Genomic DNA, 45,691 nt, shown 5'->3' with positions numbered 1-45,691 from the left:
GGCGGCTGTCGCCGTTGGTGGGCAGGAACCAATGGAAGGTGAGGGACACGTGGGGACTCCGATCAGGGGGGTGGTCGGCGTTCGTCAGAGGAGGCCGTGCCGGGGCGGCCTGGTGCCGTTCAGGACGTAGCGGCCGATGTGCTGGACCTTCCAGCGGGCCGGGTCGTGCAGGGTGTGGGTGCGCGCGTCGCGCCAGTGGCGGTGCAGGCCCAGGGAGTCGAGCGCGGAACGGGTACCGGCGACCTCGAAGAGGGCGCTGCCGACCTCCACCGCGGCCTCCGCCGCCGTCACCTTGGCCGCGGCCACCGCGATCGAGGCCGCGGCGGCCGAGTCGTCGGTCAGGTCGGCGCGGGCGGCGTCCACGGACCTCGCCGCGGCGGCGAGCAGTGCGTCGGCGGCCCGTACCCGGATGGCCAGTTCACCGAACCGCTGGATCAGCAGGGGGTCCTCCGCGGCCGTCTCGTGACCCTCGTCGACACTCTCGAACCAGGGACGGCTCTTCGTACGGACGAACTCCGCCGCCTCGGCCAGCGCCCCGGCGGCGATCCCGGCGTCGATGGCCGCGTGCAGCAACTGGGCTACCGCGCCGTGGAGTTGGGGTCCCCGGAAGGTGAGGTGGTGCGGCACGACCCGGTCGGCGGGGACGGGCACCGACTCCAGGCGGACGGATCCGCTGGCGGTGGTGCGCTGTCCCATGCCGTCCCAGTCGTCGACGACGGTGAGGCCGGACGCGTCGTGCGGCACGTACGCCACGTGCAGGGTCTCGTCCTCGGCGCGGGCGAGGACGGGGATCCAGTCGGCGAACAGCGCGCCGGTGGCGTAGTGCTTGACGCCGTCGAGGACGTACGAGCCGTCCGGGCGCCCCACGAGCCGGGTGCGGATGTCCTGCACGTGTGTGGTCCCCGCCTCGGACTGGGCGTTGCCGAACCGCTTCCCCCGCAGCACCTCGCCGAAGAAGAAGTCCTGCTGTTCGTGCGTGCCCTGCGCGCGCAGGACGTTGACGTACACGAAGTGGCTCTGCGGGATCTGGGCGATGCTGGCGTCGGCGGTGGCGAGCAGCCGCAGGATGTCGGCGAGGGTGTCCGCGCGGACGTCCGCCCCGCCGAACCGGGCGGGCACGGTCACGGCGAGCAGCCCGGAGGCGGACAGCCGCTCCAGTTCCGCGTGCGGGAGTCTGCGCCGCGCGTCCCGCTCGGCGGCGCCCTTGCGGAAGGCCGCGGCCAGTTCGGCGGCCACGGCAAGGGCCTCGGCGTCATCCGCGATGACGTGCGCGGCGCTCATCCGGCCGCCGCCAGCAGACGCGTACGGCCGGCCAGCGCCGCGGAGAACTGGTCCGTGACCTGTGCCAGAGCCTCGGCCGAGTCCGGAGCGACGGTCACCGTGCCGTCCTCGCCCGCCGTGATGTCCTTGTCCAGCGTGAACCAGCCCGGCGTGATGTGCGCGGGGCCCATGGAGGCGAGGACCGGGCGCAGGGCGTAGTCGATGGCCAGGACGTGCGCGGTGGTGCCCCCCGTGGCCAGCGGGAGGATCGTCTTGCCCGCCAGGGCGTACTGCGGGAGCAGGTCGAGCAGCGACTTCAGCAGCCCGGAGTAGGCGGCCTTGTAGACGGGCGTACCGATCACCACCCCGTCCGCCTGTTCGAACAGGGCGGTGGTCCGGACGATCGCCGGGTGCCCGAAGTCGGCACCGAGCAGCGCCTCGGCGGGGAGCGTGCGCACGTCCAGCGGGATCACCTCGTGCCCCTGCGCGATGAGCCGCTCGTCCAGGTGGCGCAGCAGCCGAGCGGTGCGGGAGGTGGCGGAGGGGCTTCCGGAGACGGACAGGACGGTGGCCATGCGGGACCTTTCGGTTCGTCGTTTCGTGTGCGGGCGGCGGTCAGGCGTGGTCGGTGACGGGCTCGGACTCGGCTTCCTGCGCCTCCAGTTCGCGTACCAGGGGCAGCACTCGCTTGCCGAAGTACTCGACTTCCTCCAGGTAGTGCAGGAAGCCGAGGAGGAGGAGGTCGACGCCGAGCCGCTTGTAGGCGACGATCCGCTCGGCGATCTGTTCCGGGGTGCCGATCAGCCCGGTGCGGAAGCCGTCGTTGTACTGGACGAGGTCCTCGAAGCCGGAGTCCTGCCACATGCCCTTGCCGTCGGCGGTGGACGGTCCGGCCTGCTGGACGGCGTCGCGGAAACCGTGTACCGCCCGGGTGTCGGCCTTGGCGACGATCTCGCGGAGCGTCTCGCGGGCCTCGGCCTCGGTGTCGCGCGCGATGAGGAAGCCGTTGAGGCCGAACTTCGGTGGCCTGCGGCCCGCCCGTGCGGCGGATGCACGGACGTCGCCGATCTGCTCGGTGACGCCGTCGAAGTCCTTGCCGTTGCTGAAGTACCAGTCGGAGACGCGGCCGGCCATGGCGCGGGCGGCGGTGGAGTTGCCGCCCTGGAAGATCTCCGGGTGCGGTCGCTCGGGGGTGTTCAGCGGCTTGGGCTTGAGGGAGAAGTCGCGCAACCGGTAGAAGTCCCCGGCGAGTTCGGCGTGGTCCTCGGTCCAGATCTTGCGCAGGGCGCGGATGAACTCCTCCGAGCGCCGGTAGCGTTCGTCGTGTTCGAGCCAGGGTTCGCCCAGGGCGGTGAACTCGCCCTTGAACCAGCCGCTGACGACGTTGACGGCGAAGCGGCCGTCCGACAGGTGGTCGGCGGTGGCGCCGAGTTTGGCGAGGACACCCGGGTGCCACAGGCCGGGGTGCACGGCGGCGATGACCTTCAGCCGCTGGGTGGCGAGCAGCAGGGCGAGGCTGAAGCTGACCGACTCGTGCTGGTACTCCGCGCCGTAACTGGCCATGTAGCGGACCTGGCTGAGGGCGTAGTCGAAGCCGTTGTTCTCGGCGAGGACGGCGAGTTCGCGGTTGTAGGCGTAGCCCCAGTCGGTGCGCTGCTCGATGGCGCTGGTGACCAGGCCGCCGCTGACGTTCGGGACCCAGTAGGCGAAGCGGACGGGAGTGGACCCACTGGACGGCGGGGACACGGGCATGGAGAACTCCTGGCAGGCGAATGCCGCGCGGGCAGGACGAACGAGTTCCGCGGAATTCAGGCGCGCTGGATCGGCGTTTCCGGGGAAGCCGTCGTCACGACGGAAATGAGTCGGGGACCGGAATTCACGGAAGGAAGTCGCAGAGGGAGCGGGTGGCAGGGTTTCCCTGGGTGCGCTCAGACCCGACAGCGACAGCAGGCGCTGGACACACGCGCGAGGTCGACATGGCGTCGCCGCGTGAGGTCCTGTCGCTTCATGCCGTCGATCGAACCAGGCAGGAGTCCGGCCGGTCAAGAATGCCCGGACGGGATTTCACATGATGGCAGTCGGTATTCACGAGGTTGTGACAGGGATTCCCTTGAACCCGGTCCTCGGGAGAGCGCAGTCTCCTGTGCGTGCGTATCGAACAGCTCGAATACATCACGGCCGTCACCCGGCTCGGTTCGCTGCGGCGCGCGGCCGAGGAACTGCATCTGTCCCAGCCGGCGCTCAGCGAGACCGTCCGCAATCTGGAGCGTGAGCTCGGTGTGGATCTGCTGGAGCGCAAGCGGTCCGGAGCGAAGATCAGCGACGAGGGCCGGGAACTGCTGCCGCACATCATGAGCGTGCTGGACGCGGTCGACCGGCTGCGCGGCGCGGCCGGGGACCAGCACCGCATCAGCCGCATGGTGCGGCTCGGCACGGTGAACACGGCCACCGTGCCGCTGGTCGTCCCGACCGTGCGTGAGTTCCGGGCCTCGCATCCGGTCACCCAGGTGGAGTTGGTCGGCGCGCAGGAGGCGGACATCCACCGCGGGCTGTTGGAGGGCGCTTTCGATCTGGGACTGGTGAACTACCTCCGGGGCGACGACATGCCGCCCGGCTTCGAAACGACGGAGCTGCTGTGCGGCCGGCCGGTGGTGTGTGTGCGTCCGGACAGTCCGCTGGCGGCCCTGGAAGCGGTGGACACCGACAGCCTCCTGAGCGAGCCGCTGGTCGTGATGCGGTCCGGCTATGTCATGCACCGCTTCGTGCACCGGCTGCTACGCGGCCGGACCCCGTCCTTCTCGTACTCCACCGACGGTGCGGAGATGGGCAAGCTGATGGTGGCCGAGGGCCTGGGGGCCACGGTGCTGCCGGACTTCAGCGTCGTCGGCGACCCTCTGGAACGACGGGGCGCGATCACCGTGCGACCGCTCGCGGGGGTTGCGACCGACGTGCTGCTGGTGTTGCAGCGCCGCCCCTCCGGCTCTGTTCCGCGGGCGGTCCGCGACCTGCACGAGCTCTTCGTGCGCAACGCCCGTGCGTACCGCGCCCCTTCATGGGACTGACGCAGGGATCCTCCCGTGCTCATCGTCATGGGCGGCCTGCCCGGAACCTTGGCGAGACCAGGCCCACCGCCCGGTTCGGTGCGGTCCGCCCGCCGGGCGGCGGATGCCGTCCCGGCGCCTGCCCCGCACGTCGCAGCGCGCGGAGGGTCGGCACCGTGGCCCGTGCCCTGTGGGACGGCTGGGAGGACGGCGCCGTCGCCGGCTCCGCGGTCGCGCCCGCCTGGCCGACGTCCGGCGCCGTACACCCGGTGCGCCACGAGGGGCCGCGGTTCGACGTCGACCTGGTTCCGGCCTTGCCGCGCAGCGCCCGGGGTCACCCCGTGATCTTCCAGGCAGGTGACTGCGGCGAGGGACGCGACTTCGCCGCCCGCAACGCCGACGTCATCTTCTGCGCGCACGGCACCGACTTCGACGACGCGGCGGCCTTCGCCGACGGCGTCCGGCGCCGGCTGCGGGCGGGCGCCCCGAGGACGATCTGCGGATCCTGCCCGGTCGTCGGCGAGAACGACGGCTTCACCATCCTGCCCTACCTCATCCGCGACGGCCTCGACGACACCGTCGACCTGCTCGTGCCGGAACCACAGGAACGCGGGGTCTACCGCACCGGGTACACCGGCACCACGCTCCGCGAACGCCTCGGTCCGCGCGAACCACTCCCCCACCGGTCCGCGCCGGACCGGCGGCAGGCGGGCTGGGCCTCGGACGGGCCTTCGTGCACATGACCGACAGGAACCCGTACACATGACTGACAAGAAGCTGTCACACACGGACCGGAATGCGGGTCCGACCAGCGCCCGTTCTGACTGACATGACTGTTGGAGTAGCGCTCAACGCGTCCGACGCGCCGAACCAGGTCGACGCCACCGTTCAACTGGCCCGCGAGGCAGCGCAGTTCGGTCTCGCGTCGGCCTGGTTCGGCCAGACCTTCGGCGCGGACTCACCCCAGCTCGCGGCGATCGTCGGGCGCGAAGTGCCGGGACTGCACGTCGGCACCTCCGCGATCCCCGTCTTCGGCCGGCACCCGCTGCTGGTCTCCAGTCAGGCCCAGACCGCCCAGGCCGCCACGCACGGCCGCTACCACCTCGGTCTGGCCCTGGGCACGAAGCTCCTGACGGAGGCCGGCTTCGGCCTGCCCTTCGAACGCCCCATCGCCCGCCTGCGTGAATTCCTCACCGCGCTGCGTCAGTTGACCGAGACGGGCACAGCCGACTTCCACGGTGAACTGCTCACCGCCGCCACCCCGGTCCCGGCGCGGGTGCCGGGCGCCGAGAACGGCGTCCCCCTGCTGGTCGCCGCGATGGGGCCGCAGGCGCTGCGGGTCAGCGGTGAGCTGGCGGACGGGATCCTGCCCTACCTGGCGGGACCACGCGCCCTGGCCGACCACATCGTCCCGGCCCTGACCGCCGCCGCCGAGGCCGCCGGCCGCCCCTCGCCCCGGATCGTGGCCCTCGTGCCGGGCGTGGTCACCGACGACGTCGACGCGGCGCGGGCCAAGGCCACCGAGGATCTCGCGTTCTACGAACAGATCCCGTCCTATGCCCGGGTCATCGAACTCTCCGGCGGCCGGCGGGCCGCCGACCTGGCCGTGATCGGCGACGAGAAGACCGTCGAGGCCGAGGTGCGCCGTTACCGCGACGCCGGCGCCACCGAGGTCGTGTTCTCGGGCACCGAGATCGCCGGAGAGGCCGACCGCCGGCGCACCTGGCGGCTCCTCGGCGACCTGGCCCGCTGAACACGCCGGTCGTACCGGTCCCCCCGCACCCCCGTGACGAAGGAGAACCCATGACCACCGAGGCCACCACAACGGACCGTGACGCCTTCACCGAGAGCTGGCTGGACTGGTACCGCGCCCAGGAGGCCCGGCTCGCCGCCCCGCACGGGTTCCTGGCGATCACCGGCCTGCACTGGCTCGACGACCGGCCGCAGCGCTTCCCCGACGCGCCCGGTACGTGGCGCACCGGCCCCGAGGGCGTCGTCGTGGACCTCGACGACGGCGAGGAACTGGTCGTCGACGGAACGCCGGTGCGCGGTGCGCACCACTTCGGCGTGATTCCCGAGCGCGGCGGCGTCGACGCCGTCTGGAAGGACGCCGTCATCGAGGTCGCCAGGCGCGGCGGGCACGACATCGTGCGCCCCCGGCACCCGGACGCACCGCTGCGCACCGCCTTCACCGGAACGCCCGCCTACTCCCCCGACCCGCGCTGGGCGGTGACGGGCCGCTACATCCCCTTCGACACGCCACGGCCGACCACCGTGGGCGCCGCGGTCGAGGGCCTTGAGCACGTGTACGACGCCCCGGGCAGGGTCGAGTTCGAGCTGGACGGGCGCCCGCTGTCGCTGACCGCGTTCCCCGGCCGTGGCGGCCGGCTGATGGTGCTGTTCACCGACGCGACCTCCGGGGTCACCACCTACGCCGCCAACCGATCCCTGACCCTGGAGCCGCCCGCCGCCGACGGTACGGTCGTCCTGGACTTCAACCGTGCCGCGAACCTGCCGTGCGCCTACACGGACCTGGCCACCTGCCCGCTGCCCCCGGCCGAGAACCGGCTGCCGGTGGCGATCGAGGCCGGCCAGAAGATCCCCCGCGAGCGCGGCGGTTCCTGAGGCCCGACGCTCACGATGCGCGGGCCCCGCGTGGCCGCCCCCACCGCACCGGTCAGCTCGCGGAGCCAGGGCCGGGCGGGATGTGGACCGTCATGATCAGGTGGCAGGTCCCGGTGCCCGCGCCACGGTAGGTGTGCGGGGCGTCGCCGTCGAAGGTGGCCGTCTGCCCGGCCTCGACGGGATGCTCGGTGCCGTCGACGACGAGCACCATCCGGCCGGCGGTGACGCTGACCGTCTCCACGACGCCGGGCTGGTGCGGATGGCTGGGATACTCCTCCCCCGGTTCCAGCCGCCAGCGCCAGACCTCGACCGGGGCCGGTCCGGAGGTGGTGAGCATGAGCCGTGCCTCGCCGCCCTTCTCCCCTGCCCACAGGGGCATGACGGAGTCGGCGGACACCACCCGGACACGGCCCTCGGCAGGGCCTTCCATCAGCGCGGACACCGAGATGCCGAGGGTGTCGGCGAGGCGGACCAGGGTGGCGAAGTTCGGATTGCCCTGGGCCTTCTCCAGGGCGACCAGGGCGCCCTTGCTGACTTTGGCGCGGCGGCCGAGTTCGTCCAGGGACAGTCCGGCGCGGGTACGGGCCGCGCGGACGTTGTGCGCGAGCGTCCGCAACGCCGCCTCGGTCTCGGCCATCGCCATCACCCTTCCGGCAGTGGATCAGTGCACTGCACCGCGCGGTCGTTCGGTTGACGAATCCCGGTCGGTGCGCTGTACGGTGTAGTCGTTCCACTGATAGTAAGGGATGTCCCCGTGATCGCTCTGCTGCTGGCCCTGGGCAGCTCCCTGGCCTACGGGTGCGCCGACTTCCTCGGCGGGCTCGGCGCACGCAAGGCCCACGTCCTGCGCACCGTGATGATCGCCGCCCCGGCCTCACTCACGGTGGAGTTCCTGCTGTGGCCCTTCCTCGGCGCCTCCTTCGCTCCCGCCACCCTCGCCTGGGGCGCGGCGTCCGGCGTCGCGTCGGCGATCGCGTTCGTCCTGCTCTACCGCACGCTGGCGATCGGCCCGATGAACGTCCTGTCCCCTGTCACCGCGCTGGTCTCGGCGATGCTGCCGGTCGGCGTGGGGCTGTCGCAGGGCGAGCACCTGGGGACGGCCGGACTGATCGGCCTGCCGCTGGCGCTGGTGGCCGTGGTGCTGGTCAGCGCGGGACACGGCGCCGGCGGCGCCCGCCCCTCGCGCACCGCGCTGCTGCTGGCCTTCGGCGCCGGGGCCGCCATCGCCCTGCAACTGGTCTTCCTGCACCAGGCGCCCTCCGACAGCGGCGTCGGCCCGCTGATCACCGGCCGCGCCGTGTCCTCCGCCGTCACCCTGGCCGCGGTCGGGCTGCTCTTCCGGCGGCTCGGGCCGCAGAAGCCGGCGTACGCGATGTCGGCGACGGCCGGCGTGCTCGACTCGATCGCCAACCTGCTGTTCCTGCTCGCCGCACGCGGCGGCGACCTCGCCGTCGTCGCCGTGATCATCGCCCTGTACCCGGCCGGCACCGTCCTGCTCGCCCGCACCGTCCTCGCCGAGCGGATCCACCGCGGGCAGCTGATCGGTCTGGGCACCGCCGCCGTCGCCGTCGGCCTCCTCGCCCTCGTCTGACCTCCCGCACCTCCGCGCCGGAAGGACCCGCGCATGTTCATCCACCCCTGGGACGCCGCCCTGGACGACGCCGAGTGGCAGACCTGGATCGCCGCCGGCCACGACTTCGGCGTCCTCAGCGTCAACGGCCCGCCCGGCCGGGCGCCCGTCGTCGTACCCACCCACTTCGCCGTCGACGGCGGCACCTTGCTGGTCCACCTCGCCCGGCCCAACCCGGTCTGGAAGGCGATCGAGGCCGACCCGAACGTCACCTTCACCGTCACCGGCGCCTACGCCTTCATCCCCGGCCCCTGGCGCGCCCAGCCCGGCATCCCGCCCACCGACGGCGTTCCGACCAGCTACTACGCGGCCGTCCAGTTCACCTGCCGGGCCACGGTCGTCGAGGACCCCGAGGCCAAGGCCGAGCTGCTGCGCCGCCAGATGGCCCACTTCCAGCCCGAGGGGGACCACGCCCCCATCGACCCCGACCGGCCGCCCTACGGACGGATGCTGTCCGGCATCCGCGGCCTGCGCCTGGACGTCACCGAGGTCCGCGCGAAGTTCAAGTACGACGACCACAAACCCGTCGAGCAGCGCGCCGGCACCGCCCGCCGGCTCACCGAGCGCGGCACCGGCCTGGACGCGCCGACCGCGGCCCAGCAGCGGCGCCGCCTGGACCGTATCGGCCCCTGGAAGTCCTGACCCCCGCCGTACCAGCCCGCCCTTCCGGAACGGATCCCTCACGATGACCACCTTCCGCCTCAGCCCCGCCGTGGCCGACGCCTTCCCCGACACCCTCATCGCCGTCGTCACCGCCACCGGACTGCGCTGCCGCGAACCCTGGCCCGCGACCGCCGCCGCCCTTGAGGAGCTGGAGCGACAGCTCGCCGACGGCGCCTGGCGGCCCGCCGACGAGAGCGACCCGCGCATCGAGGCGTGGCACACCGCCTACCGCTCCTTCGGCACCAACCCGCGCCGTGTCCGGCCCAGCGTCGACGCCCTCGGCCGCCGGTTCGCCAAGAAGGGCACGCTGCCCCGTATCAACCCGGCCGTCGACTCCTACAACGCCGTCTCCGTCCGCCACGGCCTGCCCGCCGGCGCCTTCGACCTCGACCACGTCACCGGCGACGTCGACATCCGCTACGCCGACGGCGGCGAGACCTTCACCCCGCTCGGCGAACCCGACACCACCGAACACGCCAAGGCCGGCGAGATCGTCTACACCGACACCACCGACGTACTGACCCGTCACTGGAACCACCGGGACGCCCACCGCACCCGCGTCACCGAGGACTCCACCCGCGTCGCCTTCGTCCTCGAAACCCTCCACGCCACCCGCGACGGACACCTCCTCAAGTCCGCCGCCGGCGAACTGCTCGACCTGCTGGCCGCACACACCGACCGGACCCAGGTACACCACCTCACCCGCGAACACCCCCGGGCCACCGTCTGATGTCCGGTCGGTCACGGCGCACCGGAGCGAGGACGCCGACGGTGACGAGGAGCGCGGCGAGCAGTTGTACGCGACGGGGACCGACCGGTGACCGGCGGCCCGCCCGCAGGACGGCAGGGCACGGGGGCGTGGATCGGCCTCGCCGCCTCGGTCGGCGCTGAACCCGCCCGTGCCCGGCCCACGACACGAGAGGACACCCGTACATGACCCCGGAGCAGTGGGAGACCATCGGCCGCCTGGTCGACTGGCTCGACAGGGAGAACGGCCGCGACGCGCACGAGCGGGCGTTGCGCCTGATCAAGCTCACGGAGGAGGTCGGCGAGGTCGGGCAGGCGTACGTCGGTCTGACCGGGCAGAACCCCCGTAAGGGCGTGACCCACACGTCGGCCGACGTCGCCGACGAGCTGTGCGACGTGATCGTCACCGCCGCCGTGGCGCTGCACAGCTTCAGCCGCGACCCGGCCGCCACGTTCGCCGCGAAGCTGGACGCGATCACCGCCCGCACCTTCGGCCCCCCGCCCACCACGCGGTGACCCCTCCGAACGAGGTGCGGGGCCGGGGCAGTTCCGCCCCTCCAGGTCCACCCCCGCGTGCCGTTCAGGGGCGGGCGGCCGCGTAGAGGACGTCGCGCAGTCCGGGCACGCTCTCGCGGTCCTTGCGCCACACGAGACGCAGGCTGAGGTCGGGCACGGGGAGGGCCAACTCGACGAGGGTGCCGGTACGGAGGCTGTCGCTGACGGCGAAGCGGGGCAGCAGGGTGACACCGAGGCCGTGTTCGGCCCAGGCGCGCATCACGGGGACACCGCCGGCTCGGACGCGTCGGGGACCCGTGCCGAGGAGGTGCTGCCCGGCCAGCCAGAAGGAGCATTCCGGGACGTTGACCAGGAGCCGCTCGCCGTCGAGGTCGGTGGGGGTCACCGCGGGGCGGGCGGCCAGGCAGTGGGTCGGGGCCGCGACGAGCGCCAGGGGCACGGGGTCGAGGTCGAGGAAGGCCAGGGGTTCGGCGGGGGCGGGGAAGCCGAGCCCGCCGAGGGCGTCCCCGGCGTCCAGGAGGAGGGCCGCGTCCAGGCGCCCGTCCGCGACGTCCGCGAGAAGCCCTTGGCGGGTGCGGTCGGAACGGACGTCGACCGTGATGTCGGGGCGGCGTTCGGCCAACCGTGCGAGGACGAGGGGAACGTGGGAGCCCGCGAGGGTTTCCAGGGCGCCGAGCCGTAGCCGCAGGCGCTCGCCGCGGACATCGTGGACGGCTCGTTCGGCGGTGTCGAGCAGCGTGCGTGCCCAGCCGCGCAGCCGCTCCCCGGCCGGGGTCGGGTCCATGCCTCGGGGACCGCGCGTGAACAAGGGGACGCCGAGGCCGGCTTCGAGGGTGCGGATCTGCTGCGAGACGGAGGAGGGGGCGAGACCGAGGGCGACGGCGGCGTCCGTGACCGTCCGGTGCCGGATCACGGCCTCGAAGGTGGCGAGTTGGCGTAGTTCCACGTAGGCGCCCAACACCGTTGGAGCATACGGAAATTCCGAACGCGGCGTGCGGCCGCGCCGGTGGAGCGGCCCGCCCGGTCGGACCGAAGGTGGGCGGCGTGACCGATCTCGCTGCTCACCGGAGGCTTCCTCTTCCATGACTGTGGTGAATTCCAAGACCGCGGTGGACCCTGGCGCGCCCACGCCGCCCGCGTCCCCGTCCCGGGCGAGGCGCGCGGGCGCGCTGACCGGCGTGTCGCTGGGCTATTTCATGGTGCTGCTCGACACCACCGTGCTGTCCGTCGCCGAACCCGATCTGGCCGCGTCGCTGCATACGTCGATGGCCGGCCTCCAGTGGGCCACCACCGGGTACACCGTGGTGTTCGCGGCTCTGCTGCTGTCGGCGGGGGCGGCGGCCGACCGGTTCGGCGCCGACCGGGTGTTCCGTACCGGCGCGGCCGTGTTCGCGCTCGCGTCCCTGCTCAGCTCCCTGGCCCCGGACCTGGGTGCGCTGCTGGTCCTGCGGGCGGTGTCCGGGGCGGCGGCAGCCGCCTGTGTTCCGGCCTCGATGGCACTGATCGCCCGTCTCTACCCGCAGCCCGCGGCACGGGCCCGCGCGATCTCGGTGTGGGCCGCGGTCAGCGGGGCGGCCGTCGCGGCCGGCCCGATCGCCGGCGGCGCCCTGGTGGAGGCGGCCGGATGGCGGGCGGTGTTCCTGGTCAACGTGCCCCTCGGGCTGCTGGTACTGGCCCTGACCTGGGGACGGGCGGTGCGCTGCCCACGCGGCGCCCACCGCGTCGACTGGCCGGCCCAGGCCGCGGCTGTCGTGGTGCTGGCGCTGCTCACGGATGTCCTGATCGCCGCCGGCGCGGGCGCATGGATGCACACCGCGTGGTCGGCGGGCGGGCTCGGGGTCGCGGTGACGGTGTTCGCCCTGCTCGAACGGCGCAGCCAGGCCCCGGTCGTGAACCGGACGCTGCTGCGGTCGGCACCGGTACGGGCCGGGCTGATGGCGGGCGCGGTCACCAACTTCGCCCTGTCCGGCGCCCTGTTCGTGCTGCCCCTGCTGCTCCAGCGCGAACGTCACCTGAGCGCCCTGGAGACGGGCCTGGCCTTCCTGCCGCTGACCGTGCCCTTCGCCGCGAATCCGCCACTGACCGGCAGGATCGTCGCCCGCACCGGCCCACGGCCCCCGATCGTGGCCGGCCTGGCCCTCCTGACCGCCGGAGGCACGGTCCTGGCCGGCACGGTCCTCGCCGAAGGCGCCTACGGCTGGCTCGCGGCGGGCCTGCTCCTCACCGGCTTCGGCATCTCCTTCATCCTGCCGGCCCTCGCCGCCGCCGTCATCGGCGCCGCCCCGCCCGGCACGGCCGGCTCGGTCGGCGGCCTGCTCAACGCCGTCCGCCAGACCGGCGCCACCCTCGGTGTCGCCCTCATGGGCGCCGCCGCGACCGCCGGCACGGGATGGGCACTGCTGCTGTCGGCCGGCCTGTGCGCCCTCGCCTGGCCGGCCTTCGCGCTGACGCCCGGGGGTACGACCCGGTGATCAGCGGCCCCGACGAGCGCGTGACCCCTCCACCCGTTGGCTGTCGGTCCGGCAGGTCGTCCGGCGTGGGCGGTGCCCGCACCCGCAGCGGCCGGAATACGCACCAGCCGTCGGCGGTTGCAGCGGAACATGCCCCATCCCCAGGAGCCGCCCGGCGGCATACACCCGCTGCTTGCCGGGCGTTTCAGCCCCTACCGGTTCGATCCGTCCGCGGTCGTCGACGACCACGCGCTCGGGCTGCTGCTGGAAGCCGCGCGGTGGGCACCGTCAGCGGGCAACTCCCAGCCGTGGGGCTTCTTCGTCGGCAGGCCGGGTGAGCCGGAGCACGACCGGCTGCTCCCTCACCTCGCGCCGAGCTCGGCCCGCTGGGCGACGGACGCGGGCCTGCTCGTCGTCACGCTGACGCGCCGGCACGTCGACGACACGGGGCTGCTGTACTCGGAGTTCGCGGACCACGACCTCGGCCAGGCCGTCGCCCACATGACGGTTCAGGCCCAGGCCATGGGACTGGCCGCGCACCAGTTCCGGGCCTTCGACCTGGAAGGGCTCACCAAGGAGCTGGACCCGAACCCGGGCTGGGCGGTCGTCTCGATGGTCGCGATCGGCAAGGCGGCCGGCGGACCTCCGCAGGGCCGGGAGCGGCGCGGTGTCGCGGACCTGCGCTCCGCGCCCTGGTCATCGGCGGAGTAACCGCCGGGGCGTGGTTCGTTCCAGCCCGCGCCGGTGCCGCGGAAGGGCCATGAGCCGACCGTGATCAGCCGAACAGCTGGGAACCGAGCGGTCGTTGGCGGTCGAAGCCGGGGAGGATCAGGAACGTCGCGCTCGCGGTCGTGGTGGTGAAGGACAGCAGTGCGTCGGAGGTCTCCATGTGCGTGAGGGTGGCGGTGAAGGTCCGCAGGTCGTTCTGGAAACTGATGAAGAGCAGGCCGGGGGCGGGCTGGTCGGTGCTGTAGGAGCGGCGGAGCATGAGGCCGACCCCGACCACGGTGGCGTGCGCCCTGCGCACGTGGGCGTCCGCGGGGACGAGATAGCGCCCGTCCGGTGTCTTGGCCCCGAGTGCCGGGCCCGAGGCCGCGGTGCCGCCGGAGAGGGGGACGCCGCTGGCCCGGCGCCGCCCGAAGACCGCTTCCTGTTCGGCCACGGACAGGGCGGCGAACCGCGGCAGGTCGAGTTCCATGCGCCGCAGTACGGCCAGGGTGCCGCCGGCGACCGAGGGGGGCCCGGCCAGCCACAGGTCGCGTTCCTGTTCGGCGGCCGTGTGCGGACCCACGATGCCGTCGATGAAACCGAGCGGGTTGCGCGGCGCGGTGAGGCCGTCGCCGACGGACACGTTCGCACCGCGGCGTGCGGACTGCCGCCAGCGCTCGCGGACGCGGTCACCGGCGTGGTCCAGGAGCGCGGCGGCGACGACCGGCAGGAGCAGCGCGTCGCTGGCGCAGATCTGGATCAGCAGGTCACCGCCGCGTGCGTGCGGGGCGATCCGCTCGCGGGAGAATCGCGGGAGGTCGGCCGCGCCGGGCAGCGAGGCACCGGCCGTGCGCACCAGCCGGGGGCCCACGCCGACGGTCACGGTGAGGTCGCCCGGCGGTAGGCCCAGCAGCCGCGTGTCGGTCCCCGCTGTGAGTGCGCGGACGGCCTGGCCGAGTTCGGCCAGTAACGGGCCGGGAGCCGCGGTGGGGTCGAGGTCGGCCACCACGGCGAGCAGGTTGGGCTGGGCCGGCTGGGGAAGCGTGATGCCTGCCTGATGGCGGCCCGTCGCCGGAACCGGCATCGGCGTGGCCCCCGCGGCGGGGGCGTGCCGGCCCGGCCGGGCGGAGTCCGATGTGCACCCGGCGGTCAGACCGGCGGCCATCATGGCGCCGGTGACGTCGAGGAACGTGCGGCGTGACGGGTGGTGATCGGCTCGGCGCATGGGGTGCAGAGTGCCACACCCGGATCGTGGGTGCAGGTCAACCTCACGATTCTGGCGTGGAATTGGGCGTCATGCCAGACTGGGATCATGCCTCGATTAGCTCTTCGCGTGTTGGCGGCGGTAGTGGGCACGCTGACACTGGTGGCAGGCTGCGGCGGCGACGGCGACGGCGGATCAAGCAAAGGCCGGCGTCCGGCCGGTGCGCATGTGACGATCCGCGTGCCTGCCGACGCCCCGACGATCTCGGACGCGGTGTCCTTGGCCCGGCCCGGTGACCTGGTGCTGGTCTCGCCGGGCGTGTACCACGAGTCGGTGAAGATCGACACGGAGCGCATCACCCTTCGCGGTCTGTCCCGGGACAAGGTCGTCATCGACGGGCGGCTGCGGCAGCCGAACGGCGTCGTCGTCTCGGCGCCCGGGGTGGCCGTGGAGAACCTGACCGTACGCAACAACACGCAGAACGGGGTCCTGGTCACCGGTTCGGCGAAGGCCGCCGCCGGCCTGCCGGGGGGAAGCGGCGGCTACGACACCGGCGACGAGCCCGTCACCTTCCTGAAGTCGTTCCTGGTCTCCCATGTGACCGCGACCCGCAACGGCCTGTACGGCATCTACGCGTTCTCCGCCCAGAACGGTGTCATCGAGCACTCGTACGCGTCGGGCGGCGCCGACTCGGGGTTCTACGTCGGCCAGTGCAAGCCCTGCAACATCGTGGTGCGGGACAACGTCGCCGAACTCAACGCGGTCGGTTACGAAGGCACCAACGCCAGCGAGCACATGTACGTGGTCGGCAACCGCCTGGTCGGCAACCGGGTCGGAATGACCACCAACTCCGACCACCAGGAGAAACTGCTCCCGCAGAAGGGCTCCGTCATCGCGGGGAACCTGATCGCCGCCAACCAGCAGACGGCCACCCCGGAGCAGGCCGACGGCGGGTGGGGCACCGGCATCGGCATCGACGGCGGCAGCGACAACCGGTTCCTCCGCAACCGCATCGCCGACAACAGCAACGCCGGGCTGGTCATCACCGCGACCGCCGACCTCCCTCCGGTCGGCAACCGGATCGTGGGCAACACGTTCACCGGCAACGGCGTCGACGTCGGCTGGACGTTCCCCACCGCCACGCGGGGGCGGGGCAACTGCCTGCGGGGCAACGATCTGCGCACCACGGTGCCCGCCCGGCTCGCGACGACCGCGGCCTGCCCGTCTCCGGCCGGGTCGTCCTCGCCGGCCGGCAGGTGGGCGGCGCCGACGGCGCCCGGTGGTATCCCGTTCACCGAGGTCGCGGCGCCTGCTCCGCAGCCGCAGTTCCCCGGCGCCGCCACCGCGGGCCCCACCGTCGTCCCGCCCGTCCCGGCCCTGCCGAGGACGGAGGGCATCCGGGTGCCGCCGACGTCCCTGCTCGCCGCGAACGCGCGGGTGCGGACGTCCTGAACGACGGCTACCGGGCCGGGGTGGTTCCGGGTAGCGGCTCGACCGGCACGTATGTGTGGGTGTCGAAATCGATGACGACCGGCTCCGGCTGCGATGCCACGCTGACGCGGACCCGGTACATGGTGCCGTCGGAGCCGATCCAGTAGCGCACGTTGCCCGCCGTACCGGAGCGGTCGGGCGAGGACGGCCCGGTCATGACGTCGACCCGGTGCCCGTCCACCTGCTCCCGCCCCCACCAGGCGGCGCCGTTCTGCGGCAGCAGTTCGGCGTTGTCCGGCCGGTCCCCGCCGAGACCGAGCGCGATGGACAGGGAGGTGTCCAGCGCGCTGCCGGACGCCAGCAGCCCACGCTCGTACCAGCCGGAACGGGGCGGCGACGCGGGTGCGTGCGCCGGGGCGTCCGTCATCGGGCGCACGTGCACCGAGGTGGGCGTCCACTGGATCAGCCCGTCGCTGGACCGGTCGCGCCCGGTGCCGTGCACCACGCCGTACCCCACCTTGTGCCGGTAGTCGACGGACCCGGTGACGGTGAGCCCGCCGGCGGTGCCCGGCACGGTGATGGTCACCGCGCGGCCCCGCGCCTGGTAGTTGCGGAATCGCGTGATCGCCAGCCGACTCGCCTCGTCCGTCGTCAGCGAGCGCGGACCCTCGGCGCCGGAGCCGCTGTCGGCGATCAGGAACGCGGCCACAGCGGCCACGGCGACGGCCACGACACCTATGACGGCCGCGCCCCGGCGCGACCGCGGCCACCGGCGCCGGCCGGACGGACGGCCGGGTGGTGCTTGCCGGGTCCTCGGGCTCCGCACGCGGTTCGACGCTGACACTCTCCGCTTCCTCCTTTCCCTCACCTGCCGTCCGGCCGCCGCGGGCTCGCGGCGGCCGGACGGCAGTCCGGTGGCGGACCACGCCAAGGCCGGCCCTCGCGGACCGGCCGAGACGTGATCCGCCCGTCCGCGCCGTCCGGATCACGGACGGGCGGATCAGCGTGGTGCGGTGCGCTCAGTGTTGCCGGGCGCGACGATGCCGGGCCGCGAACGCGATGACCACGCCCGCACCCACCAGCAGACCGACGAGACCGATCATCTCCGCCACACCGGACGTACCGGTGTTCGCCATCGATCCCCCGCCGCCACCGGCCGGGGCCGGGTGGTTGGCAGGCGGCGCGGGCGACGGCGGCGTGGAGGCCCCGGGCGGCGTCGGAGTCGGTTTCGATGAGGACGTCGGCGTCGGAGTGGGAGTCGGCGTCGGGGTCGGCGCCTTCTTCCAGATGTACACCCCGGCGTCGATCGTGTGGTCGACCCCGCCCGGCTTCTCCGGCGCCGTGACGGGCGCGTAGCCGTTGCACAACGGTCCGCGGGTCGGCGGGGTCACGTTGGAGTCGTGCGCACGGTCGGCACCGGCCCGCGGGAGCGTGAACCTCAGTCGGCTCGCCGGGGGCTGCTCGGGCACCTGGCTGGTGTCCGCGGTGCACACGTCGAACTGCACCGTGTACTTCGCGCCCGGTGTGAGCTCGTACTCGGCGCCGACACCACCGAAGTAGTACTCGCCGGCGGCGTTGGTCTTCGTCGTGGCGACCTGTTTGCCGTCCTTGTCCAGCAGGTTGATCGTCGCCCCCGGCAGCAGCACGTGCCCCGGGTCCTGGATCCCGTTGTGGTCGCCGTCGAACCACACGACGTTGCCGATCTGGATCGGCGCGTTCGCCGCGGCGTACGCGATGTCGCCGAGCCCGCCGGCCTTGCCGAACCCGCCTTGTGCCTGGCTGACGAACTGGAAGCCGTTGGCGGTCGGGTTGTTGCCCGGGCCTTCACCGGTCGTGATGTGGTGGTACCCGGTCCCCGAGGTCGCGACGTTGACGACCGGGTCGAACTCCGTGCTGACGACCCACTGCTGCTGCGGGATGTAGGCCACCGACCCCAGCGCGGTCTCCTGGTGTGCGCCTGCGTAGGAGTCGCCCGGGAAGTACTCGACGACACCGGCGGGCTGGCCGCCGCTGTTGGCGGGGGTGGCGTGGTTGGGGCAGTTCCCGGTGCCTTCCCACTGGTACTCACCGGTGGGAGTGGCGCAGACCATGGTGATGTCACCACCGGACATGCCGTTCTCCGCCGTGTCGTTCCCCGGTCGGGGGTCCAGACCTCCCCAACTGAGCACGTCCATGAACCGGTCGCGGAAGCCCAGGATCATCGACCCGTCGCGGCCGAAGGCGAGGGAGGACAGCTCCGGCTGCGGGTCGATGAAGACGTTGCCCGCCTTCCGGTCGTCCCACGTGGCCAGGCTGGTGTTCCACGGGTTCCAGTGGGTGGCCTTGTCGCCGGATCCGAAGACGCTGCCGCGTTCGTACGTGAGCGGGTGGCTCAGTACGGTGGTGAACCGCTTGCCGTCGTAGGTGGAGACGTAGGCCTTCAGGTCCGCGCGCTGCTGCGTGCTCTCCGCGCTGCACACGCCGCCCACGTACAGCGTGTTGTCGTGGACCTGGAGACCGAACGGCCGCCAGTCGTCGGCGCTCGCGCACCCCGGGTCCGGGATCGGGACCGTCGCCTTGGGCGCCGCGGCGGTGGTCCCTGTGGCGTCGAAGCTCACCAGGCTGCGGGTCCGCAGGTTCACCGCGTACAGCGTGGAGCCGTCCTCCGACAGGGCCAGGCCACCGATGCTCTCCTTGCCCGGTGCGTCGGTGAACCCGGCGTCCTTGATCATGTTGGCGGTGTCGTGCGCCGTCACCGTGGCGTCGGGAACGCGCGCGAACAACTGCGGCGCGCCCGAGCCGTTGACCGGCACCGTGTAGATCGCGCCTCCGCCCTGCGGGCCGTACGGGGCGTACCGGCGGGCGAACGCGCTCTGGAACAGCCGGGTCCGCTGCGTGTCGTACGCCAATCCGAACGTCGTGCCCACCTGGTCCTGCGTGGCCAGCGTGTCCGGGCACGCCACATCGGTGGGACACGTGCCCCGGACCTTCGTCCCGAACGCCACCAGGGCCCGGTTGTCGGTGCTGTTGGCGCCGCTGTGGACCGGCACGAAGTACCGCGAGTCCGGCAGCGCGTAGTCGGCCGGATCCCACACCCCCGTCACCACGGAGGCGTTCTTCCCGTCCGACACGTCCACGAACGACGTGAAGCTGTCGAAGTGGTTCTCGCTCGTCGACGCGGGCGCCGCCCGCAGATGGCCGTTGTACGGCGCCGGGACGCTGACGTCGACGCGGTACCGGCCGCCGCTCAGCACGGCCGACGGCGACACCACGACCTTTCCGGTGGCGTCCGTGACGCCGGTGACGACGTGTCCCTCGGGGTCGGAGATCTTCACCTTCATGCCCCGCTGCGGCACGTCCATCGTCGTGTTGATCACGCCGGTGCCGAAGAAGTCGCGCAGCACCTGAACCGTCAGCGTGCCGTCGGCGGCCGAGGCGGAGGCCGGTCCAGCCGTCGCCCCCACGGCGCCGCCTGCCAGCAGAAGAACGGATAACGCTATGCGCGCCGGCGGCTCCGCGAGCCTCCAGGGTAACCGGCGCGAGTCTCTGCCGATTCGGTTCACGGCATCACACTCCACACTTCTCTCGTCGTGGAAACGAAGGGAACGGCACGGAAGAAAAAAATGGCCCACTGCTGTTGCGTGGACCGCTTCGCGGTGATCATATGAGGAAATTGTGGGTGAGTTGTAAGCGCCGTCGGCCAGGAAGAGCGAACGCGCGTTCACGACCTCGGGCGGAACCGCCCCGCGTTGTGTGTCTTTCCAGCTCAATCACGATGCCTTCGCCCCCACCCCCACCTCGCCGACCGCCGTCGCGTGCAGCGCGCGATATCCTATCCCCGGAGTCTCACCGCCACCACCAGAACCCCGGAACCCCTCGCATCCATCGGAACCCGCGATATTTTCCGAGCGCCCGGAGAATGGCAACCGGAAAAATGTTCGGCGGCCAAGTGATGGCCGAATCCGGTCCATTCGACGATCTCGACGGCGAGGGCGACTTCGGCGCGGTGGGGGGCGGCCCCGGACGGTCATGGCGTGTCGCCGGCCCAGTCGAAGCGGGTCGGGTCGCCGGGGCGCGGGTCGTACATCGCCCGGCCGCCGGCGCCGAACCGCCCCAGCTCGGTGGGCAGCGCGGCGCCCGCGCCGACTTCGTCGTGCGTCCAGCCGGTGATGTCGAGCAGCAGGCCGTCCAGCGGCCCGCCGACCAGTTCGGCGTAGCGCCGGTCCGGCCGCGGGCCGGGATGGTCGTGGTCGGCGCCGTAGACCCGGCGACGTAGCAGCTGCTCCTCGAAACGGTCCATCCCTTCAGCCTCGCATCCGCCACTGACAGCGCGGGCTCGCCGACGTCGACTGCGGTAGTACGGGCCCCGGTTGCCGTCGGTTCTGGTCGGGCCGGTGCGTCCCTGGCCGTCTCCGCGGGTCCACGACGGTTCGGTGAGCGCCGAACCGTTCGGCCCGTAGCGTGCGGAGTCCTGCGCGGGAGACGCCCGCGCCGATGACGCCGGAGGCGCCTCATGACGGAGACGGACCTGAAGCAGCAGCTCGTCGAGCGGTTCCGGGAGGTCAACGGCGACCATCCGATGACCGATGCGGATGACGTGTACGTCAGCACGCAGTTCATCGCCCTGGAGGACCTGTGCGCGGTCCATGGCCGGGAGGCCGATGCGGTCCGCCGGCTGATGCTGGAGCGGCTTCTGCCGCTTCCGGGGTATCTGCGCTCCGACGGTGCCGAGATGGTGCCGGCCGACCTGTTCGCCCTCGCCGACGAGGCCGGCGGCGTGGACCGGCTCGAAGCGTGGTTCACCGCTCACTGGGCCGACCCGGTCACCGGTGAGGCGGAGTGGGACGCGTATCTCAGCGGACAGTACGTGTGCCTGCACTCGGTGACCCCGGCCACCATCCAGCGCAAGGACTACCTGACGACCGCGATCGGTGCCGCGGCGAAGGAACTGGACGCCGGTTCGGCGCGGTGCCCTGACCGGCTGCACGCTCTGGTCGACGAACTCGACGCCCTGGAACCGGCGTTCACCGCCTATGACCGCCTCCGGTTCGGCGGGCCCACGTCCCGGGACACCTGCGTCGACGCCATGCGCGCCCGCTTCCCGCGCCGGTGACCGGGAAGCGATCGGGTCGGGAACCGTCGTGCGGCAGAGACGGACAGCCCTTGCCCCAGGGACGAGAACCTCCCGCTGGACAGACCTCTCATCTCAGCGCCGGCGGTCGGCCGCTGATGTGGCCAGTTCGGCCAGTTGGTCGCCGCCCGGCAGGCCGGCGAGTTCGGCGCGTGCTTGTTCGGCGCGGGAGGATGCCATCCGCGCCGCCTTGGCGAGGGCGCCGGTGCGCGTCAGGACGGCGAGGATGTCCCGGTGCGCGGTGACCGGGTCGGTGCCGCCGCGGAACACGGTGGTCAGGCGGTTCCGGTCGGCCTCGTCAGCGGCTTCGTAGGCGAGCAGGACGGGCAGAGTGGGTTGGAGGTTGGCGACGTCGCTGGTGGCCGTCTTGCCGGTGACCTGGTCCTCGGCGGTGTACGGGAGCAGGTCGTCACGGATCTGGAAGGCCATGCCGAGCTGTTCGCCGTACCGGCGCAGGGCCTGGTGCTGCCGCGGGGCCGCTCCGGCCAGGATCGCCCCGGCCTGGCAGGCGGCGCCGGTCAGCGCGGCGGTCTTGGCTCGCATGATGCTCAGGGCGGTCGGCACTCCGCAGGTGAGGTCGCCGCGGATCTCCGTCTCGCGCATGAGCCCCTGACACATGTGGCGCAGGGCCTCGACGGTAACCCGTGCCGCTCGCACCACGCGCTCGGCGGGGCCGGCGCTGAGCAGGGCCGCTATTCCGGCCATCGACAGTCCGTCGCCTGCCACCAGGGCTTCGGCGAGGCCGTACTGCTCAACCGTGGATGCCCGCCCGCGGCGTACCGGGTCCTGGTCGACGATGTCGTCGTGGACGAGGCTGGCGACGTGCAGACATTCGAGGCCGGCCGCGAACGCCAGCACCTGGTCGGCGGTGCCGCCGACGGCCTTGGCCGACTCCACGCACAGGACGGGGCGCAGGAGCTTGCCCGGCGGGAACAGCGCGTCCAGACAGGCCAACTCCAGCATGCTGTCGCCGGTGCCCACCCAGCGAAGCAGCTCGGCCTCCAGCAACGGAACGTACGTGTCGCCGGTGGGGGTCGCAGCGAGAGACATGGCGCGTCCTTTCACAGGTCAGCGGGGATCACGGCGCGCATGAAGGGGCGGCACACGTGGAGCAGCGTGCCCAGGGGTGGCCGCACCGGCCGGTGGAGGACGTCCTGGCCCGCGGCCAGCACCGCGGCGATGATCAGGGCCATGTACGCACGGAGGGCGCTCACGGGACCGTGGCCGTGGTCCACTTCAGCGGCCCTGTGCAGTTGCTCGGTGACCCGCTCGGCCTCGAACGCGATGAGGTCGGCCACCGCCGGTGTCCAGCGTCTCGCCTTGATGTCCCCGGCGCGCACTCCGAACCGGTCGAAGTCCTCCAACGGCAGGTAGAGGCGCCCGTCATCGAGGTCCTCCGACAGGTCGCGCAGCACATCCGTCAACTGTGCGAAGACGGCGAGTTCGCGTACCAGCGGCTCGTTCGCGGGTTCGGTCACGGCGCCCGTCACCCGGTAGAACGCGATCATCGGGCCACCGGTCATCCGCACGCACCACCGGCGCAGTTCCCCGAAGGTGGCGAAGTCGCGGAAGTCGAGGTCCCGCTGCATCGCGCTGAACATGTCCTCGACCACCGACAGCGGGATGCCGAAGGTGCGGTAGGTGTGGACGGTGGCGTGCAGCACGGGGTCGGGGGAGCCACCGGCGGCGAAGGCCGCCCAGGTGGCCTCGACGAATTCGGTGAAGCGGCGCCGGCGGTCTTCGACCGGGCCGCTGTCCACGAGGAGATCGGCACGGCACCCGTGCGCCAGCAGTGCCGCCGCGTGCGGTCGCGTGGCCGCGGGGGAGCTGCGCAGGCCGTGCCAGCGTGCGGTCCCTCCGTCGACGCCGGCCAACTCCCGTGCGCAGACCGTGTAGCAGTGCCGAAGGACGGGATCAGTGACACCAGCCGCGTCCAGCCACCGCCGTACCAGCATCTGTGAACCCTTTCTGCTCTACCGGCTCCCTTCCGGGGCCGGGGCTTCGCTCTGCGATGAGGGTGCGCATCCCTCGTGGGCCCCTCGTGAGCCCGGTCACCGGGGCGTCGTCACCGGGAGGCCGACGTGGCCCCGGCCGGGCGCGCGGGTTGCCGCTGCCTGAGCGGCCAAGGCAGACGGAAGGGCGGCCGTGTGGTCAGGGCGTTCCTGGTACGGCGGCAGAAGGCGAGCAGGCCCAGGAGCGCGGCGCCGGCGAACCACAGGAGCTGCACCCCCAGATCGCCGGGCAGGGATGTGTGGGTGAAGCCGGCGGCGGTGGCGGCCTGCATGGTGCCGTAGGTGGGCAGGAGTTGCACGGCCGCGCTCTTGGTGCCGCCGCTGGCCAGGGGGCTTTGCAGGCCGACGTCGACGAGGCTGGTCATGACCAGGGCGAACATGCCCTCCACCTCCCGGCGCAGCAGGGAGCCGAAGACGACGCCGAGCGCACCGTAGGTCATGGCTCCGCAGAACAGGGCCGCGGCGAGCTGCACGGGCTGGCGCGGGCTCCAGGTGGCGCAGATCACCGCGGTGGCGTAGGCGGCGATGGTGCCGGAGGCCAGGGTGAGCGAGGTGGTCTTGGCCAGGACGAGATGGATGCGGGGGTAGCCAGCCATGGCCAGGCGGCGGTCGAAGCGGCCCCCGTTGAACGTGACGGCGAACATCATGAACCCGGTGATCAGGGTGACGGCGTTGAGGGCACCGGTGATCTGGGTGATCTGGTTGCCCGCGGGTTCCAGGAGCCGGCCGGTGGCGCGCAGCCTGAAGGCCACCGTCCTGCTGGGGATGACGGCGTGAGCCAGGCTGATCCAGGAGGGGATGAACAGGGCGACCAGGACCGTGGCGAGCCTGTTGCGGGCGTGCTCGATCAGGTCGAAGCGCGCTGCGGTGACGAACAGACGCAGGTGTCGCCTCACGTCGGCACCGCCGTCCCGGGGTGCAGGACACCGTCCTGGAGCCGCCACAACTCGTCCAGGCGATCGGCGTCATAGGCCAGGTGCGAGACGACGAGGACGGAGCGGCCCGCGTCACGCAACCGTGCCGCCAAGTCCCAGAAGCGCTGGTAGGTGTCCCAGTCGAACCCCTGGTAGGGCTCGTCCAGCAGCAGCACCTGCGGGTCGTGCATCAGCGCCAGGGTCAGGTTCAGCTTCTGACGGGTCCCGCCACTGAGCAGACCGGCGCGCTCGTCGGCGTACTCGGTCAACCGCAGCACGTCCATGACCTCCCCGGCGTGCCGCAGATCCGGCAGTCCCCGCGCGACGCGGAAGAACTCCAGATGCTGTCGCACGGTGAGAGCGTCGTTGACCACCGCGTCCTGGGGGCAGTAGCCGAAACGGCCTCCATGACGGAGCGTGCCCCGCTGCGGGCGCAGTTCGCCGGACAGGATCTTCAACAGCGTCGACTTGCCCGCGCCGTTCTCCCCGACGATCCCGGCCAGCACACCAGGCCGCAGCACGAGGTCCACGCCTCGCAGCACCTCACGACGACCGTACGCGTGACGCACACCCCTGACCTCCACCGCACCCCCAAGCCCGCAGACCGTGCGACGCACTGGCTGCCGGCCACTCACCGTCACGGCCAGACTAGGCATCCCATATGCTCAAAAGCGCGGCCAGGAAGGCCAGTTAGCTCGCACGGGTGAAGGCCGCGTCGTAAACGCGGCTCCTGGCAGTGGTCCGGAAACGGTGGGCGACAGCCGGGTCGCCGGACCGCGCCTACGGGGAGTGCCGGGTGTCAGCGGTCCGTCGGCGGGTCCTCCTCGCGTGGTGGGTGCGGGCGGAGGGAGGGAAGCGTCAGTTGCCACCAGTCGGTCAGGCGGTCGGTGACGACGGCCGTGCCTTCGAGCGCCTCGGTGAGGGCGCACAGGCCGAAGAACGCGCGCACCAGGGTCCGGGCCGTGCGGGCGGGGCGGATGTGCGCGTACAGATGGCCGGCGAGCCGGGCCTGCGCGAGCAGTCGGGTGGCGGCGGCGGTCCACAGCGCGAAGGGGTCGGGAAGGGGTGCGTTGATGGTGGCGCGCTCGGCCCACAGTCGGGCGCCGGCACGCGTCACCGGGTCCTCGGCGAGGGCACGGGCGATGTCGTAGCTGAGGGCGACGAGCCGTTCGACCGGGGGGACCGCCTCGTCCGCGTAGCGTGCGGCGAGCTGTGACCAGGTGGCGAACCGGTCCTGGACGACGGCGACGGCGATGCCCTCCTTGCCGGCGTAGTGGAAATAGACGGCGCCGCTGGTCCGGCCCGACCGGGCGCTCATGTCGTTGACGCTGGTGGCCGCGTAACCCTGTTCGGCGAAGAGCTGGGCAGCCGCTTCCAGCAGTGATCTACGGGTTTCCTTCGCCCGTTCCTGCAACGTCCCGTCCGCCCTCGCTCGGTTCTTCGACCGGCACGAATTTAGTGCGCCAGCGTACGCCTGGCGCAGAATAGGTCACACTCGCGCGGTAATTACGCATTTCTTTCGAAAGGGAACGCGGCCGAGTGGTATAGGGCGTCGGTTCATGCAGAGTGCCGTACGGCCGCGCGTGTGTGTCAACTGGTGCGTGGTGACAGTGGTGTTGACGATGCCGATCGCCCACCGCCCGATCTGGCCGCCGCACGGCCATACGCCCGGATCCCGGTGCCGTCGAGTCACTGAAAAGAGTTATTGCCCGATTTGCCGGGACGGAAATAACGTAGCCGTCACTATCTTTCCGATTCCTCTGGATGGTCGGAAATGTCGTACGCCATGCGTGCGGACACCTAGGAGGCCCCCGTGAGCACCACGGCCCGCGATCTTCTCGAATGGTCGCCCGAAGCCGTCGTCTTCGACTGCGACGGCACCCTGATGGACAGCGAACGCCACTGGCAGGAAGCCCGCAACCGGGCCTTCCGGGAGTACGGGCTCCAGCCACCGCCCGGGTTCGCGGAGCAGGCCACGGGCCTGTACTACGAGGACTGCGGCCGGCTGATGGCGCAGTCCGTGCGCAAGCCGGAACTGGCGGAGGGCCTGACGGCCGCGCTCCTCGACCACTTCCTGGAGCTCGTCACCGACGATCCGGTGACGATGCCGGGCGCGACACGGCTCGTCCGGCTGCTGGCCGCCCGGCTGCCGCTGGCGGTGGCCAGCAACTGCCCGAGAGTGGTGGTGGAAGGCAGCCTGCAACGGGCCGGGCTGCTCACGCGCTTCCAGCACATCGTCGTCCCCGACACCGGGGACCGCCTGCGTCCCAAGCCGCACCCGGACCTCTACGCCCAGGCGGCCCGGCTTTGCGGTGTCCGCCCCCACCGGGCGCTGGCCGTAGAGGACTCCCTGACCGGCGTGGAAGCGGCCCGCCGCGCCGGACTGCGGGTCCTGGGCGTCGGCCCCCGGCCGCCGGGCGACGGCGCCACCCGGGCCGACTGGTGGTTACCGTCGCTGGACGCCCCCGAACTGCTGGCCTGGGCCGACTCCTGCGACACCCCCGGGGCGGCGCCGGAACCCTAGGTCCTGTCGTCAAACTCCCGTCGTCCGCCCGGAGGGCGGGCCGCGCGGCGTCAGGTGCGTGCTCTCGGCGTGCCGGGCCCTGACCCTCGTACTGGATGTACTTGGGTCGGGGCCCGGTGCGGCGAGAGTGCGTGCATGGCGTCGCGCGGCAGACGGGAGTTTGACGACAGGGCCTAGTGCCGGCCAGAGGTGGACCCGCGCGTGAGACCGGTGCCCGGAGGAATGTCAGGATAGGGGCATGACGACCAAGGTCTACTTCGATATCACCATCAACGACGAGCCCGCCGGGCGGATCGTCTTCAACCTGTTCGACGACGTGGTTCCCAGGACGGCGGAGAACTTCCGCGCCCTCGCGACCGGCGAGAAGGGCTTCGGTTACGCGGGCTCCTCCTTCCACCGTGTCATCCCCAACTTCATGCTTCAGGGCGGTGACTTCACCCGGGGCGACGGCACCGGCGGCAAGAGCATCTACGGCGAGAAGTTCGCCGACGAGAACTTCACCCTCAAGCACGACCGGCCGGGCCTGCTGTCCATGGCCAACGCCGGCCCGAACACCAATGGCTCGCAGTTCTTCGTCACGACCATCGTGACCGACTGGCTCGACGGCAAGCACGTGGTGTTCGGCGAGGTCGCCGACGCCGAGAGCATGGAACTCGTCAAGAGGATCGAGGCGCTCGGCTCCTCCCCCAGCGGCCGTACCTCCGCGAAGATCACCATCGCCGAGTCCGGCCAGCTCTGACCCTTCCGCCCGGGGCTGCCGAGGGTCGCTCGCGCGACACGTCCTCGGCAGCCCCGGCGGGCCGTCCCCGGGCGCCGGCCGGTACGCCCCGGCGCGATGGTGTCCTCACAGGGACCCGCACAGCCGCCGGGCGTCGAGGAGCGCGGCGTGCACGTTGCGGTGGGCCACCGCGTCACCGATGCGGAACAGCTGGTAGGTCCCGCCCTCATGGGTCACCCGGTCCTGTGGCCGGCCCTCGGCCAGCGCGGTCACGTCGGTCTCGCCGAGGTTGCGGGAGCCCGCCCGCAGCCGGTGGTACAGGTCGTCGGCCGGGATGGTGCCGTGTTCGACGACGACCTGGTCGACCGTCCGCTCGCACACCGCGTCGGTGTAGGCATTGGCCAGCGTGGCCACCAGTGCGCCGCCCTCGCGGCGGACCGCGCGCAGGAGATGGTCCGGGGTCAGCACCGTGCCGTGTGCGTACAGGGCGCGCAGGTAGTCCGGGTAGAGGGTGCCGGTCACATCGGCGCCGACCGTCCGGTCGGGGGTGACGAGCTCCACGTGCGCGCCGGCGGTGGCCAGGTGTTCGGCCGCGGTCAGTGCCTGCTCCCCGCCGTGGTCGTCGAAGATCAGTACCCGGTGGCCGGGCCGGGGCCTGCGGCCGAGTACGTCCCAGGTCGAGTCGACCAGTTCCTCCCCGCTCTGGCCCACGGCGGTGTTCGGGAGGCCGCCGGTGGCCACCACCACGACGTCGGGCCGCAGCGCGAGGACGTCGGCGGGCTCCGCGAGGCAGCCGCGGCGGACGGTCACCCCCAGGTGCTCCACCTCCTTGGCCAGCCAGTGGACGATGCCGGCCTTCTCGGCGTGCCGTGGGGTGCGGGCGGCGAGGATCACCTGCCCGCCGAGCCGGTCGGCGGCTTCCAGCAGCGTGACCTGGTGACCGCGTGCCGCGCAGACGCGGGCGGCCTCCAGTCCCGCCGGACCGCCGCCGACCACGACCACCCGCTTGCCGGCCGGTGCCGGGCCGACCAGTTGCGGGATCACCTCTTCCCGGCCGGTGGCGGGGTTGTGCAGGCAGAAGGTCTCGACGCGGGAGGCGCAGTAGGTGGCGCCGACGCAGGGGCGGATGCGCTCCTCCTGTCCGGCGAGGAGTTTGGCCACGATGTGCGGGTCCGCGATGTGCGCCCGGGTCATGCCGACCATGTCGGCATGACCGCCGTCGATGGCGTGCCGGGCGGTGGGCAGGTCGGCGATCCGGCCGGCGTGGAAGATCGGAATGCCGCCGGCCGCCTCGCGGATCGCCGCCGCCACCGGGAGGTGGGCGCCCAGCGGCCGGCCGAAGACGGGGATGACGTCGGCCAGTTCGCGGTCGGTGTTGCCGGAGCCGTAGACGACGGACAGGAAGTCGAGCTTGCCGGTTCCGGCCATGGCCGTGGCGATGTCGGCGCAGTCGGCGGCGGTGAGGCCGTCGGCCACGCCCTCGTCGCCGGGGACGCGCATGCCGACGACGAAGTCGTCGCCGACCTGTCCGCGGACCTCTTCGAGCACCATGAGGCCGAAGCGCAGCCGGTTGCGCAGGGTTCCGCCGAACTCGTCCGTGCGGTGGTTGGTGCGCGGCGACCAGAACTGGTCGATCAGGTGGCCGGCCATGGCCGCGATCTCGATGCCGTCCAGGCCGCCCTCGCGTGCCCTTCGCGCGGCCGTGCCGTAGGCCTTGACGATCCGGTCGATGTCGAAGTGCTCGATCTGCTTGGGGAAGCTGCGGTGGGCCCGCTCGCGCACCGGGGACGGGCCGAGGGCGGGCAGCCACTGGTCGATGTCCCACTTGGAGCGCCGGCCCAGGTGGGTGAGCTGGATCATGATGGCGGTCCCGTGCCGGTGCACCCGGTCGGCGATGGAGCGGTAGAACGGCAGGATGGCGTCTTCCCCGGCGTTGATCTGGTCGAAGACGTTGGCGGAGTCCGCCGCGACGTTGCTCGAACCGCCGATGATCGTCAGGGCGATGCCGCCCTTGGCCTTCTCCTCGTGGTACAGCTCGTACCGCAGGCCCGGCACGCCGCCGTCGAGGTAGCCGGACGGCGCGTGCCCGGTGCTGTAGATCCGGTTCTTGAGGATCAGGTTGTTGATCCGCAGGGGTTGCAGGACGGGGTCGTTGTCACGCACGGGGCTGGACTCCTTCACCGGATCGAGGGGGAATGGGTGCGGGGTCAGGGCAGGCGTACGGCCTGGCCGGTGTGGGCGCTGGTACGGGCGGCGTCCAGCACGGTGGCGGTCTCCACCGCGTCCCATGGGTCGACGGGCACCGCACCGGTGCCGCGGACCGCCGCGGCGAAGGCGGGGTAGAACAGGTCCCACGCGCCGCGCGCGGACGGCACGGGCTCGGCGTGCGCTCCGCGCAGCACCTGTCCCCAGTGGTCTTCGGGCTCGGTCCCCCAGCGGTCGCCCTCCGACGCCGGGCGGGCGCCCGCGACCAGCAGCGCCTCCTGCCCGTCCGTCCGGTCGACGACGTAGGTGCCCGAGGTGCCGGTGGCCCGGAAGCGCGGGCCCGGGGCACCCTGGCGCCAGCTTCCCCACAGGTGTGACTGCACGCCGTTGTGGTGCGTCAGCGTGAGGAAGACGTCGTCGTCGAGGCCGCCTTCGTCGTCGCGGTGGTGCGTCTGCGCGTACACCCGCTGGACGGGCCCGGACAGCACGAGGGCCTGGTCGACCAGATGACTGCCGAAGTCGAGCAGGGTGCCGCCGCCCGCGGCGGGCGGGCCCGGCTCGGGCGCGAAGCGTTCGAACCGTGACTCGAACCGGATCAGCGTGCCCAGCCTCCCGTCGTCGACCAGCTGCCGCAGCGTGCGGAAGTCCGAGTCCCAGCGCCGGTTCTGATAGACCGTCAGCGGGACACCGAGCCGCTCCGCCAGCCGTACGGTCTCCCGCGCCGACTCCGCGTCGAGCGCGAACGGCTTGTCGCAGACCACCGCCAGGCCCAGCTCCAGGGCCTGCCGCACCAATGCCACGTGGGTGGCCGCCGGCGTGGAGATCGCGACCGCCTCGGCGCCGGCCCGGGCCAGCTCGTCGAGCGAGGCGTACGTCGGCCGGTCCAGGTCGCGGGCGACCTGGGCGCGGCGCTCGGGCGAAGTGGTGACCACCCCGAGGAGCGCGCAGTCCCGCGCGGAGGCGATCAGCGGCGCGTGGAAGTACCGGCCGCCGAAGCCGTAACCGACCAGACCGATGCGTACGGGCGTGGTCATGTGTCGTCCTTCCTGTGGTGGGGCGGTGGTCAGCGGAAGCGGCCGGGCCTGAACGCGGCCAGCAGCGGGCTGCGCTCTCCGGTGGTGATCTCGTCGGCGAGCAGTTCGCCGGCGATGAGGGCGAGGGTCGCGCCGCTGTGCGTGAACGCGACGAACAGGCCCGGGACCTCGTCGAGTTCGCCGAGGACCGGCTCACCGTCGCCGGGGATCGGCTTGCGGCCCACGCCGTAGGAGTCCAGCTCCAGCCGCGGACCGCCGGCCAGCACCGCCGTCGCCTCGCGCAGCAACTGCTCGACGGTGGAGTCCTTGACCTCGTAGCTGCCGTCCCCGTGGTCGACCACCTCGGCCGCCGAGGCGTCGGAGTCCATCACCAGCGCCCCGCCCGGTGCGGGCCGCAGCGCCACCCGCGGGGTGTTCAGCGTGGCGCGCAGGGCCGTGTCGACCGGCTTGGTGCGCACCAGCAGCGCCTGCGGCGTCGCGTCCGGGATCCGGACCCCGTAGGGGCGCACCATGCGCGGTACGTCGGCGCCCGTCGCCAGCAGGACCGCGTCGACGTCGATCCGCTCCCCCGTGCCCGTGCGCACCGCGACCGCCCGGCCGCCTTCGACCACCACGTCGGCGGCACCGCCCCCGGCGCGGATCACACCGCCGGCCTCGGTGAACGCACCGGCGAGGTGCCGGACGAGCGCGACCAGGTCCACCCAGCCCTCACCGGGGTTGAAGATGGCGCCCTCCTCGGGGACCGCGGCCGGGTTCACGCCGGGCGCCCACCGCGGGACCTCCTCCCGGGCCAGCCACTCGGCGTCGTAGCCGTTGCCCCGCATGTGCTCGAACGCCGCGCGGTGCGAATCCTCGCCCGGCGCCGCCCAGGTCAATCCGCCGTCGAACCTCAGGAAGTCGGAGGACGGGACGCGGGTGGCGAAGGTGCGGTAGCGGTCGATGCCCAGGACCCGCAGACGGTGGTACGCCTCGGAGCGCATGCCGCCGAAGGAGTTGAGCCAGGACAACGAGCGGCCCGAGGCCCCGTCGGCCAGTTCGGACTCGGTGACCAGGACGACCTGTGCTCCGCGGAGGGCGAGCCGCGTCGCGGTCGCCACCCCGATGACACCGCCGCCCAGGACGGCGACGCGGGGGCGGGAAAGGGAAGTACGCATGGAGAAACCTCTCGGTGTTCCGGACAAGGACATGGACGAGGCGCCCGGGGGCGCGACGCTTGCTTCGTGGGTCGGGTGCGGTGCCCCGGAGGTGTTCCGACCGACGACGCGGGTGCGGTGGATCGGCCGGGGGTCACGGTACGGGGATCGGCCGGGGGCGGAATGCGGTGGATCAGCCGGGGTCAGGGTGCGGTGCATCAGCCGGGGTCAGGGAGCGGTGGATCAGCCGAAAGCCGCAGTACGGGGATCGGCCGGGGTCGGAGTGGCTCAGCCGGAATGCTCGCGCACGCCGTGGCTGTGCTCGGCGGTGCTGGAGCGGACGACCAGTTCGGTCGGCAGCACGATCCGCTCGGCCGGGCGGTCGTCGCCCTTGATCCGCTCGAAGAGGCGCACCGCGGCGGCGCGGCCCATGTCCAGCGGTGACTGGGCCACCACGGTGAGCGGCGGATCGACGAGCGTGGTCCAGTCCAGGTCGTCGAAGCCGACCAGGGAGACGTCCGCGGGGATCGCCAGTCCACGCCGGCGTGCCGCCATGAACAGGCCCTGCGTGGTGACGTTGTCGGTGGCGAAGACGGCCGTGGGCGGCTGCGGCTGCGTCAGCAGGGCCTCCGCCCTCCGCTGGGCCTGTGCCGCGTCGCTGAGCGGCGTGTACTGGATCAGCTCGGCCGAGGAGGTCGCCCGGTGGTCGTCCACGGCCGCCAGGTAGCCCCGGATACGGTCGATGGACGGGCGGGCGGCGCCCCGGACCGTCAGCCGTCCGGTGCCGGTCCGCGCCGCCAGTTCCGGGCCCTCCGCGGGGTCGACGCACGCGAGCAGACCGACCCTGCGGTGGCCGAGGCCGAGCAGGTGCGCGACCGCCTCGTACGCCGCCGCCTCGTTGTCGATCACCACGCTGTCCGCTGCGAGCGCACCGATGTGCCGGTCGAGCAGGACGATCGGCACGCCCAGTTCCATCGCCCGCTCCAGGTGGGCGACGTCGGTGACCGAGGTCGGCGCCACGACGATGCCCTCGACCTGCTTGTCCAGCAGGACGCTGACCGCGGCGCGCTCCACCTCCAGCCGGTCGTCGCTGTTGGCGAGGATGGGCTCGTAGCCCTGTTCGCGGGCCACGTCGCAGATGCCGCGCATCGCGGTGGCGAAGTAGGGGTTGGAGATGTCGGCGCCGACGAAGCCGATGCTGCGCGTGCCGCCGGAGCGCATGCTGCGCGCCACGGCGTTGGGTGAGTACCCGAGCCGTTCCGCGGCCGCCTGCACCTGCTCGCGCAGGTCGTCCCTGACCCGGCCGTAGTTGCCCAGCGCCCGGCCGGCCGTGGCCACCGAGACACCCGCCTCGCGGGCCACGTCGGCCACCGTCGGACGCCTGCGCCCCGGCGCGGCTCCCGTGCCGGCCGACATCACAGCACCTGCGACAGGAAGGTCTTCAGCCGCGGCGAGGAGGGCGCGTCGAAGATCTGCTCGGGCGGCCCGGACTCCACCACGACTCCCGCGTCCATGAACACCACCGTATCGGCGACCTTCCGGGCGAACCCCATCTCATGGGTCACCACGACCATGGTCATGCCGCCCCGGGCCAAGTCTGCCATCAATTGGAGGATGCCCTTGACCAGTTCGGGGTCGAGCGCGCTGGTGACCTCGTCGAAGAGCATCACCTGCGGCTCCATGGCCAGGGCCCGCGCGATGGCGACCCGCTGCTGCTGACCGCCGGACAGCTGGGTCGGACGGTGTCCCGCGCGGTCGGCCAGGCCCACGTCCCGCAACCGCTGCCGGGCGATGGCCTCCGCCTGTTCCTGCGGCATCTTCTTCACGTGCCGCAGCGCGAGCATGATGTTCTGCGCCGCGGTCTTGTGCGGGAACAGGTTGAAGTGCTGGAAGACCATGCCGACCCGCTGGCGCAGCACGTTGATGTCCATCGTCGAGGTGTCCTCGCCGCCCAGCAGGATCCGGCCCGCCGAGCGGGTCTCCAGCCCGTTCAGACAGCGCAGCAGCGTCGACTTGCCCGAACCCGACGGGCCGATGACGCACACCACCTCGCCGGCCGGGGCGAGGAGGTCCGCGCCGCGCAGGACCTCGACCGGCCCGAACCTCATCCGCACGTCGCGGGCTTCGAGCGACGTCCCCTCGTAGCGGTGCGAGGGGGAGGGGACCACCACATCCGGCGTCGTCATACCAGCGCCTCTTTCGGGTCGACGAGGGACGGCTCGTCGGTTGCCGGGGCCGGACGGGAGCCTTCGCGCAGCCGCCGGTCGATGGAGTTGACCAAGTGGGTCAGCGGGACGGTCAGCAGCAGGTAGCACAGTCCCGTGGCCAGCAGCGGGGAGAGGTTGCCCGTCGTCATCGCGTCGTCCTGACCGATGCGGAACAGCTCCCGCTGGCTGGTGACCAGGCCCAGGAAGTACACCAGGCTGGAGTCCTTGATGATGGCGATGAACTGGTTGACCATGGCCGGCAGGACCCTGCGCACGCCCTGCGGGACCACCACCAGGCGCAGCGCCTGGCCGTGGGTGAGCCCGAGGGCCCGGCACGCCTCCCCCTGGCCCTTGTCCACGCTCTGGATGCCCGAGCGGAAGATCTCGCCGATGTACGCACCCGACATCAGGCTCATCGCCAGGATGGCCACCGGGTACGGCGAGGTCAGCCAGCTGACCTGCGCGGAGAACACCCCTTCGCCGACGATGAGGATGGTCAGGGCCGCGGGCAGGCCCCGGAAGAGGTCGGTGTAGACCCGGGCGGGCAGACGCAGCCACCAGCGGTGCGACAGGCCCATGACCGCCAGGACCATGCCGACGACGCTGCCCAGCAGCGCGGAGGTCACCGCGAGGACCAGGGTGTTGCGCAGCCCGTAGGTGAGCAGGTCCGGCAGCACCTGGCCGATCAATTGCCAGTCGAAGAAGTTGTGCAGGAACGCGTTCATGGCTACCCCTTGGGGGTGTAGGGGGGCAGCTGGCTGCCGGTGGGCACCGGGTCCTGCGGGAAGTACTTCTTGTACAGCTTCAGCCAGGTGCCGTCGTCGACCAACTGCTTGAGCGCGCCGTCGAGTTCGCCGGTCAGCTCGGTGTTGCCCTTGCGTACCGCCCAGCCGGCGGGGAAGTCGGTGGCCGGGAGGGTGATGGGCTGCTTCAGGTGCAGGTCCGGGTACTTCTTGACGATGCCGAGGTTGGGCCCGAAGTCGTTGAAGAACCCGGCGACCCGGTTGTTCTTCAGCGCCAGGTCGGCGGAGTTGTCGTCGGGGAACCGGACGATGTCCGCGCCCGGCAGGAACGTGCCGGCGTTGGCGTCCTCGATGGACCCCTGCAACACGGCGATCCGCTTGCCCTTCACGCTCGCGACGGAGGAGGTGATCCCGCTGTCCGGCTTGGTCAGGACGCCGAAGTAGCCGGCGAGATAGCCGTCGGAGAAGTCGACCATCTTCTTGCGCGGCTCGGTGATGCCGATCGCGGCGGCGGCCACGTCGAACTGCCGGTTGCTGACCGCCGGCAGCAGCGCCGAGAAGTCCAGGGACACGATCTGCGGCTCCAGCTTGAGCTTGCGCGCGGCTGCCGAGATGAGATCGACCTCGAAGCCGGTCAGCTTGCCGTTCTCCTCGTAGGCGTAGGGCTTCATGTTGTTCGAGGTACCGATCTTCAGTACGCCCGCTCGGCCGACCCCTTGCGCCTGCCCGGCGGAGCCCGCCCCAGCGGACGTCCCCCCGGAACCGCAACCGGTCACCGCGAGCAGCAGCACGGCCACCGCGGCAACCCCTCTCTTCGCTGGACGGGCCTTCCCCATAACTCCTCCATGCATGCCGGGACACTCGCGCGTGTGCTTGAGGTCCGGATCCGACTGACCGACCCGGACGAGAGGACAGGTGGGGCAGCTGCCGACGAAGCCGAAGCGATGACACGTGCAGCACGCCCCTCCACTGCGAGAGAACGTTCTCTCGCTGCGGAGTGAGAGAACGTTCTCACCGGCCGTCGTGAGCGTCAATACCTTCGACCGGAAACCCGGGAACCGGGGGGCGCCGCCAGAGCCGCACGCGACCGGTGCCGCGCTCACCGACGGGCGGCTCGCGCGACCACCGCGGGCGGCAGGAAACGGTTCCGTCACCGCGGGCCAGTGCCTCGTCGAGATGTGAGCGGTCCCCGATCACCTCGTAGGCGGAGCCTCCTGTGCCATGCCCCCCTCTCATCACCGGTTGGCTCCTGGCCTGGACCTCGGCGTCGACGTCGCGGTCAAGGAGCTCTACCTCCCACCGGCACCTCCTGCACGACCTGGTCTTCGACGACGGCAAACCCTGGATGCTCATGCGCCTGGTCACCGGGCACTCGCTCCTCGAACCCCTGGACAGGCGCGGCCCGTTGTCGGTGGCGGAGGCGACGCGCGCGGCCCGTCATCCGCTGTCGGCGCTCCAGGCCGCGCACCGGGAAGAGAGCATCGTCCGCGACGTGAAGCCCGCCAACGTGTCCGGTCAGCGGCCAGTTCTCCCTGGGTGCCACCCTCTACCAGGCTGCCGAGGCGTCTCGCCGTTCCGCCGGGACAGCCGGACCGCGACGCTCACGGCATCCTGAAAGAGCGGGGCGAGACGAAGGAGCGGGGACCTGAGGCACGTCGGAGAGGACGTCCCGCATCGACGCCACCCTCGCCGCCCGGGAACGCGCGGCCCTGAAGGGCGTCGGCCTGGCCGCGGTGAAGGGCACCGGCAAGGGCGGGCGGATCGCCGTGCGGGACGTCTACGCCGCCGAGCGGACCATGTCGGGCCACCAGGCGCCGGCCTGGCTGTTCGTCGCCGTACTCGCCGTACTCGCCGTACTCGCCCTCGTCTTCGGCCTCAAGATCATCGGCGTCGCCGAGAAGGAGGACACGTCGAACACGGGCTCCCAGCCGGCCTCCACGTACACTCCCCGCGCCCCACCTGCCGCGGAATCCCACGACGTCTCGGACCCGGCCACCGAGGAGGCGGAGCCGGATCCCACCCCGGCCCGGCCTGCCGGGTGGCGACCGGCACGCTCCGGAGACGCATCGACCTGATCCCCGACCCGGTCGCCAGCGACACCGTCGACCCGGCCGTCGACGCCCACCAGGACCTGGCATCCGGCCCGGACCGCGCCGCGTCCGACGCGGACGACCCGGACGTACGCTCGGCCGTCAGCGCCCTCGCCGCCGACGCCAGGACGATGGGCGCGAGCCTCAGGGACCCGGGCGACTCCGGTTTCCACGCGGCGCGGGACGAGACGTCCTCGGACCTGGAGGACCCGAGCAGCGCCTGCGAGGGCTCGTCGAAGTCCTGAGGAAGTCCTGAGCACGGGGAGCGCCGCCGAGGGGTGACCATGGGCCCCGCCCCTGCGCACGACGGGCGCCGGGCGCGGTCAGGGCGACCCGTGGATCACTCGTCCGACGCTCCGCCGCCAGGTGATCTCGCCGTCGTGCCATGCGTCGGTGGGGCTGAGGCCGGCGGCAGCGGCGACGGCGGCGGATGCCCGGTGTTTGGGGTGGATGTGGGCGATGACGGTGTGCACCGGCTGCGAGCCGAGCCAGTCGACGAGTTCCCGGGCCGCTTCGGTGGCGATGCCCCGCCCCTGCCACGGGGTCCCCACCACCCAGGCGATCTCGGCGACGGGGCCCTGGCCGGAGGGGCTGACCGTGGCCTGGACGGTGCCCGTCAGACAGGATTCCGCACGGAGCCGGATCACCCAGTTCAGCCAGGACACGGTGGGGTCGGGAGAGCCCGCGGCGAGGCGCTGGTAGCGCGAGCGCAGGGCCCCCGGGGTGTCCGGAGTGCCGCCGATGAAGGTGTGCAGGGCCGGGTCGGACAGCACCGCGGCCATCTCCTCGGCGTGCTCGACGCGCAGGGGCAGCAGGTCCAGCCGTCCGGTGCCGAGGGCGCGGGCCGCGAGGGCGCTCACGCCGCGACCGCCTCGGGGTGTCCGACGAGCCGTCCGTGTCGGAAGCGGGCTCCGGCACGGACGGGTGCGACGCGGTGCGGCGCGTGCGCGATCTGCCGGCTCCGGTGACGGCCGCGGCCCGCCAGACGCCGCCCCTGGTCGTCGCGCTCATCGGCCGACTCGGCTCCACGAGTGGTGACTTCGGCCTCCAGCACGGCCCGCGTCCGCCGTGGGCCGTCCCGAACAGTCCCGGCCAGCGGCGAACCGCCGCGCGGCGCCGTACCGTCCTCGTCGACCAGCGTACGCATCGGCGTGCCTTCCCGACCGACGCGGCGACGTCGGCCTTGTTCGATGACCTGTCGATCGGTCCGTCGGAAAGGTACACCTCGAAGGGGCCGGGGCCGGACGGCCTGATGTGACCGGGGACGGCCGGGCGCATCAGGCCCGCACGGGCCGGGTCCGGGACCTCAGATACGGCTCAGAGTGTCGACCAGGTCGGCGGCGACCTGCCTGTCGATGGCCGCCGGCACCGCCTGTACGCCGGATTCGAGTGAGGGGCTGTGGCCGGTGGCGATCGCGGCGAGGCTGCGCGCCTGGAGGGTCAGACCGAGGTCCATGGCCTCGATCGGATTGCCCTTGGCCGCCGTCAGGTTGATCATCTTCGTGTCCGCGAGGATCACGATCTCGCGGCCGTCGCGCAGTCGGTGCACGGCGCGCTCCTGTCCGCTGGGCCCGGAGCGGTGTACGGAGACGGTGTGTTCGGCGAGCGCGTTCGCGTCCACTTCCCAGGGCATGTGTCCGACCCCGGCGACGACGGTGCCGTCCCGCAGCGCCCCGACCTCCGCGGCACCGATGACGCCGGGATGGCCGGTGGCCAGGAAGAGCAGTTGCGTGCGGGGCAGCAGGTCGACGAGTGCGCCGACCCGGTGGCCTGCCATCACGGCCTCCAGCGCACGGTAGGGGTCCGTGTCGGCGACCGTCACGCGGGCGCCGAGGCGGGCGAGCGTGTCCGCGACACCGCGTCCGCAGGGGCCGTAGCCGACGACGGTGGCACGGGCTCCCGGGATCATGAGGTTGGTGGCGTTCATGAAGCCCTGGACGACGCTCTGGCCGACACCGAACTCGTTCTCGACCAGCAGTTTGAGGCGGCTGTCATTGATGACGATCACGGGGAAGTCCGGCCGGCGGTCCCAGGAGCGGATGCGCAGGCCCCCGGTGGTCGTCTCCTCCGTGGCGCCGACGAGTCCGGGCAGGCCGCCACGGGCGAGGACACCCTCGATGAGATCGGCGCCGTTGTCGAGGATGAGGTCGGGCTGTGCGTCCAGGACGCGCGCGATGTTCTCGCGGTGCCGGGCGAGGTCGTCGGAGCGGTGGCCGACGACGGTGACGCCGTAGTCGCGCAGCGCGTCCGCGGTGTCCTCCTGCGTGGTGCCGGGAGACCCGGTGAGGACGATCTCGGCGCCGGCCTGGGCGAGGTAGCCGACCAGCACGGCGGTCTTGGGTTCGATGTGCAGGCAGATGCCGATGCGGCGGCCGGCGAACGCGGACGCGTGCGTCCGCATCGTGGCCGCCAGCATCGGCATGTGGCGGGCGGCCCACTGGGTGCCGTCGTGCGGGACCGGGCAGCGGGCAGGGGTGAGCTGGGACATGGCGAACTTCCTTGGCCGAGAGGGAGGGAGACAGGGCACCTCTGGTGCCGTGGAGCCGGGTCGAGGGCACACCTGTCCCCTCGACGCGGAGCCTCTTGTCAGCCGTAGAAATCGCTGCGGAAGGAGTGGTCACCGAAGATCCACAGGTGGCGGCTCGCCTGACTCGTGTTCATCGGTGACCTCCTCTCTGTGCGGGGCGACGTGGGGAAACTACTCCTCCGGGTGGGCAAGTTATTCGCATAACCCCATGCGGGCAAGAGGTGCCCGACAGGGAGCCCTCCCGAGCTCGGTGCCCCGGCGCCCCGCGGCCCGCTACGCGTCGGCGCCGTCGGGCACCAGGAGAACGGGGATGCCGCTGACGTGTGTCACGGCGTCGCTCACCCGGGGTGTGAACCAGGCGGTGAACATGTTCCGCTTGTGCGGGGTGATCACCAGCAGGTCCGCGCCGAGGTCCCGAACCGTCCCGGTGATGATGCCGGGCACCTCGCCGACCGTCCCTGCCGCGAGGTGTCCTTCGGAGCGGACTCCGGCGTCGGCGACCGACCTGACCGCGATGTCGAGGACCTGCTGCGCCGCACCGGTGTCCTCCAGGCGCACGACGGTCTGGTGCTCGATGTCCGTGACGGCGATGTGGAGCACGTGCACGACGCCGCCCGAGAGCTGCGCCAGACGGGTGGCCGTGCGCAGGGCGGCCGTGTCGCCCGCGCTGGAATCGACGGCGACCACGATGTTCTTGAACATGTGTCACTCCTTCGGGAGTCGAGGTGTTCTGGGAAGTTGCGATGTTCTGGGAGGAGAAGAGGCCGCGGCGCTCACGCGAGCGGCATGAGTCCGGCAGGGAACGATCGGCGCGCGGCCGGCGTCAGGGCGTGGCGACGGGGTTCGCACCGGTCGCGGTCGCCACGTCGGGGGTGGGGAAGTGTGGCAGCACCGTCTCGGCGAGTTCCCGGAGGACCTCCTCGACGGGACGGTCGCCGGGCCGCAGGTTGAAGGAGACGTGGTTGACGCCGAGCCTGCCCATCTCCCGCAGGTGGTCGACCAGGGCCTCGCGCCCGGTGCGCAGGCCGAGCCGGATCGCCGTCGCGGCGACGGCCGGGTCCTCGGTGAGGTCCAGTTGCATCGGGGTGAGGTACGGCTTGGGGGCCCCGGCGGTGAGCTGCTGCCACTCGCGGGTCTTCAGCCGCAGGGCGCCCAGGGGGCGGGGGTAGTTGAGGGAGGCGTCGGCGTTGCGCGAGATCCACTCCGCGGACTGCTGCGCGTGCCCCGCGATGGCGAGGGGAACGGTCCGGCCCGTCGGCTTGGGCAGCACATCGAGGTTGCGATCGGCGCCGAGTCCGATGTCGGGCAGGCTGATGCCCTGCCCGCTCGCACGGGTGGCCCAGGCCTCGCGCAGGATCTCCACGCCCTTGCGGAACGTGGCACCGCGAGCCTCGAAGTCCTCGCCGAACAGGGGGTACTCCACCGGCCGGTCGCCGCTGGCCAGCCCGAGAACGAACCGGCCGCCGGAGAGGACGTCCACGGTGGCCGCCGCCTTCGCGACGAGCAGCGGCTGCCGCAGCGGCAGCACGATGGCGCCGGTCCCGAGCACGGCCCGCTCGGTGACGGCTGCGAGGTGACCCAGGTGGGTGAAGGCCTCGAAGACGGAGCCGGCGTCGCCGAACTGCTCGGGGTCGTACAGGGGCACGTCCCGCACCCACAGGGCCGCGAAGCCCAGGGTGTCGGCGAGGCGCGCCAGTTCGGCGTGCCGGGTCAGGTCGGGGACGCCGAAGGGACGGCCGGCGGCCCGGTCGGCGCGCAGGCGCGTGTGGCCCCAGTCGTTGTCGAGGGGGAGCTCAAGGCCCAGGGTGGGCAGACCCGCGGGGTTCACGAGCCGCTCCAGGGCAGTGGGAGTCGGGGACATCGGAGGGACACCTTTCGAGGTCGGTACGGCGGCATGTGCGGGCGGGTCCGCCCGCCGCGTCGGCGCGGTCCGGGACGGTCCGTGCGGGACGGTGCCAAGTGCTCCGCCCGGGTCGGCCAAGGGGGACCAGGGTCTTTCGTTCGGATCAGCCCGGCATGATCCGAACGAGAGGCCCTAGTGGAGGGTGTCCGGGTGCGGACCGGTGCGCAGACCGCGGTCGAGGGCGGCGATCGCGGCCATCTCCTCGTCCGACAGCGTGAAGTCGAAGACGTCGAGGTTCTCACGCATGCGGGCGGGCGTCACGGACTTGGGGATGGCGATGGTGCCGAGCTGGAGGTGCCAGCGCAGGACGACCTGTGCGGGCGACTTGCCGTGCCGCGCGGCGATGGCGGTGATCGCCTCGTCACCGAGGACGGCACCCTGCGCCAGCGGACTCCACGCCTCGGTGGCGATACCGAGGTCGGCGTGCAGGGCGCGCAGCTCGCTCTGCTGGAGGCCGGGGTGCAGCTCGATCTGGTTGACCACCGGCACCAGGTCGGCGCCGTCCAGCAGCCGCTCCAGGTGCGCCGGCTGGAAGTTGGAGACGCCCGCGGCCCTGATCCGTCCGTCGGCGGCCAGCTTCTCGATGGCCTTCCATGACTCCCGGTACAGGTCACGGGCCGGGGTCGGCCAGTGGATCAGGTAGAGGTCCACGTAGTCCAGTCCCAGCCTCTCCAGGCCGGCGTCGAAGGCCTTGAGCGTGGCGTCGTACCCCTGGTCGGCGTTCCACAGCTTGGTCGTGACGAACAGGTCGCCGCGGGGGATGCCGGAGCCGGCGAGGGCCTTGCCGACCCCGGATTCGTTGCCGTAGATGGCGGCGGTGTCGATGGAGCGGTAGCCGGCCTCCAGAGCGGCCGAGACGGCCGCGGCCGTCTCGGCGTCGGGGACCTGGAAGACGCCGAAGCCGAGCTGGGGGATCTCGACGCCGTTGTGGAGCGTGACGGTGGGGACGGGGGTGGTCATGCGGGGAGTTCCTTGCGTGGTGACGGGTGGTGCCGGCAGGGCCCCTCCGGTGCGGTCGGAGTCCGCCCTGACCTGCCGTGGTGCGGGCCCGGCCGATCCGTGCCGGTGGTCGGGCGCCGGGTCGGCACTGCCGGCCGGGATGTCCTCGGGCGAGGGGTGTCCTCGGGCGAGGGGTGTCCTCGGGCGAGGGATGTCCTCAGGCGAGGGTGCCGAGTGCCGTGGCGGCGAACCCGTGGTCCTGCTCGGGGGTGCCGCCGCCGACACCGATCGCACCGATGAGGCGGCCGTCGCGGTGGACGGGCAGGCCGCCGGCGATGAACAGCAGTGGCCGGTCGAGGGCGGTGGGCAGGGTGTGGAACGGGCCGCCGGGCTTGACGAGGTCGACGAGGTCGGCGGTCGGGGCGTTGAGCTGGAGCGCGGTGTACGCCTTGCGGGTGCTGGTCTCCCCGGAGATCAGCACGGCGCGGTCGTCGCGGCGGAAGGCGATGAGGTGACCGCCGGCGTCGAGCACGGTGACGCTGACGGTGACCCCGGCCGCCCCCGCGGCACGGCGGACGGCGGTGATCAGGGCCTCCGCGTCCTGGGTGGTCAGGGGGGCGACGGTGGCGGGGGTGCTCATGGTGTGGTGCTCGCTTCGTTCGGGGTGTCGGGTCCGGTCCGGCCGGGTGGGGGGCGCGGTGGCCGGGTGGGTGGGGCGCGGTGGCCGGGTGGGGGGTCAGTGGCCGGCTGGGGGAATCAGTGGCCGGGGGGCAGTGGCCGGGTGGGTGGGGAGTCAGTGCCGGGGGGCTGGGGCCAGTGGCCGGGGCGTCAGTGGCCGATCGGGGTGCTGGTCCGCTGAGCCTGCGGGTGCGGGGCGCTGTCGGAGGCCCGGCGTGTACGGCGGTCGAGGAACGCCGCGAGGAAGGACAGCAGCAGGGCTGTGCCGGAGAGCAGGGCGCCGACCCAGTTCGGCGAGGTGTAGCCGAGGCCGGCCGCGATCACCACACCGCCGAGCCAGGCGGCCAGCGCGTTGCCGAGGTTGAAGGCGCCGATGTTGGCGGCCGAGGCCAGGGTCGGGGCGGCCGAGGCCTGGTCGAGGACCCACTTCTGCAACGGGGGCACCGTGGCGAAGCCGAGCGCGCCGATCAGGGTGAGCGTGATGGCGGCGAGGACCTTGTTGTGGGCGGTCGCGGTGAACAGCAGCAGTACCGCGGCCAGGGCCGCCAGGGTGGTGAAGAGCATCGGCATCAGGGCCCGGTCGGCGAACTTGCCGCCGAGCAGGTTGCCGAGGAACATGCCGACGCCGAACAGGACGAGCAGCCAGGTCACGGCGCCCTCTGTGTAGCCCGCCACCTGGGTCATCATCGGAGTGATGTAGGTGATGGCCGCGAAGACACCGCCGTAGCCGAGGACGGTCATCGCCATGGCGAGCCAGACCTGGACGTTCCTGAAGGCGGCGAATTCGGCACGGACGTTCCCGGCCCTGGGCTTGCCCTGCTCGGGGACGAGCTTGGCGACGCCGAGGAGTCCGACGGCGCCGAGGGCGGCGACGAGGGTGAAGGTGAGGCGCCAGCCGGCGACCTGTCCGATGTAGGTGCCGCCGGGGACGCCGACGATGTTGGCGATGGTCAGGCCCATGAACATCAGGGAGATGGCGGAGGCCTTCTTCTCGGGGGCGACCAGGTCGGCGGCGACCACGGAGCCGATGCCGAAGAACGCGCCGTGCGCGAGGGAGGCGATGACCCGGCCGATGAGCATGAGGCCGAAGCTCGGGGCGGCGGCCGAGAGGGCATTGCCCACGATGAACAGGCCCATGAGGAACATGAGCATCTTCTTGCGGGACACCCTGGTGCCGAGCACGGTGAGCAGCGGGGCACCGATGACGACGCCGAGCGCGTAGCCGGACACCAGCCAGCCGGCGGTGGGGATGCTGACACCGAAGTCGTCCGCGACCTGGGGCAGCACGCCCATGATCACGAATTCGGTGGTGCCGATCCCGAAGGCCCCGATGGCCAGGGCCAGGAGCGCGAGAGGCATGGGGAGAGACCTTCCGAGCGATTGCATGGAACGCTTACGTGCGACCACAATAGTTGCAGACGCTGCATATGCGCAAGCGCGGTGTGCCGGTGCTTGCAATAGAAGTTGTACGCAAGTATGCTGGCCCACGACTGGCCCGCCGCCGAAGGAGGCTCTTGTGACCGCCACCGCCCCAGCGCTCTCCGTCCTGGCTCAGGGCTGGTGCGCCCTCTCCCTGCTGCACGGCAAGATCGAGACACACCTCGAACGCGCCCTGGAAACCGGTCACGGTCTGAGCGCCCGCGAGTACGCGCTGCTCGACGTGCTCAGCCGGCAGCACGACGGAGACGGAGGGCACTTGCAGATGAAACAGGTCGCCGACGCCGTCGTCCTCAGCCAGAGCGCCACCACGCGCCTGGTCACCCGCCTGGAGGACCGCGGACTGCTGTCCCGCTACCTGTGCCCCACCGACCGCCGCGGGATCTACACCAACGTCACCGACGCCGGTACGGAACTGCTTGAGGCAGCGCGCCCCACTCACGACACCGCCCTGCGGGCGGCGCTCGCCGAAGCAGCTCAGGACGACAGGCTCGAACCGCTGGTCCGGGCGTTGCAGTCGTCGCCCACCCCGATCGCGGTCGCCGCCTGAAAGGAGCACGTCCGCCCATGAAAGCCATGGCACTGCGCCGGTACGGTCGTACCGAAGACCTCGAATGGACAGAGCTGCCGGACCCGAAAGTGGCACCCGGCGAAGTCCTCGTCCGTGTGAAGGCCGCCGGGGTCAACCCGGTCGACTGGAAGCTCGCCGAAGGGCGGCTCGACGCCGTCATGGAGACCGGATTCCCGCTGATTCCCGGCTGGGACGTGGCCGGCGTCGTCGAGCGAGTGGGATTCGACGTCACCGAGTTCGCCCCCGGCGACGAGGTCTACGGCTACATCCGCAAGGACTGGGCCCAGTTCGGCGCCTATGCCGAGCTGGTCTCCGCGCACGTGCGCCTGCTGGCCCCCAAGCCCGCCGCGCTCACCTGGGAGGAGGCCGCGGGCGTCCCCCTCGCGGGGCTCACCGCCTACCAGGCCGTTCGGCGCACCGGCCTCCAGCCGGGCGAGACGGTGCTGGTTCACGGCGCGGCCGGGGGTGTCGGCTCGTTCGGAGTCCAGATCGCCACCGCCCTCGGGGCGCGGGTCATCGCGACGGCGAGCGAGCGCAACCACGATTTCCTCCGTTCCCTGGGCGCCGTCCCCGTGGCCTACGGGGACGGCCTGCGTGAGCGTGTCCGTGAGCTGGCCCCCCAAGGGGTGGACGCCGCCGTGGACTTCGCCGGGCACGACGCGGTGGACGTC

General features: G+C 72.1%; 48 protein-coding genes (1 of these 48 cut by a window edge). 19 read left to right on the top strand and 29 right to left on the bottom strand.

Annotated elements, in window-relative coordinates; translation table 11 throughout:
* Window positions 1-84 precede the first annotated feature (84 nt).
* The 4 genes from AQJ11_RS35360 to AQJ11_RS52875 form a co-directional block, all read right to left on the bottom strand.
* A complete protein-coding gene (locus tag AQJ11_RS35360; protein WP_059265971.1) occupies window positions 85-1,281 on the bottom strand; it encodes an SfnB family sulfur acquisition oxidoreductase in 1,197 nt (398 codons plus the stop codon).
* The gene (gene ssuE, locus AQJ11_RS35355) at window positions 1,278-1,835 is read right to left on the bottom strand and encodes an NADPH-dependent FMN reductase (protein ID WP_059265970.1); all 558 of its coding nucleotides are present in this window, start codon (window positions 1,833-1,835) and stop codon (window positions 1,278-1,280) included. The genes AQJ11_RS35360 and ssuE overlap by 4 nt, the downstream gene beginning before the upstream one ends.
* 40 nt (window positions 1,836-1,875) lie before the next feature.
* Window positions 1,876-3,012, bottom strand: a complete 1,137-nt coding sequence (sfnG, locus tag AQJ11_RS35350; protein WP_059265969.1) for a dimethylsulfone monooxygenase SfnG — start codon at window positions 3,010-3,012, stop codon at window positions 1,876-1,878.
* A gap of 176 nt (window positions 3,013-3,188) precedes the next feature.
* Window positions 3,189-3,269: a putative leader peptide gene (locus AQJ11_RS52875; RefSeq protein WP_351800093.1), complete on the bottom strand. Its 81-nt coding sequence runs from the start codon at window positions 3,267-3,269 to the stop codon at window positions 3,189-3,191.
* Window positions 3,270-3,407: 138 nt separating this feature from the next.
* Here AQJ11_RS52875 and AQJ11_RS35345 point away from each other — a divergent pair, with 138 nt between their 5' ends.
* The 4 genes from AQJ11_RS35345 to AQJ11_RS35330 all read left to right on the top strand — a co-directional run bounded on the left by AQJ11_RS35345 (window position 3,408) and on the right by AQJ11_RS35330 (window position 6,926).
* Entirely contained in the window at window positions 3,408-4,322 is a 915-nt protein-coding gene (locus tag AQJ11_RS35345) for a LysR family transcriptional regulator (protein WP_014669532.1), read from the top strand.
* A 155-nt stretch (window positions 4,323-4,477) separates the two neighbouring features.
* Window positions 4,478-5,044: an LLM class flavin-dependent oxidoreductase gene (locus AQJ11_RS35340; RefSeq protein ID WP_059265968.1), complete on the top strand. Its 567-nt coding sequence runs from the start codon at window positions 4,478-4,480 to the stop codon at window positions 5,042-5,044.
* Between the two features lie 86 nt (window positions 5,045-5,130).
* Window positions 5,131-6,054, top strand: coding sequence for an LLM class F420-dependent oxidoreductase (locus tag AQJ11_RS35335; protein ID WP_059265967.1), 924 nt, complete (start codon window positions 5,131-5,133; stop codon window positions 6,052-6,054).
* A gap of 50 nt (window positions 6,055-6,104) precedes the next feature.
* Window positions 6,105-6,926 (top strand): DUF1684 domain-containing protein, encoded by an 822-nt coding sequence (locus AQJ11_RS35330; protein WP_059265966.1) that lies wholly within the window; start codon window positions 6,105-6,107, stop codon window positions 6,924-6,926.
* A 52-nt stretch (window positions 6,927-6,978) separates the two neighbouring features.
* Here AQJ11_RS35330 and AQJ11_RS35325 read toward each other — a convergent pair whose 3' ends face one another.
* Window positions 6,979-7,563: a helix-turn-helix domain-containing protein gene (locus AQJ11_RS35325; protein WP_041665789.1), complete on the bottom strand. Its 585-nt coding sequence runs from the start codon at window positions 7,561-7,563 to the stop codon at window positions 6,979-6,981.
* A 117-nt stretch (window positions 7,564-7,680) separates the two neighbouring features.
* Here AQJ11_RS35325 and AQJ11_RS35320 point away from each other — a divergent pair, with 117 nt between their 5' ends.
* The 4 genes from AQJ11_RS35320 to AQJ11_RS35305 all read left to right on the top strand — a co-directional run bounded on the left by AQJ11_RS35320 (window position 7,681) and on the right by AQJ11_RS35305 (window position 10,482).
* Entirely contained in the window at window positions 7,681-8,517 is an 837-nt protein-coding gene (locus tag AQJ11_RS35320) for a DMT family transporter (protein ID WP_059265965.1), read from the top strand.
* Between the two features lie 33 nt (window positions 8,518-8,550).
* The gene (locus AQJ11_RS35315) at window positions 8,551-9,198 is read left to right on the top strand and encodes an FMN-binding negative transcriptional regulator (RefSeq protein WP_059265964.1); all 648 of its coding nucleotides are present in this window, start codon (window positions 8,551-8,553) and stop codon (window positions 9,196-9,198) included.
* 43 nt (window positions 9,199-9,241) lie between these two features.
* Window positions 9,242-9,949: a B3/B4 domain-containing protein gene (locus tag AQJ11_RS35310; RefSeq protein ID WP_059265963.1), complete on the top strand. Its 708-nt coding sequence runs from the start codon at window positions 9,242-9,244 to the stop codon at window positions 9,947-9,949.
* Between the two features lie 203 nt (window positions 9,950-10,152).
* Window positions 10,153-10,482 (top strand): MazG-like family protein, encoded by a 330-nt coding sequence (locus AQJ11_RS35305; RefSeq protein ID WP_014669524.1) that lies wholly within the window; start codon window positions 10,153-10,155, stop codon window positions 10,480-10,482.
* 64 nt (window positions 10,483-10,546) lie between these two features.
* Here AQJ11_RS35305 and AQJ11_RS35300 read toward each other — a convergent pair whose 3' ends face one another.
* Window positions 10,547-11,443, bottom strand: coding sequence for a LysR family transcriptional regulator (locus AQJ11_RS35300; RefSeq protein WP_244218512.1), 897 nt, complete (start codon window positions 11,441-11,443; stop codon window positions 10,547-10,549).
* Window positions 11,444-11,564: 121 nt separating this feature from the next.
* Here AQJ11_RS35300 and AQJ11_RS35295 point away from each other — a divergent pair, with 121 nt between their 5' ends.
* Together AQJ11_RS35295 and AQJ11_RS35290 are read left to right on the top strand one after the other, a co-directional pair.
* Window positions 11,565-12,953, top strand: a complete 1,389-nt coding sequence (locus tag AQJ11_RS35295; protein ID WP_059265962.1) for an MFS transporter — start codon at window positions 11,565-11,567, stop codon at window positions 12,951-12,953.
* Window positions 12,954-13,082: 129 nt separating this feature from the next.
* A complete protein-coding gene (locus AQJ11_RS35290) occupies window positions 13,083-13,643 on the top strand; it encodes a nitroreductase family protein (RefSeq protein ID WP_059265961.1) in 561 nt (186 codons plus the stop codon).
* A 64-nt stretch (window positions 13,644-13,707) separates the two neighbouring features.
* Here the strand turns inward: AQJ11_RS35290 and AQJ11_RS35285 are convergent, their stop codons facing one another.
* Window positions 13,708-14,865 carry a Dyp-type peroxidase gene (locus AQJ11_RS35285; RefSeq protein ID WP_014669520.1) on the bottom strand — a complete coding sequence of 386 codons (1,158 nt, stop codon included), beginning with the start codon at window positions 14,863-14,865 and terminating at the stop codon, window positions 13,708-13,710.
* A gap of 219 nt (window positions 14,866-15,084) precedes the next feature.
* Between AQJ11_RS35285 and AQJ11_RS35280 the strand changes: the two genes are divergently transcribed.
* On the top strand, window positions 15,085-16,296 hold the full coding sequence (locus AQJ11_RS35280; protein WP_059266010.1) for a right-handed parallel beta-helix repeat-containing protein: 1,212 nt from the start codon (window positions 15,085-15,087) through the stop codon (window positions 16,294-16,296).
* A 7-nt stretch (window positions 16,297-16,303) separates the two neighbouring features.
* Here AQJ11_RS35280 and AQJ11_RS35275 read toward each other — a convergent pair whose 3' ends face one another.
* The 3 genes from AQJ11_RS35275 to AQJ11_RS35265 all read right to left on the bottom strand — a co-directional run bounded on the left by AQJ11_RS35275 (window position 16,304) and on the right by AQJ11_RS35265 (window position 20,554).
* A complete protein-coding gene (locus tag AQJ11_RS35275; RefSeq protein WP_059266009.1) occupies window positions 16,304-16,984 on the bottom strand; it encodes a hypothetical protein in 681 nt (226 codons plus the stop codon).
* 310 nt (window positions 16,985-17,294) lie between these two features.
* Window positions 17,295-19,718, bottom strand: coding sequence for an SdrD B-like domain-containing protein (locus tag AQJ11_RS35270; RefSeq protein WP_059265960.1), 2,424 nt, complete (start codon window positions 19,716-19,718; stop codon window positions 17,295-17,297).
* 563 nt (window positions 19,719-20,281) lie between these two features.
* Entirely contained in the window at window positions 20,282-20,554 is a 273-nt protein-coding gene (locus tag AQJ11_RS35265; protein WP_014669516.1) for a hypothetical protein, read from the bottom strand.
* 213 nt (window positions 20,555-20,767) lie between these two features.
* Here AQJ11_RS35265 and AQJ11_RS35260 point away from each other — a divergent pair, with 213 nt between their 5' ends.
* Entirely contained in the window at window positions 20,768-21,367 is a 600-nt protein-coding gene (locus tag AQJ11_RS35260) for a DUF6058 family natural product biosynthesis protein (RefSeq protein WP_059265959.1), read from the top strand.
* Window positions 21,368-21,460: 93 nt separating this feature from the next.
* Here the strand turns inward: AQJ11_RS35260 and AQJ11_RS35255 are convergent, their stop codons facing one another.
* From AQJ11_RS35255 to AQJ11_RS35235, 5 genes are all read right to left on the bottom strand, one after another.
* Window positions 21,461-22,435, bottom strand: a complete 975-nt coding sequence (locus tag AQJ11_RS35255; RefSeq protein WP_059265958.1) for a polyprenyl synthetase family protein — start codon at window positions 22,433-22,435, stop codon at window positions 21,461-21,463.
* A gap of 11 nt (window positions 22,436-22,446) precedes the next feature.
* Window positions 22,447-23,340, bottom strand: a complete 894-nt coding sequence (locus AQJ11_RS35250) for a phytoene/squalene synthase family protein (RefSeq protein WP_059265957.1) — start codon at window positions 23,338-23,340, stop codon at window positions 22,447-22,449.
* Between the two features lie 110 nt (window positions 23,341-23,450).
* Complete coding sequence (locus AQJ11_RS35245; RefSeq protein WP_059265956.1) at window positions 23,451-24,293, bottom strand: ABC transporter permease; 843 nt, start codon at window positions 24,291-24,293, stop codon at window positions 23,451-23,453.
* The gene (locus tag AQJ11_RS35240) at window positions 24,290-24,895 is read right to left on the bottom strand and encodes an ABC transporter ATP-binding protein (RefSeq protein ID WP_208616695.1); all 606 of its coding nucleotides are present in this window, start codon (window positions 24,893-24,895) and stop codon (window positions 24,290-24,292) included. Before AQJ11_RS35240 ends, AQJ11_RS35245 begins: the two co-directional genes overlap by 4 nt.
* A gap of 215 nt (window positions 24,896-25,110) precedes the next feature.
* Window positions 25,111-25,725 (bottom strand): ScbR family autoregulator-binding transcription factor, encoded by a 615-nt coding sequence (locus tag AQJ11_RS35235; protein ID WP_058085004.1) that lies wholly within the window; start codon window positions 25,723-25,725, stop codon window positions 25,111-25,113.
* A gap of 399 nt (window positions 25,726-26,124) precedes the next feature.
* On the opposite strand from AQJ11_RS35235, the gene AQJ11_RS35230 reads away from it, so the two are divergent.
* Both AQJ11_RS35230 and AQJ11_RS35225 read left to right on the top strand, forming a co-directional pair.
* Window positions 26,125-26,835 (top strand): HAD family hydrolase, encoded by a 711-nt coding sequence (locus tag AQJ11_RS35230; protein WP_059265954.1) that lies wholly within the window; start codon window positions 26,125-26,127, stop codon window positions 26,833-26,835.
* A 238-nt stretch (window positions 26,836-27,073) separates the two neighbouring features.
* A complete protein-coding gene (locus tag AQJ11_RS35225; RefSeq protein ID WP_014669508.1) occupies window positions 27,074-27,574 on the top strand; it encodes a peptidylprolyl isomerase in 501 nt (166 codons plus the stop codon).
* 105 nt (window positions 27,575-27,679) lie between these two features.
* On the opposite strand, the gene AQJ11_RS35220 is transcribed toward AQJ11_RS35225, so the two are convergent.
* From AQJ11_RS35220 to AQJ11_RS35190, 7 genes are all read right to left on the bottom strand, one after another.
* A complete protein-coding gene (locus AQJ11_RS35220) occupies window positions 27,680-29,716 on the bottom strand; it encodes an oxidoreductase (protein ID WP_059265953.1) in 2,037 nt (678 codons plus the stop codon).
* Window positions 29,717-29,760: 44 nt separating this feature from the next.
* Window positions 29,761-30,792, bottom strand: a complete 1,032-nt coding sequence (locus AQJ11_RS35215) for a Gfo/Idh/MocA family protein (RefSeq protein ID WP_059265952.1) — start codon at window positions 30,790-30,792, stop codon at window positions 29,761-29,763.
* Window positions 30,793-30,821: 29 nt separating this feature from the next.
* Window positions 30,822-31,946 carry an NAD(P)/FAD-dependent oxidoreductase gene (locus AQJ11_RS35210; protein ID WP_059265951.1) on the bottom strand — a complete coding sequence of 375 codons (1,125 nt, stop codon included), beginning with the start codon at window positions 31,944-31,946 and terminating at the stop codon, window positions 30,822-30,824.
* Window positions 31,947-32,213: 267 nt separating this feature from the next.
* Entirely contained in the window at window positions 32,214-33,341 is a 1,128-nt protein-coding gene (locus AQJ11_RS35205) for a LacI family DNA-binding transcriptional regulator (protein ID WP_244218511.1), read from the bottom strand.
* The gene (locus AQJ11_RS35200) at window positions 33,341-34,111 is read right to left on the bottom strand and encodes an amino acid ABC transporter ATP-binding protein (protein ID WP_014669503.1); all 771 of its coding nucleotides are present in this window, start codon (window positions 34,109-34,111) and stop codon (window positions 33,341-33,343) included. Before AQJ11_RS35200 ends, AQJ11_RS35205 begins: the two co-directional genes overlap by 1 nt.
* Window positions 34,108-34,857, bottom strand: coding sequence for an amino acid ABC transporter permease (locus AQJ11_RS35195; protein WP_059265950.1), 750 nt, complete (start codon window positions 34,855-34,857; stop codon window positions 34,108-34,110). Before AQJ11_RS35195 ends, AQJ11_RS35200 begins: the two co-directional genes overlap by 4 nt.
* A 2-nt stretch (window positions 34,858-34,859) precedes the next feature.
* A complete protein-coding gene (locus tag AQJ11_RS35190; RefSeq protein ID WP_279616968.1) occupies window positions 34,860-35,711 on the bottom strand; it encodes an ABC transporter substrate-binding protein in 852 nt (283 codons plus the stop codon).
* An 837-nt stretch (window positions 35,712-36,548) separates the two neighbouring features.
* Here AQJ11_RS35190 and AQJ11_RS35180 point away from each other — a divergent pair.
* Both AQJ11_RS35180 and AQJ11_RS35175 read left to right on the top strand, forming a co-directional pair.
* The gene (locus AQJ11_RS35180; protein WP_107120921.1) at window positions 36,549-36,950 is read left to right on the top strand and encodes an E3 binding domain-containing protein; all 402 of its coding nucleotides are present in this window, start codon (window positions 36,549-36,551) and stop codon (window positions 36,948-36,950) included.
* Window positions 36,914-37,210: a hypothetical protein gene (locus AQJ11_RS35175; protein ID WP_014669499.1), complete on the top strand. Its 297-nt coding sequence runs from the start codon at window positions 36,914-36,916 to the stop codon at window positions 37,208-37,210. Before AQJ11_RS35180 ends, AQJ11_RS35175 begins: the two co-directional genes overlap by 37 nt.
* 78 nt (window positions 37,211-37,288) lie before the next feature.
* Here AQJ11_RS35175 and AQJ11_RS35170 read toward each other — a convergent pair whose 3' ends face one another.
* Window positions 37,289-37,825, bottom strand: coding sequence for a GNAT family N-acetyltransferase (locus tag AQJ11_RS35170; RefSeq protein WP_059265948.1), 537 nt, complete (start codon window positions 37,823-37,825; stop codon window positions 37,289-37,291).
* Between the two features lie 17 nt (window positions 37,826-37,842).
* On the opposite strand from AQJ11_RS35170, the gene AQJ11_RS35165 reads away from it, so the two are divergent.
* Window positions 37,843-38,223, top strand: coding sequence for a hypothetical protein (locus tag AQJ11_RS35165; RefSeq protein WP_059265947.1), 381 nt, complete (start codon window positions 37,843-37,845; stop codon window positions 38,221-38,223).
* Between the two features lie 48 nt (window positions 38,224-38,271).
* On the opposite strand, the gene AQJ11_RS35160 is transcribed toward AQJ11_RS35165, so the two are convergent.
* The 6 genes from AQJ11_RS35160 to AQJ11_RS35135 form a co-directional block, all read right to left on the bottom strand.
* Window positions 38,272-39,453, bottom strand: coding sequence for an adenosylhomocysteinase (locus AQJ11_RS35160; protein ID WP_059265946.1), 1,182 nt, complete (start codon window positions 39,451-39,453; stop codon window positions 38,272-38,274).
* 312 nt (window positions 39,454-39,765) lie between these two features.
* Complete coding sequence (locus AQJ11_RS35155; RefSeq protein ID WP_058084996.1) at window positions 39,766-40,194, bottom strand: universal stress protein; 429 nt, start codon at window positions 40,192-40,194, stop codon at window positions 39,766-39,768.
* 121 nt (window positions 40,195-40,315) lie between these two features.
* Window positions 40,316-41,353 carry an LLM class oxidoreductase gene (locus AQJ11_RS35150; RefSeq protein ID WP_059265945.1) on the bottom strand — a complete coding sequence of 346 codons (1,038 nt, stop codon included), beginning with the start codon at window positions 41,351-41,353 and terminating at the stop codon, window positions 40,316-40,318.
* Window positions 41,354-41,527: 174 nt separating this feature from the next.
* Entirely contained in the window at window positions 41,528-42,355 is an 828-nt protein-coding gene (locus tag AQJ11_RS35145; protein WP_059265944.1) for an aldo/keto reductase, read from the bottom strand.
* A gap of 196 nt (window positions 42,356-42,551) precedes the next feature.
* Window positions 42,552-42,974 (bottom strand): GlcG/HbpS family heme-binding protein, encoded by a 423-nt coding sequence (locus AQJ11_RS35140; protein ID WP_059265943.1) that lies wholly within the window; start codon window positions 42,972-42,974, stop codon window positions 42,552-42,554.
* A 188-nt stretch (window positions 42,975-43,162) separates the two neighbouring features.
* Window positions 43,163-44,371: an MFS transporter gene (locus AQJ11_RS35135; protein WP_059265942.1), complete on the bottom strand. Its 1,209-nt coding sequence runs from the start codon at window positions 44,369-44,371 to the stop codon at window positions 43,163-43,165.
* A 157-nt stretch (window positions 44,372-44,528) separates the two neighbouring features.
* Between AQJ11_RS35135 and AQJ11_RS35130 the strand changes: the two genes are divergently transcribed.
* Both AQJ11_RS35130 and AQJ11_RS35125 read left to right on the top strand, forming a co-directional pair.
* Window positions 44,529-44,999: a MarR family winged helix-turn-helix transcriptional regulator gene (locus AQJ11_RS35130; RefSeq protein WP_014669489.1), complete on the top strand. Its 471-nt coding sequence runs from the start codon at window positions 44,529-44,531 to the stop codon at window positions 44,997-44,999.
* A gap of 17 nt (window positions 45,000-45,016) precedes the next feature.
* On the top strand, window positions 45,017-45,691 hold the 5' portion of the coding sequence (locus AQJ11_RS35125; protein WP_058084991.1) for an NADP-dependent oxidoreductase. The gene runs 255 nt beyond the window's last position; 675 of the gene's 930 nt are visible here — the first part of the coding sequence; its start codon is at window positions 45,017-45,019; its stop codon lies off the right edge, out of view.

The organism is Streptomyces corchorusii, assembly GCF_001514055.1.
In the GTDB taxonomy this organism is placed as follows: Bacteria; Actinomycetota; Actinomycetes; order Streptomycetales; family Streptomycetaceae; genus Streptomyces; species Streptomyces olivaceoviridis.
The sequence above is the reverse complement of the archived record's forward strand: the minus strand, read 5'-3'. Positions and strand labels throughout refer to the sequence as shown.

Bases quoted from the DNA above. Each gene is read 5' to 3' on its own strand.
- AQJ11_RS35360 (WP_059265971.1), bottom strand. From the start codon at position 1,281: ATGAGCGCCGCGCACGTCATCGCGGATGACGCCGAGGCCCTTGCCGTG.
- ssuE (WP_059265970.1), bottom strand. From the start codon at position 1,835: ATGGCCACCGTCCTGTCCGTCTCCGGAAGCCCCTCCGCCACCTCCCGC.
- sfnG (WP_059265969.1), bottom strand. From the start codon at position 3,012: ATGCCCGTGTCCCCGCCGTCCAGTGGGTCCACTCCCGTCCGCTTCGCC.
- AQJ11_RS52875 (WP_351800093.1), bottom strand. From the start codon at position 3,269: ATGAAGCGACAGGACCTCACGCGGCGACGCCATGTCGACCTCGCGCGT.
- AQJ11_RS35335 (WP_059265967.1), top strand. From the start codon at position 5,131: ATGACTGTTGGAGTAGCGCTCAACGCGTCCGACGCGCCGAACCAGGTC.
- AQJ11_RS35330 (WP_059265966.1), top strand. From the start codon at position 6,105: ATGACCACCGAGGCCACCACAACGGACCGTGACGCCTTCACCGAGAGC.
- AQJ11_RS35325 (WP_041665789.1), bottom strand. From the start codon at position 7,563: ATGGCCGAGACCGAGGCGGCGTTGCGGACGCTCGCGCACAACGTCCGC.
- AQJ11_RS35315 (WP_059265964.1), top strand. From the start codon at position 8,551: ATGTTCATCCACCCCTGGGACGCCGCCCTGGACGACGCCGAGTGGCAG.
- AQJ11_RS35310 (WP_059265963.1), top strand. From the start codon at position 9,242: ATGACCACCTTCCGCCTCAGCCCCGCCGTGGCCGACGCCTTCCCCGAC.
- AQJ11_RS35305 (WP_014669524.1), top strand. From the start codon at position 10,153: ATGACCCCGGAGCAGTGGGAGACCATCGGCCGCCTGGTCGACTGGCTC.
- AQJ11_RS35295 (WP_059265962.1), top strand. From the start codon at position 11,565: ATGACTGTGGTGAATTCCAAGACCGCGGTGGACCCTGGCGCGCCCACG.
- AQJ11_RS35290 (WP_059265961.1), top strand. From the start codon at position 13,083: ATGCCCCATCCCCAGGAGCCGCCCGGCGGCATACACCCGCTGCTTGCC.
- AQJ11_RS35285 (WP_014669520.1), bottom strand. From the start codon at position 14,865: ATGCGCCGAGCCGATCACCACCCGTCACGCCGCACGTTCCTCGACGTC.
- AQJ11_RS35265 (WP_014669516.1), bottom strand. From the start codon at position 20,554: ATGGACCGTTTCGAGGAGCAGCTGCTACGTCGCCGGGTCTACGGCGCC.
- AQJ11_RS35260 (WP_059265959.1), top strand. From the start codon at position 20,768: ATGACGGAGACGGACCTGAAGCAGCAGCTCGTCGAGCGGTTCCGGGAG.
- AQJ11_RS35255 (WP_059265958.1), bottom strand. From the start codon at position 22,435: ATGTCTCTCGCTGCGACCCCCACCGGCGACACGTACGTTCCGTTGCTG.
- AQJ11_RS35250 (WP_059265957.1), bottom strand. From the start codon at position 23,340: ATGCTGGTACGGCGGTGGCTGGACGCGGCTGGTGTCACTGATCCCGTC.
- AQJ11_RS35225 (WP_014669508.1), top strand. From the start codon at position 27,074: ATGACGACCAAGGTCTACTTCGATATCACCATCAACGACGAGCCCGCC.
- AQJ11_RS35215 (WP_059265952.1), bottom strand. From the start codon at position 30,792: ATGACCACGCCCGTACGCATCGGTCTGGTCGGTTACGGCTTCGGCGGC.
- AQJ11_RS35210 (WP_059265951.1), bottom strand. From the start codon at position 31,946: ATGCGTACTTCCCTTTCCCGCCCCCGCGTCGCCGTCCTGGGCGGCGGT.
- AQJ11_RS35205 (WP_244218511.1), bottom strand. From the start codon at position 33,341: ATGTCGGCCGGCACGGGAGCCGCGCCGGGGCGCAGGCGTCCGACGGTG.
- AQJ11_RS35200 (WP_014669503.1), bottom strand. From the start codon at position 34,111: ATGACGACGCCGGATGTGGTGGTCCCCTCCCCCTCGCACCGCTACGAG.
- AQJ11_RS35195 (WP_059265950.1), bottom strand. From the start codon at position 34,857: ATGAACGCGTTCCTGCACAACTTCTTCGACTGGCAATTGATCGGCCAG.
- AQJ11_RS35190 (WP_279616968.1), bottom strand. From the start codon at position 35,711: ATGGGGAAGGCCCGTCCAGCGAAGAGAGGGGTTGCCGCGGTGGCCGTG.
- AQJ11_RS35160 (WP_059265946.1), bottom strand. From the start codon at position 39,453: ATGTCCCAGCTCACCCCTGCCCGCTGCCCGGTCCCGCACGACGGCACC.
- AQJ11_RS35155 (WP_058084996.1), bottom strand. From the start codon at position 40,194: ATGTTCAAGAACATCGTGGTCGCCGTCGATTCCAGCGCGGGCGACACG.
- AQJ11_RS35150 (WP_059265945.1), bottom strand. From the start codon at position 41,353: ATGTCCCCGACTCCCACTGCCCTGGAGCGGCTCGTGAACCCCGCGGGT.
- AQJ11_RS35145 (WP_059265944.1), bottom strand. From the start codon at position 42,355: ATGACCACCCCCGTCCCCACCGTCACGCTCCACAACGGCGTCGAGATC.
- AQJ11_RS35140 (WP_059265943.1), bottom strand. From the start codon at position 42,974: ATGAGCACCCCCGCCACCGTCGCCCCCCTGACCACCCAGGACGCGGAG.
- AQJ11_RS35135 (WP_059265942.1), bottom strand. From the start codon at position 44,371: ATGCCTCTCGCGCTCCTGGCCCTGGCCATCGGGGCCTTCGGGATCGGC.